The 57671-nt window shown below is 53.8% G+C and carries 54 protein-coding genes and 1 rRNA gene (1 of these 55 running past the window's edge); 16 read left to right on the top strand and 39 right to left on the bottom strand.

The features are described 5' to 3' along the window. The 7 genes from ACW17M_RS19205 to ACW17M_RS19175 form a co-directional block, all read left to right on the top strand. Positions 1 to 225: the final stretch of a 3-hydroxyacyl-CoA dehydrogenase gene (locus tag ACW17M_RS19205; protein WP_009287811.1), read on the top strand. The gene continues 1299 nt to the left of window position 1, outside the view; the window shows 225 of its 1524 coding nt (coding positions 1300-1524); its start codon lies off the left edge, out of view; its stop codon occupies positions 223 to 225. A 26-nt stretch (positions 226 to 251) separates the two neighbouring features. Further along, entirely contained in the window at positions 252 to 1460 is a 1209-nt protein-coding gene (locus ACW17M_RS19200; RefSeq protein WP_009287810.1) for a 3-oxoadipyl-CoA thiolase, read from the top strand. A gap of 102 nt (positions 1461 to 1562) precedes the next feature. Then, a complete protein-coding gene (locus tag ACW17M_RS19195; RefSeq protein ID WP_027959572.1) occupies positions 1563 to 2384 on the top strand; it encodes an IclR family transcriptional regulator in 822 nt (273 codons plus the stop codon). A gap of 93 nt (positions 2385 to 2477) precedes the next feature. Then, complete coding sequence (locus ACW17M_RS19190) at positions 2478 to 3608, top strand: MlaE family ABC transporter permease (protein ID WP_022523323.1); 1131 nt, start codon at positions 2478 to 2480, stop codon at positions 3606 to 3608. After that, a complete protein-coding gene (locus tag ACW17M_RS19185; RefSeq protein ID WP_039859896.1) occupies positions 3608 to 4432 on the top strand; it encodes an ABC transporter ATP-binding protein in 825 nt (274 codons plus the stop codon). The genes ACW17M_RS19190 and ACW17M_RS19185 overlap by 1 nt, the downstream gene beginning before the upstream one ends. A gap of 6 nt (positions 4433 to 4438) precedes the next feature. After that, positions 4439 to 5380, top strand: a complete 942-nt coding sequence (locus tag ACW17M_RS19180; protein WP_039859823.1) for an MlaD family protein — start codon at positions 4439 to 4441, stop codon at positions 5378 to 5380. Beyond that, entirely contained in the window at positions 5377 to 5994 is a 618-nt protein-coding gene (locus ACW17M_RS19175; RefSeq protein WP_009287808.1) for an ABC-type transport auxiliary lipoprotein family protein, read from the top strand. The genes ACW17M_RS19180 and ACW17M_RS19175 overlap by 4 nt, the downstream gene beginning before the upstream one ends. A 10-nt stretch (positions 5995 to 6004) precedes the next feature. Here the strand turns inward: ACW17M_RS19175 and ACW17M_RS19170 are convergent, their stop codons facing one another. From ACW17M_RS19170 to ACW17M_RS19125, 10 genes are all read right to left on the bottom strand, one after another. After that, positions 6005 to 7852, bottom strand: coding sequence for a protein kinase domain-containing protein (locus ACW17M_RS19170; protein ID WP_457547951.1), 1848 nt, complete (start codon positions 7850 to 7852; stop codon positions 6005 to 6007). Positions 7853 to 7867: 15 nt separating this feature from the next. Continuing rightward, positions 7868 to 9121 carry a 2-oxo acid dehydrogenase subunit E2 gene (locus tag ACW17M_RS19165; protein ID WP_039859822.1) on the bottom strand — a complete coding sequence of 418 codons (1254 nt, stop codon included), beginning with the start codon at positions 9119 to 9121 and terminating at the stop codon, positions 7868 to 7870. 38 nt (positions 9122 to 9159) lie between these two features. Then, positions 9160 to 10137 (bottom strand): alpha-ketoacid dehydrogenase subunit beta, encoded by a 978-nt coding sequence (locus tag ACW17M_RS19160; RefSeq protein ID WP_009287805.1) that lies wholly within the window; start codon positions 10135 to 10137, stop codon positions 9160 to 9162. A 1-nt stretch (position 10138) separates the two neighbouring features. Next, positions 10139 to 11341 (bottom strand): thiamine pyrophosphate-dependent dehydrogenase E1 component subunit alpha, encoded by a 1203-nt coding sequence (locus ACW17M_RS19155; RefSeq protein WP_027959577.1) that lies wholly within the window; start codon positions 11339 to 11341, stop codon positions 10139 to 10141. Positions 11342 to 11523: 182 nt separating this feature from the next. Next, the gene (locus tag ACW17M_RS19150; RefSeq protein WP_039859821.1) at positions 11524 to 12309 is read right to left on the bottom strand and encodes an ABC transporter permease; all 786 of its coding nucleotides are present in this window, start codon (positions 12307 to 12309) and stop codon (positions 11524 to 11526) included. Further along, on the bottom strand, positions 12290 to 13252 hold the full coding sequence (locus tag ACW17M_RS19145) for an ABC transporter ATP-binding protein (protein ID WP_022523315.1): 963 nt from the start codon (positions 13250 to 13252) through the stop codon (positions 12290 to 12292). Before ACW17M_RS19145 ends, ACW17M_RS19150 begins: the two co-directional genes overlap by 20 nt. Further along, a complete protein-coding gene (locus ACW17M_RS19140; protein ID WP_039859820.1) occupies positions 13249 to 14448 on the bottom strand; it encodes an ABC transporter permease in 1200 nt (399 codons plus the stop codon). Before ACW17M_RS19140 ends, ACW17M_RS19145 begins: the two co-directional genes overlap by 4 nt. A gap of 48 nt (positions 14449 to 14496) precedes the next feature. Next, positions 14497 to 15423: a glycine betaine ABC transporter substrate-binding protein OsmF gene (osmF, locus tag ACW17M_RS19135; RefSeq protein ID WP_009287804.1), complete on the bottom strand. Its 927-nt coding sequence runs from the start codon at positions 15421 to 15423 to the stop codon at positions 14497 to 14499. Positions 15424 to 15538: 115 nt separating this feature from the next. Further along, complete coding sequence (gene cysS, locus ACW17M_RS19130; protein ID WP_022523312.1) at positions 15539 to 16933, bottom strand: cysteine--tRNA ligase; 1395 nt, start codon at positions 16931 to 16933, stop codon at positions 15539 to 15541. A 19-nt stretch (positions 16934 to 16952) separates the two neighbouring features. After that, positions 16953 to 18632, bottom strand: a complete 1680-nt coding sequence (locus ACW17M_RS19125; RefSeq protein ID WP_138801431.1) for a glutamine--tRNA ligase/YqeY domain fusion protein — start codon at positions 18630 to 18632, stop codon at positions 16953 to 16955. 155 nt (positions 18633 to 18787) lie between these two features. Here ACW17M_RS19125 and ACW17M_RS19120 point away from each other — a divergent pair, with 155 nt between their 5' ends. Next, the gene (locus ACW17M_RS19120) at positions 18788 to 19288 is read left to right on the top strand and encodes a peptidylprolyl isomerase (RefSeq protein WP_022523310.1); all 501 of its coding nucleotides are present in this window, start codon (positions 18788 to 18790) and stop codon (positions 19286 to 19288) included. Positions 19289 to 19301: 13 nt separating this feature from the next. After that, on the top strand, positions 19302 to 20075 hold the full coding sequence (locus ACW17M_RS19115; protein ID WP_022523309.1) for a UDP-2,3-diacylglucosamine diphosphatase: 774 nt from the start codon (positions 19302 to 19304) through the stop codon (positions 20073 to 20075). An 81-nt stretch (positions 20076 to 20156) separates the two neighbouring features. Here the strand turns inward: ACW17M_RS19115 and ACW17M_RS19110 are convergent, their stop codons facing one another. The 8 genes from ACW17M_RS19110 to ACW17M_RS19075 all read right to left on the bottom strand — a co-directional run bounded on the left by ACW17M_RS19110 (position 20157) and on the right by ACW17M_RS19075 (position 29772). Then, positions 20157 to 21977 (bottom strand): SurA N-terminal domain-containing protein, encoded by a 1821-nt coding sequence (locus tag ACW17M_RS19110; RefSeq protein ID WP_457547950.1) that lies wholly within the window; start codon positions 21975 to 21977, stop codon positions 20157 to 20159. 126 nt (positions 21978 to 22103) lie between these two features. Then, the gene (locus ACW17M_RS19105) at positions 22104 to 22376 is read right to left on the bottom strand and encodes an HU family DNA-binding protein (protein ID WP_007114333.1); all 273 of its coding nucleotides are present in this window, start codon (positions 22374 to 22376) and stop codon (positions 22104 to 22106) included. Between the two features lie 194 nt (positions 22377 to 22570). Beyond that, positions 22571 to 24982, bottom strand: a complete 2412-nt coding sequence (gene lon, locus ACW17M_RS19100) for an endopeptidase La (RefSeq protein ID WP_400674758.1) — start codon at positions 24980 to 24982, stop codon at positions 22571 to 22573. 289 nt (positions 24983 to 25271) lie between these two features. Further along, positions 25272 to 26552: an ATP-dependent Clp protease ATP-binding subunit ClpX gene (clpX, locus tag ACW17M_RS19095; RefSeq protein WP_022523306.1), complete on the bottom strand. Its 1281-nt coding sequence runs from the start codon at positions 26550 to 26552 to the stop codon at positions 25272 to 25274. A 74-nt stretch (positions 26553 to 26626) separates the two neighbouring features. Then, positions 26627 to 27244, bottom strand: a complete 618-nt coding sequence (clpP, locus tag ACW17M_RS19090; RefSeq protein ID WP_009287800.1) for an ATP-dependent Clp endopeptidase proteolytic subunit ClpP — start codon at positions 27242 to 27244, stop codon at positions 26627 to 26629. Positions 27245 to 27313: 69 nt separating this feature from the next. After that, on the bottom strand, positions 27314 to 28666 hold the full coding sequence (gene tig, locus ACW17M_RS19085; RefSeq protein ID WP_022523305.1) for a trigger factor: 1353 nt from the start codon (positions 28664 to 28666) through the stop codon (positions 27314 to 27316). Positions 28667 to 28926: 260 nt separating this feature from the next. Then, entirely contained in the window at positions 28927 to 29304 is a 378-nt protein-coding gene (locus tag ACW17M_RS19080; protein WP_022523304.1) for a hypothetical protein, read from the bottom strand. Positions 29305 to 29307: 3 nt separating this feature from the next. After that, positions 29308 to 29772: a flavodoxin gene (locus ACW17M_RS19075; protein ID WP_022523303.1), complete on the bottom strand. Its 465-nt coding sequence runs from the start codon at positions 29770 to 29772 to the stop codon at positions 29308 to 29310. 142 nt (positions 29773 to 29914) lie between these two features. Between ACW17M_RS19075 and ACW17M_RS19070 the strand changes: the two genes are divergently transcribed. After that, positions 29915 to 30127 carry a DUF2788 domain-containing protein gene (locus ACW17M_RS19070; RefSeq protein ID WP_022523302.1) on the top strand — a complete coding sequence of 71 codons (213 nt, stop codon included), beginning with the start codon at positions 29915 to 29917 and terminating at the stop codon, positions 30125 to 30127. Positions 30128 to 30296: 169 nt separating this feature from the next. On the opposite strand, the gene ACW17M_RS19065 is transcribed toward ACW17M_RS19070, so the two are convergent. The 13 genes from ACW17M_RS19065 to ACW17M_RS19005 form a co-directional block, all read right to left on the bottom strand. Beyond that, positions 30297 to 30596, bottom strand: a complete 300-nt coding sequence (locus ACW17M_RS19065) for an integration host factor subunit alpha (RefSeq protein ID WP_022523301.1) — start codon at positions 30594 to 30596, stop codon at positions 30297 to 30299. A gap of 128 nt (positions 30597 to 30724) precedes the next feature. Then, positions 30725 to 33106, bottom strand: a complete 2382-nt coding sequence (gene pheT / locus ACW17M_RS19060; RefSeq protein WP_039859814.1) for a phenylalanine--tRNA ligase subunit beta — start codon at positions 33104 to 33106, stop codon at positions 30725 to 30727. A gap of 26 nt (positions 33107 to 33132) precedes the next feature. Further along, a complete protein-coding gene (gene pheS / locus ACW17M_RS19055; RefSeq protein WP_022523299.1) occupies positions 33133 to 34152 on the bottom strand; it encodes a phenylalanine--tRNA ligase subunit alpha in 1020 nt (339 codons plus the stop codon). 159 nt (positions 34153 to 34311) lie between these two features. Next, positions 34312 to 34665 carry a 50S ribosomal protein L20 gene (gene rplT, locus ACW17M_RS19050; RefSeq protein ID WP_007114344.1) on the bottom strand — a complete coding sequence of 118 codons (354 nt, stop codon included), beginning with the start codon at positions 34663 to 34665 and terminating at the stop codon, positions 34312 to 34314. 64 nt (positions 34666 to 34729) lie between these two features. Beyond that, a complete protein-coding gene (rpmI, locus tag ACW17M_RS19045; protein WP_027959586.1) occupies positions 34730 to 34924 on the bottom strand; it encodes a 50S ribosomal protein L35 in 195 nt (64 codons plus the stop codon). Between the two features lie 82 nt (positions 34925 to 35006). Next, positions 35007 to 35498, bottom strand: a complete 492-nt coding sequence (gene infC / locus ACW17M_RS19040; protein ID WP_009287797.1) for a translation initiation factor IF-3 — start codon at positions 35496 to 35498, stop codon at positions 35007 to 35009. Positions 35499 to 35558: 60 nt separating this feature from the next. Further along, a complete protein-coding gene (thrS, locus tag ACW17M_RS19035) occupies positions 35559 to 37481 on the bottom strand; it encodes a threonine--tRNA ligase (RefSeq protein ID WP_457547949.1) in 1923 nt (640 codons plus the stop codon). 221 nt (positions 37482 to 37702) lie between these two features. Continuing rightward, positions 37703 to 38572: an OmpA family protein gene (locus ACW17M_RS19030; RefSeq protein WP_022523297.1), complete on the bottom strand. Its 870-nt coding sequence runs from the start codon at positions 38570 to 38572 to the stop codon at positions 37703 to 37705. Between the two features lie 334 nt (positions 38573 to 38906). Continuing rightward, complete coding sequence (locus ACW17M_RS19025) at positions 38907 to 39374, bottom strand: DUF2489 domain-containing protein (protein ID WP_457547948.1); 468 nt, start codon at positions 39372 to 39374, stop codon at positions 38907 to 38909. Between the two features lie 123 nt (positions 39375 to 39497). Further along, the gene (gene cyoE / locus ACW17M_RS19020; protein WP_457547947.1) at positions 39498 to 40415 is read right to left on the bottom strand and encodes a heme o synthase; all 918 of its coding nucleotides are present in this window, start codon (positions 40413 to 40415) and stop codon (positions 39498 to 39500) included. Between the two features lie 14 nt (positions 40416 to 40429). Further along, the gene (locus ACW17M_RS19015) at positions 40430 to 41482 is read right to left on the bottom strand and encodes a COX15/CtaA family protein (RefSeq protein WP_009287793.1); all 1053 of its coding nucleotides are present in this window, start codon (positions 41480 to 41482) and stop codon (positions 40430 to 40432) included. A gap of 32 nt (positions 41483 to 41514) precedes the next feature. After that, entirely contained in the window at positions 41515 to 42024 is a 510-nt protein-coding gene (locus ACW17M_RS19010) for a hypothetical protein (RefSeq protein ID WP_027959588.1), read from the bottom strand. Between the two features lie 5 nt (positions 42025 to 42029). Next, positions 42030 to 42749: an SURF1 family protein gene (locus ACW17M_RS19005; RefSeq protein WP_039859812.1), complete on the bottom strand. Its 720-nt coding sequence runs from the start codon at positions 42747 to 42749 to the stop codon at positions 42030 to 42032. Here ACW17M_RS19005 and ACW17M_RS19000 point away from each other — a divergent pair. Continuing rightward, the gene (locus tag ACW17M_RS19000) at positions 42748 to 42939 is read left to right on the top strand and encodes a DUF2909 domain-containing protein (protein WP_039859811.1); all 192 of its coding nucleotides are present in this window, start codon (positions 42748 to 42750) and stop codon (positions 42937 to 42939) included. The genes ACW17M_RS19005 and ACW17M_RS19000 overlap by 2 nt on opposite strands. A 5-nt stretch (positions 42940 to 42944) precedes the next feature. Here the strand turns inward: ACW17M_RS19000 and ACW17M_RS18995 are convergent, their stop codons facing one another. The 5 genes from ACW17M_RS18995 to ACW17M_RS18975 all read right to left on the bottom strand — a co-directional run bounded on the left by ACW17M_RS18995 (position 42945) and on the right by ACW17M_RS18975 (position 47599). Next, positions 42945 to 43805, bottom strand: coding sequence for a cytochrome c oxidase subunit 3 (locus ACW17M_RS18995; RefSeq protein ID WP_009287790.1), 861 nt, complete (start codon positions 43803 to 43805; stop codon positions 42945 to 42947). Further along, positions 43802 to 44461, bottom strand: coding sequence for a cytochrome c oxidase assembly protein (locus ACW17M_RS18990; RefSeq protein ID WP_009287789.1), 660 nt, complete (start codon positions 44459 to 44461; stop codon positions 43802 to 43804). Before ACW17M_RS18990 ends, ACW17M_RS18995 begins: the two co-directional genes overlap by 4 nt. A 41-nt stretch (positions 44462 to 44502) precedes the next feature. Next, positions 44503 to 46137 carry a cytochrome c oxidase subunit I gene (gene ctaD / locus ACW17M_RS18985; protein WP_457547946.1) on the bottom strand — a complete coding sequence of 545 codons (1635 nt, stop codon included), beginning with the start codon at positions 46135 to 46137 and terminating at the stop codon, positions 44503 to 44505. Positions 46138 to 46185: 48 nt separating this feature from the next. After that, on the bottom strand, positions 46186 to 47298 hold the full coding sequence (coxB, locus tag ACW17M_RS18980; protein ID WP_457547945.1) for a cytochrome c oxidase subunit II: 1113 nt from the start codon (positions 47296 to 47298) through the stop codon (positions 46186 to 46188). Between the two features lie 127 nt (positions 47299 to 47425). Continuing rightward, positions 47426 to 47599: a DUF2970 domain-containing protein gene (locus tag ACW17M_RS18975; protein WP_081742603.1), complete on the bottom strand. Its 174-nt coding sequence runs from the start codon at positions 47597 to 47599 to the stop codon at positions 47426 to 47428. A gap of 169 nt (positions 47600 to 47768) precedes the next feature. On the opposite strand from ACW17M_RS18975, the gene ACW17M_RS18970 reads away from it, so the two are divergent. Continuing rightward, on the top strand, positions 47769 to 47981 hold the full coding sequence (locus ACW17M_RS18970) for a hypothetical protein (protein WP_022523287.1): 213 nt from the start codon (positions 47769 to 47771) through the stop codon (positions 47979 to 47981). Positions 47982 to 48008: 27 nt separating this feature from the next. Here the strand turns inward: ACW17M_RS18970 and hrpB are convergent, their stop codons facing one another. Together hrpB and ACW17M_RS18960 are read right to left on the bottom strand one after the other, a co-directional pair. Further along, positions 48009 to 50447 carry an ATP-dependent helicase HrpB gene (gene hrpB / locus ACW17M_RS18965; protein WP_457547944.1) on the bottom strand — a complete coding sequence of 813 codons (2439 nt, stop codon included), beginning with the start codon at positions 50445 to 50447 and terminating at the stop codon, positions 48009 to 48011. Positions 50448 to 50454: 7 nt separating this feature from the next. Beyond that, positions 50455 to 51144: a TetR family transcriptional regulator C-terminal domain-containing protein gene (locus tag ACW17M_RS18960; protein WP_022523285.1), complete on the bottom strand. Its 690-nt coding sequence runs from the start codon at positions 51142 to 51144 to the stop codon at positions 50455 to 50457. A 239-nt stretch (positions 51145 to 51383) separates the two neighbouring features. Here ACW17M_RS18960 and xdhA point away from each other — a divergent pair, with 239 nt between their 5' ends. The 4 genes from xdhA to guaD are packed head-to-tail and all read left to right on the top strand — an operon-like array spanning position 51384 to position 57459. After that, on the top strand, positions 51384 to 52853 hold the full coding sequence (gene xdhA / locus ACW17M_RS18955) for a xanthine dehydrogenase small subunit (RefSeq protein ID WP_022523284.1): 1470 nt from the start codon (positions 51384 to 51386) through the stop codon (positions 52851 to 52853). Further along, a complete protein-coding gene (gene xdhB, locus ACW17M_RS18950) occupies positions 52837 to 55260 on the top strand; it encodes a xanthine dehydrogenase molybdopterin binding subunit (RefSeq protein ID WP_342585066.1) in 2424 nt (807 codons plus the stop codon). Before xdhA ends, xdhB begins: the two co-directional genes overlap by 17 nt. Next, positions 55257 to 56141 carry a xanthine dehydrogenase accessory protein XdhC gene (gene xdhC / locus ACW17M_RS18945; protein ID WP_457547943.1) on the top strand — a complete coding sequence of 295 codons (885 nt, stop codon included), beginning with the start codon at positions 55257 to 55259 and terminating at the stop codon, positions 56139 to 56141. The genes xdhB and xdhC overlap by 4 nt, the downstream gene beginning before the upstream one ends. Before the next feature lies 1 nt (position 56142). Then, the gene (gene guaD, locus ACW17M_RS18940) at positions 56143 to 57459 is read left to right on the top strand and encodes a guanine deaminase (RefSeq protein WP_457547942.1); all 1317 of its coding nucleotides are present in this window, start codon (positions 56143 to 56145) and stop codon (positions 57457 to 57459) included. Positions 57460 to 57594: 135 nt separating this feature from the next. Here the strand turns inward: guaD and rrf are convergent. Continuing rightward, positions 57595 to 57671, bottom strand: a 5S ribosomal RNA gene (gene rrf / locus ACW17M_RS18935); the annotation flags it as partial.

The raw sequence follows: 57671 nt of genomic DNA, 5'->3' as shown, positions 1-57671 counted from the left end.
GACATTGCCCAGCAAGGCGTGGCAGAACCCACGACTATCGACCGAGCGGTTGAGCTGGGTTTGGGCTACCCTTTCGGCCCGCTACGCATGGGCGACCATTACGGAGCCACGCGCATCATGACGATATTGACCAACCTGCTTGAGGCCACCGGCGACCCACGCTATCGGCCTAGCCCCTGGCTGCGCCGCCGCGCCGCGCTGCAAATGTCGTTAACCGCCGCTTAACCCTACCAATAACAAGGAGCATCACCATGCAAGACGCCTATATTTACGACGGTTTACGTACCCCTTTTGGTCGCCACGGTGGCAGCTTAGCGGCTATTCGCCCAGATGAGCTGTTGGGGCTGACGCTTAAAACACTGGTAGCCCGCAACCCATTCGCGCCAGCAAGCTATGAAGAGGTGCTGGCAGGCTGCACCAACCAAGCGGGGGAAGACTCCCGAAACGTAGCCCGTCACGGCGCACTGTTGGCAGGTCTGCCCATCGAAGTGGCAGGGCAAACCGTTAACCGGCTTTGCGGCAGTGGCTTGGCAGCGATGATGGATGCGGCCCGGGCGGCACGGCTAGGTGAAGGCGAGCTGTTTTTAGCAGGCGGCGTTGAGTCCATGTCCCGTGCACCTTATGTGTTGGGTAAAGCGGACTCCCCCTATGCCCGCAACCAGCCGCTGTACGACACGGTGATTGGCTCACGCTTTCCCAACCCCTGGATTGCTAAGGAGTACGGCAGCCACAGCATGCCGGAAACTGCTGATAACATTGCCCACGACCTGAATATTAGCCGCGATGAAAGCGACACCTTTGCCGCCCGCTCTCAGGCCCGCTACGCCCAAGCGCTGGCCTCAGGTTTCTACGACGGCGAGATGTTTGGCGTAGAGGTGCCCCAAGGGCGTAAACAGCCGCCACTGTTGGTGGAAAAAGACGAACACCCCCGCCCACAAAGCAGCGAAGACAAACTGGCCCGACTGGGCTCGCTATTCGAGGGTGGCGTGGTCACCGCCGGAAATGCCTCGGGCCTGAATGACGGCGCCGCTGCCATGATTGTCGGCACCAAGGCCGCCGGTGAACGTGTGGGCCTAGCGCCGCGCGCGCGCATTGTCGCCAGCGCCGTTGCCGGTGTGGCTCCGCGGGTTATGGGGTTAGGGCCAGTACCCGCTTCACAAAAGGCGTTGGCGCGTGCAGGGCTTACCCTTGAGCAGATGGATGTGATTGAAATCAACGAAGCGTTTGCCGTTCAGGTGCTTGGCTGCGTGCAGCAGTTGGGTCTCTCCGTTGATGATCCACGCTTGAACGCCAACGGCGGCGCTATCGCCATTGGTCATCCTCTGGGGGCATCAGGAGCACGCTTGGCGCTTACGGCTCTCCGACAGCTTGAAGCGACCGGTGGGCGCTATGCGTTGGTTACCATGTGCATCGGCGTCGGTCAGGGCATTGCCACGATTATCGAGCGTCTGGACAGCTGATTTAGTGTCAAACAGCCGCTATTTCGTTGAGAGGCATGAACGCTGCGTCTAAGTAGATATGCGATACTGGGCGCCATAAGCCACCTATTGTTGGGATATTGAATGCACCCCACCGACACTGATGCTGACGACCCGCAGTTGCCAGGAAAAGATCGTAACTTTGTGACTGCCCTCGCGCGCGGTTTAGAGTTACTGCGCGCCTTTGGCGCAGGTGAAGAGTATTTAGGCAATGCTGAGCTCTCCAACCGTACGAGTATCCCTCGCCCGACGGTGTCACGTTTAACCTATACCCTGACGCAGTTGGGCTATCTCCAACACAATACCCACCTGGAAAAGTACCGCCTTGGGCCAGGTGTCTTAGCCTTGGGATATCGCTTTCTCGCCAATATGGGCATTCGCGAAATTGCTCGCCCGCATCTGCAGAAATTTGCTGATGCCACCGACTGTAACGTTAGCCTGGGCGGGGCCGACCGCAGTGACATGGTTTATTTGGAAACCTGCCACGGCCATGGCCCGCTAATCATTCGCCTGGACACGGGCTCCCGCCTGCCCATTGCCACTTCCGCCATTGGTCGTGCCTGGCTATGCGGTTTGTCTGACGAACGGCGCCAGCAGGTGCTCCAAGAGTTGGCCAGCGAGTATGGTAGCGACTGGCCGCGTTATGAAGCGGGTATACAACAGAGTTTCAAAGACTATGCACAGTACGGTTTTTGTCTCTCTGAGCAGGATTGGCAGCGCGATATTAGCGCGGTGGCGATGCCGCTAATTTTAGAAGATGGCGCCGAGGTCATGGCGATTAACTGCGGCGGCTCCAGCCTGCGCTTGGATCACGACCGCTTGGTTAATAACTTAGGCCCACGTCTCAAAGAAGTCGCTAATCAGATTAAGCAGGAACTAGCGCCAAGAAACCGCTCGGCAAGGTAAATTCAAGCTAGGGAGACTTTAACTAACGCCCGTTTGAATGCATCATAGACTTCTAAACAAGCGCAGCGATACCAAGAGCGCCGAGGAGTGGGGATGCCAAGCGAGTGGATAGCGCGTCATGATCAAACAGTCACCCTTAAAGGCGAGTGGACACTTGCCAATTACCGCTATATCAAAGCGGCGCTTAATCACAGTGAAACTCGAACCGAACTTGGCAAGCCAACGGGTGCGACGGTTTCGTTAGACGCAATAACTCGCCTTGATACCGCCGGTGCCATACTCATTGTAGAGCTGATTGGCGTTGAGAAAGCACAGGCGGTAGCGGATTGGGCAGCAGAACTGCCGAAAGAACAGCAGGCGCTGCTGGTGCGTATTGCCGAAGCCATGGAAGCGCCGCTTGACGTTGATCCCCCCTCCTATTCGCGTATTAGCCAAGCGCTTGCCAGCGTGGGCCAACACATGGCGGGGCTTTGGTCTCAGCAGCGCCAGCTGCTGGCCTTTATTGGTCTCGTCGTGGCTACCCTATTCCATCTGGCATTGCGGCCACGCCACTGGCGCCTAACGGCCACCGTTGCCCATATTCAGCAGAGCGGTCTTAATGCCGTACCCATCGTCGCGCTACTCACCTTTATGGTGGGTGCCGTTGTGGCTTTCCTTGGCGCTACCGTTTTGCAGGATTTTGGCGCCACGATTTATACCATCGATCTTGTTGCGTTCTCATTCTTACGAGAGTTCGGCGTTCTGCTTGCTGCAATTTTATTAGCGGGACGAACCGCCAGCGCCTTTACTGCCCAGATCGGCGCCATGAAATCCAATGAAGAGATTGATGCCCTGCAGGCCCAAGGGCTAGATCCTATCGAGCTTTTGGTGCTGCCACGGGTAATGGCGATGTTAATTAGCCTGCCCATGCTAGCGTTTGTGGGCATGCTCAGCGGCTTAGCGGGTGGTGCCATGGTCACCTCTTTGTCACTGGATATTTCACTTACCCAGTTCATGGCCACGCTGCAAAAAGACGTATCGGTGACACACTTTTTGGTAGGGCTTAGCAAAGCACCGGTGTTTGCCTTTGTAATCGCCGTTATCGGCTGCCTTGAAGGCTTTAAGGTCAGCGGCAGTGCGCAGTCGGTGGGAGAACACACTACGTCAAGCGTCGTTCAGTCGATTTTTATGGTGATTCTGATTGATGCCGTCGCCGCGCTATTCTTTATGGAGATGGGCTGGTGATCAATTCAGATAAACCGACAGAGCAAAACGACCTCCCGGTCATTAAGGTTCGAGGCTTGGTGAACCACTTTGGCGCTCATGTGGTTCACGAAAATTTAGATCTGACCCTTGAACGCGGGGAAATCCTCGGCGTTGTAGGCGGTTCTGGTACCGGCAAATCAGTGCTGTTACGCAGCATCGTTGGTTTGAAGCGCCCCAATGACGGCACGGTTGAAGTCCTAGGCACAACCCTTAACGAGCTTAACGAGGCACAGCGCAGTCAAATAGAGCGGCGCTTTGGTGTACTGTTTCAACGCGGTGCGCTGTTCAGCTCGTTGAACCTGCAAGAAAATATTGCCCTACCGCTAATTGAACACGCCAGGCTACCCCGTGAAGACGCCGAGCATCTTGCCAGGGTAAAGCTAGCGTTGGTCGGGCTGCCGCCACAGGCCGCGCTGCAGTTTCCTGAGTCGCTGTCTGGCGGCATGGTCAAGCGCGCCGCCCTTGCCCGTGCCTTAGCGCTTGATCCTGACATCCTGTTTCTTGATGAGCCCACGGCGGGGCTTGACCCTATTGGCGCTGCGGCCTTCGATCAGTTGCTGGTCACCCTTCGCGATGCGCTGGGTTTCAGCGTATTCCTGGTCACCCATGACTTGGATACGCTCTACGCCGCCTGCGACCGGGTAGCGGTACTCTCACAAAAACGCGTATTAGTCGTAGATACCATTGATAAAGTGGCGGACACCGACGACGAGTGGATTCAAGACTACTTTCACGGCCCGCGTGGTCGAGCCGCTCAGCGTGCTCATACCGGCTCTTCAAATAATGCAAACGTCCAGGAGTGACTGCACATGGAAACACGGGCGCATCACGTTTTAATCGGTCTCTTCACGCTGGCCACTGCCGCTGGCGCGCTGCTGTTTGCACTTTGGATGAGCTATGCAGCGGGCGAACGTAGCTACCAGCCTTATCGTATTCTATTTGAGCGCAGCGTTAGCGGCTTATCGGTCGGCAGCCGAGTGCAGTATAACGGTATTGAGGTGGGGGACGTCACCGAGCTTAACCTTAATCCTGATGACCCTCGGCAAGTGATTGCCCATATCCGCGTCTACGATGACGCACCGATTAAGACAGACACCCGGGCAAAACTTGCCTTTGCCAGTATCACCGGCAGCATGTCCGTGCAACTTCACGGCGGCACCCCTGAAGCCCCACTGCTAATTGACCAAACCGATATCGAAGCACCGTTTATAAACGCAGACCCTTCGCCCATCGCTACGCTGTTTGATGAGGGCGAAGATATGATCGAAAACATCAATTCAATCCTGCAAAACGTCAACGAACTGTTTGACGATAATAACCGTGACCAGGCAGGCAGTATTTTAACCAACATTGCTCAGATCACCGAAATGATTGCCGCCCAGCAGAACGCCCTAGACCAGAATATGGCGCTTTTCGGCGAAGCCACTCGCCAGGCAACTAACACGCTTAGCAGCATCGACGAACTTAGCCAGGAAGCGACACAGCTACTGCGTCAAGATGGCCGGCTGGTAATGGAGAGCGCTGCCGATGCAAGCCGCGATGTGGCACGTGCGGCACAGCGCATCGAGCAGTTAGTGGAGACTAACGCTGGGGCCATCGAAGGTAGCTTACAGGGTGCGCAAGATATTGCCCCGGCGCTCTCTTCGCTGCGCTCCACGCTCGATACGCTAGATCGTATTACCCGCCAGCTAGAGGAGAGCCCAACGGACTTTTTCCTAGGCCGTGATCAGGTAGAGGAGTTCCGCCCATGACATTACGCTCCACCGCCATCGCTTTAGTTAGCGCTGCGCTGCTACTCAGCAGTGGCTGCTCAATATTGCCCGAAAGTGAGCCAGCGACCCTGTATCGTCTGCCCAGTAGCGATATACAGCCCGTCACATCAGATTCTATGACCACCCGCCAACGCCTGGCGGTGGCGGCCCCACAGGCGGGGCATTTACTGAGTAGCAACCGCATTTTAGTCTACCCGGAGGGCAATATTGTTAATGTCTACGAAGGTGCCCGCTGGCAAGAGAATGCCTCTGCTTTACTCCAATCGCGCTTGATCACTGGGTTACAGCAGAGCCGCCTATTCGCCAGCGTGGGTAGCGATAGCCTGCCTTCCGAGCTATTGCTACTGAGTGAACTACGTCACTTTCAGAGCGACTACGCTACCCGTCCGCCCACGGTGAAGGTTCAGCTCGATGTTCAGCTCGTCAGCACTCAAAACCACGCTTCAATCGCTACTCAGAGCTTTACCACCAGCGCGCAATCTATAAGCACTGATATTCCTGATGTGGTTGATGCATTTGGTGCTGCTAGCGACGAACTTACTGAGCAGTTGGTCAACTGGCTGGCCAATCAACAGGAAGCCACCATTGACTAAGTCAGCATAGTTAAGAAGTGGTTGCCCTGCGGGCATACTCCCGCGGGTCGCGGGGGTAGTAGCGTTCTGGCTGGCTTTCCAGGTGCGCAAAGTAGCGGGTATCCTTGTAGGGCATTTTCATGTAGCCCGAGACGCCTAGGCCCTCGATTTGGTCTACCGAGGCGAGAATGCGCGCCAGCAGCGTGCGGAACTCGTCCTCTCGAGCCGGATCCAGCAGACGATAGTAGCTATGTATTTTGAGGTGTTGTGGCAGCGCTTCAAAAATGATCATGCCGGTATGGTGAATGTCATTGAGCTGCTGCAGCACATGCATAATCGCCTCGGGCAGCACCAATAGCTCTTCTGGGTCGGGGCCATCTTCGAAGTAGCTGTGCTGACGGGTGCGATCTTCAAGCTCCGGTACTGCGCTCAACTCATAGCCTATCGCCATGCTGGGTTCGCTAACGAAGGCTTCATCCACGGAAGTACGTTCTAAGTGCAGTGTTTGGCGGGCATTAAACAAGCAGCTTTTAAACACGCCCTGACGATGAATCGCCCGCGCCAAGTGCACCATATTATTGACCGCTTCAATAAAGGCGGGCTTCAGCGTAGGGTCGTGTAAATTTAACGACGAATCGATATACACACCCTCACGCTCCCAGCGAACCGCCAATCCCCCTACCACCGGATATTTGCCCAGGCGGCTCACCGACGCCAAAAAGGCTTTTTCGGTTTCCCCCATACCCTGCATAAACTGCTTGTAGTAGCGGTCTAACTGCACATCATTGACATCATTCAGGGTTTCCTGTGCATTCGCTTCGCGTAGAAAGGCTTTGCGCGAGCTATATACCACGGTATCGATCTCCTGATGCGCAGGACACGCCCATACCGGTACCAGCGGGACACTGAGCGATGTGGGCAGATCGATCATTACTACCCTGGCCATTCGCGGCATGTTTTTTAAAAAGTAGTCGCCCGCTTTGCGCCGTACCTGAGGGTCGGGGTCGAGCATGCCATCCAGGGTGCGGGCAAACTCCATCGGCAACCCCAGCGAACTGGCGGGAATCGCCCGATGGCCAAATCGACACGACTGCGCCGACGCCAGCGCATACAGGGTACCCGCCGCGCCCTGCTCGTCGAATCGCGGCGATGACAGTGCGCCGTTCAACTGCTCTTCGCCGATAAAGTAAACATCGCCCAGGCGGGCATTGGTTTGCTGCAAATTGTCCGACATCAGCTCCATCACGTTGGCGCCCACAAACTGCAGTTGCGCGTCTAGTTGGGCAAATACCGATGAGCCCCAGTCGATTAACGCAATAGACTCCTGCTCGGCGTCATACACCAAGTTAGAAGGCTTAATATCGCCATGCACCACCGGACGTGCCTGGGACCCTGACTCCCGCCGCAGGGCAAGCAGGATGTCGGCCAACTGCGCCGCAATGCGCACAATCAAGCGTGGAGAGAGGCGCCCCTGCTTAAGCGATACCTGCTCTAAATTCCAGCCGGGGGCACGCTCCATTACCAGAATGGACTGCCCCCGGGAGCGCTGGTAAGCAATAAGACCTGGAATGCGTGGATGGGACACCTGTTCCAGCATAAACGCCTCTTCTTCGAGGCGCTCCTGCAAGTGCACAGGTAGGGTAATGCGGGAGAATTTAAAGACATAATGCGCTTTAGCGCCTTGGTGGACGGTGCTGCCGGCAAATACAAAACCGTAGGCACCCTTGCCAATGAGCTCGATGCCCTGATAGCCCAACTGGGAGAGCTGCGCCTGGCATAGCGCTACCCAGTCTTTAAGCTTACGGGCATCGTGATGGCTCAGCAGATAGACCGACTGCTCTTCAGGTATATAAAACTGCTGAAGCGGTGCCTGGGACATAAGTCACCTTGCTTGCTAGCCTAAGTGAAGCAGCATGGTCTCTGGGGCTTCGAGAAAGCCCTTCCAGGCATTACAGAAACGCGCAATGGTACCGCCGTCGATAAAACGGTGATCGCCCGCCCAGGTGATGGTCATGATCGCCCGGCGCTGTACCGCACCCTGCTCATCAAAGCGTGGTAGCCACTGGGTTTTACCAATCGCCACAATAGCGGCCTCGGGGGCGTTAATGATAGGCGCGGCGTAGGTACCTCCCAACGCCCCAATATTGGAAATACTAATGGTGCCGCCTTTTAGATCCGCCTGATCAACCCGCCCCTCCCGCGCCGAGGTGGTTAGCCGGCCGACTTCCCGGGCAATTTCCAACAGGGTTAAGCGCTCAACGTTTTTGACATTGGGCACCATCAAACCCGCTTTGCTATCCACCGCCATACCGATATTACAATGGGGGTAGTAGTGCAGCTCATCCCCAGCCGCATTTAACTGGGCATTAACGATAGGCTCTTCGGCGACGGCTAGCGCCATGGCTTTCATAAAAAACGGCATTAGCGTCAGCCGTTCGCCCTGAGCCTCGGCTAGCGGCTTTAAGCGCTCCCGCAGCGCCAACAGTGCAGTAACGTCGATCTCTTCACCGTAGTGAAAATGGGGAATGGTGCTGGCTGCCTCGACCATGCGCTTGGCCATGACCGCCCGCACACCGCGGAGGGGCTCCACTCTGGGTGCCTGAGTTTCAGCTTGGTTGTTAACAACGGTTTGGCTAGATGAAGCTGAAGCTTGGAGTGCTTGATCCAGATGCGCCAACACGTCCTCTTTTAGCACCCGACCGTCTTTGCCGCTGCCAGCGATCTCCGCGAGCTGTAGAGAGTGTTCACGCACTAGGCGTCTAACGGCGGGGCTGGCTGGCACCTTGTCATATAAGCGGCCAGCAGCCGGAATACCTGTAGGGTTGGACGATTCTGTCGTCTGTGCCATTGGCTTTTCACTGGCGGCCGATTGCGCACCGTCTGGTTCGGCCTCACTATTATTGTTACTAGCCCCATCCACTTGATAGGCATACAGCGGCGCATGCACTTTGGCAATTTGGCCCTGGGCCACATACAGTTTGGTCACCACACCGGCTTCGGGGGCGGTAATCTCCACCAGCGCCTTGTCGGTCATGACTTCAACGATAGGCTGATCTTCTTCAATTTGATCGCCTTCAGCGACGCGCCATTCGACGACTTCACACTCGACGATGCCTTCGCCAATATCAGGCAATAAAAAATCGCTCATTGTTTTTCTCCCCATGCGTACTTAGGCATTAATAGCCACTAAAAGTTGACGCTTTCGCGAATCGCTTCAAAAATCTTCAGGTGATCAGGCAGATACTCTTTTTCCAGCACCAGTGGAAAAGGCGTATCCAGACCCGTCACCCGGGCAATGGGCGATTCCAGGTAGAGAAAACAACGCTCTTGAATAGTGGCAGCGATTTCACCGGCAAAGCCACCGGTTAACGGGGCTTCATGGCTCACCACCAGTCGGCCGGTTTTTAACACCGATTCAGCCACCGTATCCGCATCCCAGGGCAGCAGTGAGCGCAGGTCGATCACTTCACAGGCGATGCCCTGCTCTTCGGCTAGCTCGACCGCTTTGCCGATCACCTCCATCTGCGCGCCCCAGCCTACCACGGTAATATCCGTGCCCTCCTTGGTGATTTCGGCTTCGCCAATGGGAAGCTGGTAATCCTCTTCGGGCACTTCACCGACTGAAGCACGATAAAGACGCTTAGGCTCCAGAAAAAGCACCGGATCCGGGTCGCGAATAGCGGCAAGCAGTAGCCCTTTAGCCTGGTATGGGTTGCGCGGCACCACCACCTTTAATCCAGGTGTATGGGTGAAATAAGCTTCCGGTGATTGAGAGTGATAAAGGCCACCAGCGATACCGCCACCGTAAGGAGTGCGAATCGTCAAACCACCAACGTTAAACAGATCGCCTGAGCGGTACCGGAACTTGGCGGTTTCGTTAACGATCTGGTCAAACGCCGGAAAGATATAGTCGGCAAACTGTATTTCTGCCACAGGCACCGAGCCCTGGGCCGCCAAGCCATTGGCAAAGCCGATAATGCCCTGTTCGACAAGTGGCGTATTGAAACAGCGCGCTTTGCCGTACTTCTCCTGCAGGTGACTGGTGGCCCGAAATACGCCGCCAAAAATACCCACATCTTCACCAAAGCAGATGACTTTTTCATCCTCTGCCATGGCGATATCCAGTGCATTATTAATTGCCTGGAGCATGTTCATGGTAGCCATGTTACGCCTCTCCCTGAGTATCAGTCTCGGTGCCCACGTCTAAATCCAACGACTGCGCCCCGCGGGGATAAGCCTCTGGGTAGCGACGGATATGGCGTTTTAACTGATCGAATTGGCGCTGCAGCGATGGGGTTATATCGGCATACACATCGCTGATCAGGCTCTCTAGCGGCGGCGATGAGCGCTTCTCAGCCCGCTTCATGGTTTCCAGTACTTCACGGCGCAGGGTTTCCTGCTGGGTAGCCTCCTCCTCTTCGCTCCACCACTGTTTCTTCAAGAGCCATTTTTGCAGCCGCAGCAGTGGGTCTTTGGCGCGCCACACCTCCTCCTCATCTTTCGAGCGATAGCCAGAGGGGTCGTCGGAAGAGGAGTGCGCGGCAAGGCGATAGCTCATGGCCTCGATCAATACCGGCTGATTTTTCTCAACGGCGATCTTGCGTGCCTGCCGCGTCGCTTCGTAGACCGCCAGCACATCGTTACCATCTACCCGGATCACGTGCATGTGGTAGCCAAAGGCTCGGGGGGCGATACCGTCGGCGGCAAACTGCTCGACGGCAGGCGTGGAAATGGCATAGCCATTGTTACGGCAGAAGAATATCACCGGCACCTGATGCACTGAGGCCATATTCAGCGCGGCGTGGAAGTCTCCCTCGGAGGCGGCGCCTTCACCAAAAAACGTTAACGTGCAGTGACCGTTACCAGCCAATTTTTGGCCGTAGGCGTAGCCCGTGGCCTGAGGAATCTGAGTCGCTAAGGGGGACGAGATGGTCATGTAGTGCAGCTTGCGCGACCCATAGTGAATCGGCATTTGGCGGCCTTTGCCGTAGTCCAGCTCGTTGCCGAACAGCTGATTCATGAATTCGTCGATCGAGAAGCCGCGATACATTAAAGCGCCCTGCTCGCGGTACTGGGCCATAATCATATCGGCGTCATTTAGCGCAGCAGTGGCGCCCACTACAGCGGCCTCTTCCCCGGTACACTGCATATAAAAGCTCAACCGCCCCTGGCGCTGAGCAGCCATCATACGTTCATCGAGAATACGCGTGGCCAGCATCGCCTGATAGATACGCCGGGCGTGATCACGCTCAAGCGCGGGCTCATCAGCGTCGCTATGCAGCTCACCTTCTGGGTTAAGCAGGCTGAAAGTAGGAATTGAAAATTCGTCGCCGGTCATGAAGTCCGGCTGGTGTACGTACTGTGTCATCATTATTGTCCTTGTTTTGCCCCTTTTGAGGGCAGTGTTGTTGGTATTGACCGTTTATGCCAGTGGATTTATCTGTCATAGGTCAACGCAACATCTATCTACCACAACATTTAGGACAATAACGCAGCGCAAGGACTTTAGGGATGCTACTTAAGATGCAGAGAGGTTAAAACGCAGAAAAATCAGTCATCAGAGATACGCGCACGTAGTTGACGCTGCAACACTTCGAACAAGCTATCAATCGTCAGGGCCAACAATGCAATGGTCAGCGCCCCTTGAACCACATAGGCCATATTGCCGTTCACGATGCCGGAGATAATCGGGTCACCAAGGTTACTTGCTCCCACGGTAGCCCCTAACGCGGCAGTGGCAATATTGATGGTCACCGAGGTTCGGATGCCCGCCAGAATGACCGGTGCTGCCAGAGGGAGCTCAACTTGACACAGGATTTGCGTTGGCTTCATGCCCATCGCGTGAGCCGCCGTTTTAATTTCGCTTTCGACGCCCTGCAGACCGGCAAGGGTATTGCGCACGATAGGCAGCAAACCATAGAGCATCAAAGCGACAATAATCGGTAGGGTGCCAAAACCCAGAACGGGCACCGCCAGCGCCAGGACGGCCACGGGGGGAAACGTTTGCCCCAGCGATGCCAACTGGGCCACCAGTGGTAGAAAATCACTCCCCCACCTGCGGGTAACGGCGATACCCGCCGCGACTCCCACGATAATGGTCACCACCGCTGCAATGCCGACGACAAAGAGGTGGCGGCCTAGCAAAGTGACAAAACCGGCGCGATCGTAGATGACTTGCCGGGCATCGGGCTCAATCCAGCGAAATAGGGGCTCGGCAGCCGACATGGCAAAGACGCTCATCATTAGCAGCGCCCCCCAAAGCAGTGGCCATAGCCATTGTGGGGCTTTTTTGTGGGGCTGGGCGACGCTTAGCGAGTTACTCACGCGGGTTTCCATTGTCCAGTTGAGCCTCCTTGATAATTCTCCGCAACGATAGCTCACCGACCGGCACATCATGTTGGTCAACAACGGTCAACCGGTCGCTATGATCGCGCAGCATCATGGAAAGCGCCTGACGTAGCGAGAAAGTCCCAGGGATGCGCGACTGCGCGGGCAAGGTAGGCCCCATAGAGGTCATATGATCTTTCACACGGGTTAACGCGGCTTGTTTAAGGCCTCTTTCCAGCCCACCTAAAAGCGACTCGACAAAAGGGTCGGCAGGGCTTTGTAATAGCGCCAGCGGTGAACCTTGTTGCACGATTCGACCTTCGCGCATCACCACTAAGTGATCCGCCAGCTTAAGCGCTTCATCCATATCATGGGTCACAAACACTACGGTTTTATGCAGCCGTGCTTGTAGCTTGGCCAGCTCATCCTGTAGCTTTTCACGGGTAATAGGATCAAGCGCGCCGAAGGGTTCATCCATCAACAAAATATCCGGGTCTGCCGCCAGGGCACGCGCAACACCCACTCGCTGCGCCTGCCCCCCTGAAAGCTGATGCGGGTATTTATGCCCAAACTCATCCACTGGCAAACCGAGCAAATGCATTAGCTCGGCCACCCGTGACTGGACGTCCGTTGCTGACCACTTCAATAACCGTGGCACCAGACCGATGTTGCGCGCAACGTTCCAGTGGGGAAACAGCCCGGTGTGCTGTATCACATAGCCAATCCGGCGACGTAGTTTTACAGGGTCATACGCGTCTATCGCCTGCCCATCGAGGATGATGTCGCCTTCGCTGTGCTCAATTAAGCGATTGATCATGCGCAAGGTGGTCGATTTACCACAGCCCGAGGTACCCACTAACGCACAGAATTTACCCTTCGCCACCCGTAGAGAAATATCGTCCACCGCGGTTTCATCCCCAAACCGCTTGGATACGTGGGATAGTTCGATCATCTTGTTCCTCCGGGGCGCAGCGCTTCTGCCAAGGCACCTAAGCCCGCATCCACCACCAGAGCCAGCATTAAAATAGGCAGTGCGCCAAGCAGCACCATATCCATGGCGGCCTGACCTAAGCCTTGAAAAATAAAAGTACCTAACCCGCCCGCACCAATCAGAGCGGCAACGGCGGTAAGCCCAATGGCCTGAACAGTGGTAATTCTCACCCCTTCCAACAGCACCGGCAGCGCCAGCGGTAACCGCACCTGCCAAAAACGCTGCCCGGCACGCATGCCCATGCCTTTGGCGGCTTCTAATGTATCGGGACTGACTTGTTCAAGCGCGGTATAGGTGTTGCGCACAATGGGCAGCAGGCTGTAGCCAATCAGTGCAATTAAGGCGGGCGTAGTGCCAATACCGCTAACGCCAAGCTGGGCTAAAAAAGGCACGTTGGTGGCAAGCCAGGCTAGCGGCGCCAGCAGTAGACCGAATAGCGCCAAACTGGGAATGGTTTGAAGAAAATTGAGCACAGCAAACGCGCCCTTCTGCAGCCGGGCATAGCGGCGCATCAGCATGGCAAGTGCCAGCCCAAGCACAATGCTGACACTGACGGCGATACTGACCAGCTTAATGTGCTGCGCGACGGCGCTTAGAAACTGTTGATCACGGGCTTTAAATTCTTGAACGAGGGCAAGCGTCTCCAGCCCAAAAGCTGCACAGAGCCACCACATCAGCGCGACACCACATAGCAATAGCGTGGGCCATACCCGCGTGAGGTTTAAGCGCAAGCGTAGTTCTACTAAACACAGCAGCAGTACAAACAGAACAACCCAATACGCCGCTCCCATGCCTAAACGCGCTTGAGGCATCTCAGGGTCAATCAGTAAATAGCTGCTCGCCATCAACCCCACTGGCATTAGCGCCATGATCACTATCACCGCCGCTAACAGCGCTCGGTAGTGACGATGGGTTGGCTGGCACGCGAGAATACCGATAAAGGAGAGCAATAGCGTTGCCAATAGCGCACCTGGCCAGCCAAAAGCCTCCAGTGCGCCATGCCCCGTCCCTAACACAATCCGGTTGGGGGCCATGCTGACCACATCAAGTAACCAGAATGCAGCCAGCATAATAAGGCTCAGGCTAACGAGCACAACGTTAGGGTGCCACCCTTCCCAACGAAGCCGCGGGGTGGGCAGTGCATCCATCAACGACATTAATTAGTTATCCCGAGCGTTAGCATTAAATTATAAGATTACCAGGCATTAATTATTAAGCGAATCGAGGTAGTCGCTGGCCACTTGGGATGGAGACAGCCCGTTAACGGCGACATCGGCATTGAGCGTTTGCAGAGTGACCAGATCAAGGCTAGTGAAAACCTCATTGAGCAGCGCTTCTATTTCTGGATAGGCTTCAAGTACGCTTTCACGCACCACGGGGGCAGGCTGATACACCGGTTGCACGCCCTTGGTATCTTCCAGCACGACCAGCCCCAGCGCACTTAAGCCACCGTCCGTGCCATAGGTCATGGCGCCATTAACGCCGCTGGTCTGTTGGGCGGCAGCACGCATGGTAGCAGCGGTATTACCACCAGAGAGCACCAACAGTTGATCATCACTCAACTCAAAACCGTAGGCTTCCTGAAATGCGGGCAGTGCTTGTGAAGACTCGACAAACTCAGCGCTTGCAGCAAATTTGAACTCGCCGCCGTCAGCCAAATAGGCGGCTAGATCTTCTAGACTCACCAGCTCATTTTCCTCGGCAACATCCTCGCGGACGCTCATTGCCCAAGTGTTATTAGCGCTGGCAGGCTGCAGCCATATCAAGCCTTGCTGCGCATCACGCTCGCGCACTGTTTCATAAGCCTGATCTGCATTATTCCATACTGAACTGTCGGTCATATCGAAAAAGAACGCGCCATTACCCGTGTATTCTGGATAAAGGTCAATCTCGCCCGCTTCAAGCGCAGTGCGGACAACGCTAGTGCCGCCCAGCTGTAAGCGGTTTTCGGTCGCAATGTCATTGCGCTCCAGGGTCTGAATAATCAGCTCGCCCAGAACAGAGCCTTCTGTATCGATTTTGGATGACACCACCACAGGCTCGTTAGCGCTGACTTGGGAGAATGCCGCGAGGGATACGGCACAAGCAGCGATTAAGGGCTTAGCAATGAAAGAATTGGCTGAAAAGCGCATCTTTGAATTCCTTTTGAAGTGGGCTTTAAACGACCGAGGCTCTTATAGTCATTATAAGAGCCATCAGCGTTTAAGTTAGCGCATAAGCCACCAACGAGAGATGAAGGTTTTTGGGTTAAGGTGCTTCTAATACCCAAGACGTGCCTTCTCGGGAGTCCTTGAGAATAATCCCTAAAGCGGCAAGCTCATCGCGGATCGCATCCGCTTGGGCGAAGTCTTTATTCGCCTTAGCCTCAATGCGCTGAGCAATTTTCGCTTCGATCTCGCTCTCGCTGAGCGGCATACCCTGCTGCTGCGTGCCTTTTAAGAACGTTTGTGGCTCTTGCTGAAGAAGCCCCAAAACTGACCCAAGCTGCTTTAACTCGCCCGCCAGCTTGGCAGCTTCATTAGGCTGTTCTTGCTTGGCGCGATTGACCTCGCGAGCCAGCTCAAACATCACCGCCAAAGCTTCGGGGGTATTGAAGTCATCATCCATTACCTGAGTAAAGCGCTCACGGTAAGCCGAAGCGTCATCACTATTTGCCGCGCCTAGCTCAAGACCTTCCAGCGCGGTGTACAAGCGCGTTAGCGATTTACGCGCCTCGGTCAGTGAATCAACCGAGTAGTTGATCGGGCTACGGTAGTGACTCGCCACCAGCAGAAAACGCACCACTTCTGGGTCGTGCTCGGCCAGCACGTCGCGAATGGTGAAAAAGTTGCCCAGGGATTTGGACATCTTTTCCTGATTCACCCGCACAGCGCCTGCGTGCATCCAGGTATTGACGTAGGTTTTGCCAGTGGCCGCCTCGGATTGAGCGATCTCATTTTCATGGTGTGGAAAGGTTAAATCCGGCCCGCCGCCATGAATATCGAAAGTGTCACCCAGGCAGCAGGTCGACATCGCCGAGCACTCGATGTGCCAGCCAGGCCGGCCGTTACCCCAGGGCGACGCCCAATGCGCCTCCCCCGGTTTGGCTGCCTTCCAGAGCACGAAATCGAGCGGGTCTTCTTTATGAACATCCACATCAACCCGGCTGCCTGCACGCATATCGTCTAACTGGCGGTTATTGAGCTTGCCGTAATCAGCGAATTTGCGCACCCGATAGTAGACATCACCGTTATCGGCCGCGTAGGCAAAGCCTTTTTCAATCAGCGTTTCAATCATTGCCACGATATCGTCGATATGGCCGGTGGCGCGGGGCTCATGGCTGGGCGGCAATACAAATAGGCGCGCCTCGTCTTCGTGCATGGCATCAATCATGCGCTCTGTCAGCGCAGTGATACTTTCGCCATTTTCGTCCGCGCGCTTGAGGATCTTATCGTCGATATCGGTAATGTTGCGCACGTAGTTAACGTCATAGCCGCGTTCTCGAAGATAGCGGGTGATGACATCAAAGGCGACCATGACGCGAGCGTGCCCTAGGTGGCAGTAGTCATACACCGTCATGCCGCAGACATACATGCTCACTTTACCCGCTTCCAGTGGGGTGAAAGGTTCTTTGCGGCGCGTCAGCGTATTGTAAATATGCATATGGCTATCCATGTTTGTTTTAGCCCTTCTGCTTGATTTTAGCCCAGCTATCTTTCAACCCCACGGTACGGTTAAACACCAAATGCTCTGGCGTAGAGTCGTGACGGTCAGCGCAGAAGTAGCCGACGCGCTCGAACTGGAAGCGTGACTCGGGCGTTGCGAAGGCTAAGCTTGGCTCTCCGATGGCTTGGCAAACGACCAGCGACTCCGGATTAAGATGCTCTAGAAAATCGACATCTTTATCGCGATCAGGCTGCTCAACGGTGAACAGGTTGTCGTAAAGACGCACTTCCATTGGCACGCCGTGTGCAGCGCTGACCCAGTGAATAACGCCTTTGACCTTACGCCCTTCGGGGTTTTTACCCAGCGTATCGAAATCCACCGAACAGTGCAGTTCGCTGATCTCACCGGCGGCGTCTTTGAACACCTCATCACAACGAATCACGTAGCTATTGCGCAGGCGTACTTCTTTACCGGGTGCCAAGCGGAAGAACTTTTTAGGCGCGTCTTCCATAAAGTCGTCTTGGTCGATATACAGCTCGCGACTAAACGGCACCTGACGCACCGTCATATCTTCACGGGCGGGGTGGCCAGGAACCTCGTACACCTCCTGGTGATCTTCCGGCACGTTGGTGAGCACGACTTTCAGCGGCTTTAACACACACATGGCGCGCGGGGCATTGTCCTCAAGATCCGAGCGAATGGCGTGGGTCAACATGGCGATATCCACCAGGCCACCGTCGGCACGGGTGACGCCAATCATCTCGCAGAATTTACGAATTGACGCGGGCGTATAGCCACGGCGACGCATGCCGGAGATCGTCGGCATCCGCGGATCGTCCCAGCCATCGACGATTTGTTCATCCACCAGCAGCTTCAGCTTACGCTTGGAAGTCAGGGTGTAGTCGAGATTCAGCCGTGCAAATTCGATCTGGCGCGGCTTCGCGGGTACTGGCAGATTATTTAAAAACCACTCGTACAGCGGGCGGTGATCTTCAAATTCCAGGGTGCAGATCGAGTGGGTAATACCTTCAATAGCATCCGACTGACCATGGGTGAAGTCGTAAGAGGGATAGATTTTCCACTTGTCGCCAGTCTGGTGATGGCTGGCATGACGAATACGGTAAATAATCGGGTCGCGTAGATTGATATTGGGTGAGGCCATGTCAATCTTGGCGCGCACGACCTTTTCACTTTCGCCAAACTCACCTTCACGCATACGCGCGAGCAAATCCAGGTTCTCCTCGGCGCTGCGTTCGCGATAAGGGCTGGGTTTACCCGGCGCCGTCAGGGTGCCGCGATACTCGCGGATTTCATCCGGCGACAGGTCGTCAACGTAGGCTTTGCCTTCACGCATTAAGTGCTGCGCCCAGGCATAGAGCTGGTCGAAGTAGTCAGACGCAAAACGCACCGGGCCTGCCCATTCAAAGCCTAGCCAGCTGACGTCCTCTTTGATCGCATCGATGTAAGCCTGCTCTTCTTTGGCAGGGTTGGTGTCGTCAAAACGTAGATGACACTCGCCACCCAGTTGCTCCGCCAACCCGAAATTTAGACAGATCGACTTCGCATGGCCGATATGCAGGAAGCCATTGGGCTCCGGGGGGAAGCGCGTCACGATTTTAGTGACCTGGCCGCCCTCGATTTCGTCGCGTACTTGGTTGCGAATGAAGTTCGGCGCTGGGGTGGTCTCGTTGGTCATGATGGTGTTGATAACCTCGTGGTGGATGGCGTGCTGCGCCGTGAGGACATAGGATACTCCTATGGCCCTTCGCGGTGCAGGGCAAAACCGCTATTATAACGTGACGCCGATGCACAGCGCCAAGGCGAACGCCTTTATTGAACAGGAATTTATCTATGATCGTATTACAAACGAACCACGGTGACATCACCATCGCTCTTAACCACGAAAAAGCGCCAATTAGTGCGGCGAATTTTGAACAGTATGTGCGCGACGGGTTTTATGATGGCACCCTGTTCCATCGCGTCATTGACGGCTTCATGGTGCAAGGGGGTGGTTTCGATAAGGAGTTCAACCAAAAGCCGACCCGCGACCCTATCGACAACGAAGCCGACAACGGCTTGAAAAATACCGTTGGCACCCTGGCCATGGCACGCACCCAGGATCCCCACTCTGCCACTGCGCAGTTTTTTATCAATGTGGGCGATAATAGTTTTCTTGATCACAGCGGTAAAAGCCTTCAAGGCTGGGGCTATGCGGTATTTGGCGAAGTCGTTGACGGGATGGATGTGGTCAATGAGATTAAAAACGTAGCCACGTCTCGCCGCGGCATGCACGCCGACGTCCCCTCCGAAGATGTCATTATCGAGCGCGCGTACGTCAAAGACGCGGAATAACGCCGGGAGCCTTATGCGCACACTGCTTGTTGCCGACCTTCATCTAAGTAGCGATACCCCCGAGATCAATCAGGGGTTTTACCGCTACTTAGAGCACACTGCTCCAGGAGCCGACGCGCTTTATATTCTTGGGGATCTTTTCGATGCCTGGATTGGCGATGATCTACTGGACGCCAATACACATCCGCTTAGCGTTGTTGCACATGAAGTAATTCGCCATTTGCGCAGACTTAGCAGCGACGGTACTGCGGTGTACCTAATGCACGGCAACCGAGACTTTCTGCTGGGCGAACGCTTTATAAATGCGTGCCAGGCATTTCTGCTACCGGATATTGAGGAAGTGGAAATCCAAGGCATTCCCGTTTTACTGCTACATGGCGATAGTTTGTGTACTCAGGATGAAGCGTATATGGCTTTCCGCAAGCAGTCGCGCAATCCAGAGTGGCAGGCGCAGATGCTTGCGCTACCTTTGGAACAACGTGTAGCACTTGCGCAAAGCTTGCGTACTCAATCTGGCGAAGCCAATGCTAATAAAGCTGAAGCGATTATGGATGTGACGCCACAAGAAGTCATTGCGCTGATGGAGCACCATGGCTTGACTACCATGATCCACGGTCACACCCACCGCCCCAGAGTACATGACTTGACGGTTGAAGACGTGCCTGCCAAGCGCTATGTACTAGGCGACTGGGATGCCCAGCACGGCTGGGATATTATCATTGAGCGCGCCGACCATACTGCGCCCCGACTACGTCAGTTCTCTTTAACGGAATTACCTGATTCCTGACCGCAATTTACGAGTATAAAAAAGCCGATCATGTGATCGGCTTTTTTGCTCTTGCTGTTTTTAACTTGGGCTTAAGCGACTCTAGCGCTCTATATCGGTATCGCTGCGCAGGTCATCAATCAATCCCTGCAATACCGATTGGGCACGCAACTGCTCGGCCATTTGCGCAACAAATGTCTCCATCTGCTCATCGACCTCACCTACACTGACGCTATCAAGCGCTACCACAGCCACTCCTTGCGGCAGTTCAACCGTGCGATAGACGCTCTCACCCTCTTCAGGGCGCTCCATGCGGAAGGCTTCCTGAACAATCAGCTGAGGCACAGTGCTATCGGCTTGGCGGCTTACGCTGTTGGCTTCTAGCCAATCAACATCTGCCGACTGACCGTCTCGCAAACTTGCAACCAGTGCCTGTGCCTCTTCACGCAGCGCCTCTTGCTGCTGTTCTGCGGCCACTGACATTTCAACGTCCTCGCGCACTTCATCAAGCGGCAGCAGAGTCGCATCACGCTGCTCAGCAACCCGCAGTACCAGGCGACGATCCTGATCCAGCTCAATCACTTCGCTGTTGTAGCCCTCTTCAAATACGTCGTTGCTAAAGGCCGCCGACATTACCCCAGGCTCAGATAGCACTCCGTCAGCCTCATCATCACGAGCAAGCCAATCGCTCTCCTGCAGCGTTAGACCGAGCTCATCGGCAACGCTCTGCAAGTCGTCGGCAGCGAAGCTCTCGTCGATCAGTTGTTGAACCCGCTGGTTAAACTCATCATCAATGTCACGTAGTGCCACTTCCCGCGCTAGCTCATCGCGCTGCTCTTCAAAAGTAGGGCCCTGAATATCCGTCACCTGGATAATGTGGAAAGCGTTATCCAACTCAACAGGCTGGGATACATCACCCTCTTCGAGACCAAAGGCCGCTTCATCAAAGGCCTCACCAAAGAAGCCACGGCTGATCACACCAAGATCACCGCCCTCTTCTGCGCTGGCCGTGTCGTCAGAATAGCGCAAGGCGGTATCTGTAAACGAATCACCGCTGTCCAGTGCTTCCCGAGCGGTCTCGGCTAATTGCTGCGCTTCATCGCGGGTGCGCTCATTACCAAAGGTGATCATGATATGCGACACACGGCGGTCAGCATTGCGATTTTTCTCGCGCCAGGCGTCACGCAGGGCCTCTTCATCCACGTCACGACCCTCTGCCATGGCCTGACGGTCAATCAGCACATACTCAAGACGCACCTGTTCCGGGCGTTCATAGCGCTCCTGGTGGGCATCGTAATATGCTTGGAGATCGTCATCGCTAACGCTGATATCAGCGTCCACATCGTCGCCATCCAAGACTATATAGCGAAAACTACGCTGCTGGCGCTGTAATTCGGCCAGGCGCTCTTGCTCGTTCGGCAGGCTAAAATCACTGAAGGCTAAGCCTTGCTGTAAATGCTGGCGCTGGATATCGACGCGCAACTCTTCACGAAAGGAGATCGGCGTATAGCCAGCACCGGCGAGACGATTTCGGAATACCTCTGCAGAGAAACGGCCATCCTGATCATGAAATTCCGGCAGGCTGACAATTAACTGATCCAACTGCTGTTCAGAAACGGCAAAACCACCCTCTTCTGCATACTGGGACAGCAGTTGCTGCGTGATAAGCTGGTCAAGTATATCGTTGCGCAAGGCACGCTCTTGCTCAGGCGGCACTTGTCCTGAACGCAGCGCGCGCTGAACCTCTAGCTCAACTTGCTGACGCATAATCGGCTGTCCGTTGACGCTCGCCACTTCGTCCGGATCGCTGCCAAAAAGCCCAAACAGTGACTCAATCCCGAAAAGTGCCATGGCCGCGACCATGACACCGATAATAATTTTGGCACCCCAGCTCCTGGAGCCATCTCGAATACTTTGCAGCATGCTAGCCTCAGATAGTCACAGCCAAACAGATCGGCCCGCTCAACCCAAATAAAAAGTGGGCCAGAAAATAACATGGGCGCATCGCCAATGCGATGCGCCCATTAGGTTACAGCAAACGCGGTCAAATTAGTTGACGGCGTCTTTCAGCGCTTTACCTGCTTTGAAGCTGGGTACTTTGGCGGCACTGATCTGGATTGGCTGACCCGTTTGTGGGTTACGGCCAGTACGAGCAGCACGCTCTTTGATCGCGAAGGTACCAAAACCTACCAGAGATACGCTTTCGCCTTTCTTAAGGCTATCGGTGACAGACTCCACCATGGCATCCAATGCGCGGGTTGCCGCTGCTTTCGGAATATCTGCAGACGCGGCAATGGCTTCAATCAGCTCGGACTTATTCACTCTTCACCCCTTGACTGTTTCAAAAAATGGCTCTGAACGGCATGGTCACCGATGGATACGACGATCAAAGCATAGCTGCGTTTTATAGCAATGCCTTGAAACATCTGTCAAGCAACCATGCCGCGAGATACCCGCTACCCAAAGCAGCGGGCACATATTAAGTAAAATTAAAGACCAGCGAGGACTTTAACAGCTTAATGGGTACTAGCAACAACGGTATTACTAAACGATGCTTCGGTACTTTTCAATGGCGCACCGTCTTCTACCTTATCAGCTAGCGCTACGGCTAAGACATCATCTATCCAACGTACCGGACGAATATCCAATGCACCTTTGATATTGTCAGGTACTTCCTTGAGATCACGGCGGTTTTCCTCAGGAATTAGCACTGTCTTTATACCACCGCGGCGGGCTGCCAGCAATTTCTCCTTCAATCCGCCTATCGGTAATACCTCACCGCGCAGATTGACTTCACCGGTCATTGCCACGTCGCAGCGTACCGCACGCTGGGTGTATGCGGAAACAATCGCCGTCACCATGGCAATACCTGCACTGGGCCCATCTTTAGGTGTTGCCCCTTCAGGAACGTGGATATGCAGGTCCTCTTTTTCGAACCGTTCGGGGTCAATGCCATACGCTTCTGCCCTGGCGCGCACTACCGTATGAGCGGCACTCACCGACTCTTTCATTACATCGCCAAGTGAACCGGTCTTGTTAATTCGCCCTTTACCCGGCGTCACGACAGACTCGATGTTGAGTAACTCGCCGCCCACCGATGTCCAGGCAAGGCCTGTCACTCGGCCGATCTGGTCGTCTTGCTCTGCCAAACCGTAACTATAGCGACGTACGCCCGCGTAGTGCTCAATTTGCTCAGCCGTGAAGCTCTGCCCTGTTTGGGCGGCTTGCGGGTCACGCTCTTTCTCAAGCCGCTCACGCAGTACCTTCCGCGACACTTTGGCAATCTGCCGCTCCAGCTCACGCACACCCGCTTCGCGGGTATAGTAGCGAATAAGCTCTAAAAGCGCGCTGTCTTCGAGCGTTAACTCATCGCCTTTTAAACCGTTCGCGGCTAGTTGCTTAGGCAATAAGTAGCGCTTAGCGATCGCCAGCTTCTCATCCTCGGTGTAACCCGGCAGACGAATAATCTCCATACGGTCAAGCAAGGCGCTAGGGATATTCATCGAGTTAGCGGTACAGATGAACAGCGTCTCGGAGAGATCGTAGTCAAGCTCCAGATAGTGATCGCTAAAGCTGTTGTTCTGCTCAGGATCAAGCACTTCGAGCAGCGCAGAGGCAGGGTCACCGCGATGATCCATGCCCAGTTTGTCGACCTCATCCAAAAGAAATAACGGGTTTTTAACCCCTGCTCTGCTCATCCGCTGCATCAACTTGCCTGGCAATGAACCAATATAGGTGCGCCGATGGCCGCGAATTTCCGACTCATCGCGTACCCCACCCAGGGCCAAACGCACATATTTGCGATTGGTGGCACGGGCAATGGACTGGCCAAGCGAGGTCTTGCCCACCCCGGGCGGCCCAACGAGACATAGCACTGGGCCTTTCATCTTGCGCACGCGCTTCTGTACGGCAAGATATTCCAGGATGCGCGCCTTAACCTCCTCCAGGCCGTAATGATCTTCATCGAGCACCTGCTGCGCTTTGACGAGATCATGCTTTACCCGGGTACGCTTTTTCCATGGAACAGCGACTAACCAATCCAGGTAGGAGCGCACTACGGTCGCTTCAGCGGAGTTTGAGGCCATCATTTTAAGCTTATTGAGCTCTTGAGTCGCTTTCTCGGACGCCTCTTTCGGCATACCGGACTCTTTAATCGCCAGCTCATACTTCTCAGCCTCGTTGGGCACATTATCCAGCTCACCCATCTCTTTCTGGATAGCTTTCATCTGCTCATTGAGGTAGTACTCGCGCTGAGTCTTCTCCATCTGCTCTTTGACCCGCGAGCGGATGCGCTTCTCTACTTGCAGTAGGTCGATTTCAGATTCGATCAGCGCCATCAGGTGCTCAATACGATCGCGCACCCGATCCATCTCAAGCAGCTCTTGCTTGTCGCCAATTTTAAGCGACAGGTGGGCACAAATGGTGTCCACCAAGCGGCTTGGATCTTCAATCCCCGACAGCGAATTAAGCACTTCGTTGGGGACTTTTTTGGAGAGTTTGACGTACTGCTCGAACTGATTGAGCAACACGCGTACCAGTGCTTCCTGCTCACGACTGGTCAGCGGTTCACTCTCTCGGGGCGTTAAATACGCCTGGGTGTAGCCTGCGGCATTCTCTTCGACATTGAGAACATCCGCTCGGAAATTCCCCTCAATGAGTACCTTGACCGTGCCATCAGGCAACTTAAGCAGTTGCATGATATCGGCCACGGTGCCCATAGCGTAAAGATCCGCATTGTCAGGCTCATCTTGAGACGCTTCACGCTGAGCCACCAGTAGCACACGTTTATCAGCCTCCATCGCCGCTTCGAGCGCCTGGATAGACTTTTCACGACCTACAAAAAGGGGGATGACCATTTGCGGATAAACAACCACATCGCGCAATGGCAAAAGGGGTAGACATTGTGTCTGTTCGGCGTTCTGCTGCATCGCAGACGTTCCTCGACAAATCGGATGAGTACTTAAAAGAGTACTTAGAAAAGTACTGCACACTTTTCAAAATGCTGGCGTTTAGACGTTAGCATTGAATAGGCTAGGCAGTAACACTTCACGAATTAGGCTTTATAACTCTCTCGCTAGATAACCAGGCTTCACAACACGCTTTATAAGGGCTCTCTACAGCAGAGTCCTAGAACATCTACAACAACAAGGGGTCGCCTTGGCGACCCCTTGATTTAGCGCAAGCGGTTGAAGCTGGGCCGCGATACTCGACTAGCCACTAACCATCAGTGCCGTCGACACGTGCATCTTCCTGCTGAGAGTAGATCAACAGAGGTTCGCTTTCTCCGGCTATCACAGATCCGTCGATGACGACCTTGCTAACACCTTCAAGCGAAGGAATTTCGTACATGGTATCCAACAGTACCGACTCTAGAATAGAGCGCAGTCCGCGAGCACCTGTCTTACGCTCCATGGCTTTTTCAGCCACTGCACGTAACGCTTCATCTCTGAACTCTAGCGTTACATCTTCCATTTCAAACAGCTTGGCGTACTGCTTAACTAGCGAATTCTTCGGTTCTGTAAGAATCTGCACCAGGGCGTCTTCAGTGAGCTCCATCAGTGTTGCGATGATGGGCAAACGACCCACAAACTCTGGAATCAAGCCAAATTTAACCAGATCATCAGGCTCTACGTCGGCCAGCAGTTCACCCACCCCACGGGAAGACTCTTTGCTTTTCACCGCCGCATTGAAGCCGATGCCGCCTTTCTCAGCACGGTCACGGATAACTTTATCCAGCCCTGCAAAAGCACCGCCTACGATAAACAGAATGTTGCCCGTATTGACTTGGACAAACTCCTGCTGGGGGTGTTTGCGTCCGCCTTGAGGCGGCACGGAAGCCGTCGTACCTTCAATAAGCTTCAGCAGTGCTTGCTGAACGCCTTCACCCGAGACATCACGGGTAATAGAAGGGTTATCCGACTTGCGTGAAATCTTGTCGATTTCATCGATGTAAACAATGCCACGCTCGGCTTTCTCGACGTCGTAGTCGCACTTCTGCAACAGCTTCTGGATGATGTTTTCGACATCTTCACCGACATAGCCGGCTTCCGTCAGCGTGGTTGCATCCGCAATGGTAAAAGGTACATTCAGTAACCGTGCCATGGTTTCCGCAAGCAGCGTTTTACCGCTACCGGTGGGGCCAATCAGCAGAATGTTTGATTTACCTAGCTCTACATCGCCGTCGCGTACATCTGTTTTCAAACGCTTGTAGTGGTTATATACCGCTACGGAAAGCACCATCTTGGCGCGATCCTGTCCGATAACGTAGTCATCAAGCGTATGACGTATTTCGCGTGGCGTAGGTAAACGCTCCTCATCGCTCTCGGCATCGGCTTCGAGAACTTCCTCGCGAATGATGTCATTACACAAGTCGACACACTCATCGCAGATATAGACGGATGGGCCCGCAATCAGCTTACGTACTTCGTTTTGGTTTTTGCCGCAAAACGAGCAGTAGAGCAGTTTGCCACCTTCGTCTTTGCCTTTGCCGTCGGCCATTCGCATACCTCTATCACTGCGGCGGCTTTCGCCGCCGGAAAAGCTCGTTAGAAAAGCAGAATCCTATCACGCTATCAGGATGTAGGCCGCTTATCCAGCACTGCATCAATCAGGCCATACTCTTTGGCTTGATTGGCGCTCATGAAATTATCCCGATCAGTATCACGTGAGACAGCTTCAATTTCCTGACCCGTGTGGTGGGCAAGAATTTGGTTCAGTTTCTCGCGAATACCCAGAATCTCACGGGTATGAATTTCAATGTCAGACGCTTGGCCTTGGTAACCACCCAGCGGCTGGTGAATCATGACGCGTGAGTTGGGAAGGCAATAACGCTTGCCAGCAGCACCCGCTGTCAATAACAGCGCACCCATGCTGGCCGCCTGACCAATACACACCGTAGAGACATCTGGTTTCACAAACTGCATAGTGTCATAAATCGACATACCCGCAGTGACCGATCCACCTGGCGAGTTAATATACAGGTGAATATCTTTATCGGGGTTTTCCGATTCCAGGAACAGCAGTTGGGCAACAACCAAATTAGCCATGTAGTCTTCTACAGGGCCTACCAAAAAGATCACACGCTCTTTTAACAGGCGTGAGTAAATGTCGTAGGCTCTTTCCCCTTTGGCGCTCTGCTCAACCACCATGGGCACTAAACCGCCGGCGTTTTGAATATCAAACTCACTCATTCAGGTGATTCCTTGCGTCCGGGAAGGGAAAGGCGCACCGACATATTAGGTGCGCCGCGTTCCAGGGTGTTAGGCGCTCGCTTGCTCGCCCTCTTCAGCACCCTCATCTTGCTCTGCCTGCTGTTGCGCAGCGGCAAGGGCTTGCTGATAAGACATTTCAACGTCTTTAATGTTCGTTTGTTCGAGCAGCTTAGCTACCGCTTTCTCTTCGAGAATGGCAGATTTTACTTGGGTTTTCATCTGCTCGTTACCCATGTAGTAGCTAACCACCTCATCAGGATCTTGGTACTGCTCAGCAAGCTCGGTCACTTTTGCTTTGATAGCATCATCGTCAGCATCGAGTTCGTTAGCTTTGATTACTTCAGCCAGCAACAAGCCGACCTGAACGCGGCCTTTGGCCTGCTCTTCAAAGAGTTCGTTGGGCAACTGGCTGACATCAAAATCTTCGCCTAGACCAAACTGCTGCGCCGCTTGGCGCTTCATGCCGTCAGTCTCTTGCTGAACGAGCGCGCTAGGCACAGGAATTTCGTTAACCTTTTTCAGCGCATCGAGCACTTGCTGCTTAACCCGGTTATCAACGGCTTGCGACGCTTCACGGGTCATGTTCTTCTTGATTTCAGCGCGGAATTTTTCCTGATCGCCGCCTTCAACGCCAAAACGCTCGATAAACTCAGCGTCTACTTCGGGCAACTTCTGGCTGCTGACCTTATGTACGGTTACCTTGAAGGTGGCTTCTTTACCGGCTAAATGCTCGGCCTGGTAATCCTCAGGGAAGGTGACGTTAAGGGTCTTCTCTTCGCCCGCTTTGGCGCCAATTAACTGCTCTTCAAAACCAGGAATAAAGCTATTGGAACCAATGACCAGCGTGTGGCCTTCGGCGCTACCGCCTTCAAACGGCTCATCACCAATATAACCCTGGAAGTCAATAGTGACCTGATCGCCGTCAGCTGCAGCAGCGTCCACTTCTTCCCAGGCTGCATTTTGCTTACGCAGCGTATCGATCATCTCATCGACATCCGCATCACTCACCGAAACCACCGGGCGCTCAATCTCTGTACCTTCGATAGAGTTAAGCTCAACCTGCGGGTAGATCTCCATAACCGCAACGAACTCTAGGTCTTTACCAGACTCATTGACCGATGGCTCAATTTGCGGGAAGCCAGCAGGGTTCAACCCTTCTTCGGTAATAGCGCGCACATAACGCTCACGCATTACTTCGCTGACAACCTCGTTACGTACGTCTTGGCCGTAGCGCTGCTGGACTACTGCCATTGGCACCCGGCCCTGGCGAAAACCATTCAAGCGAACGTTCTTCGCAGTGTCTTTCAAGCGAGCGCTAACGGCCCCGTCAATTTCGGCCGCCGGCACTTGAATGGTAATGCGGCGTTCGATCTGGGAGGTCGTCTCGACAGAAACTTGCATGAATTGTCCTCTAACGGCTGGGCGTTGTGTTGATTGCATATAATAAGTTCAAGGGGGCAATTTTAAGAACCCCAACGCATAGTGGCAAGCGCCATGCTCGCAACATGGGGGCAGTGATTTTAAAAACAAGGCAATAAGCGAGCAATTAACCACTTTAAGGCGTGTTTAGCTTCATTATTCGCCCCACGTTGCGTAATTTTTACCATTCTACTGCTTTGTGCGTCTTGCAGCGACTTTTTCAATCACTACCGCAAAAAAAGCTAACCTGCATGACGCTCACCCGACCACCATAAGCTCAGCGCATGAAGAAGCACCCCAAGCGTAGCACCATGAGAAATGAATACCTGCCAACTGATCCAGTCCGTAAACAGCGCATGCCAGCCACCCATCACCACCATTCCCAGCAGCAGCATAACGACTAACCGTTTACATAGTTGTGGCAGACGACGACGCGCCTCCACGGCCAGTAAGCGCCACTGAACAATAGCCGCAAAAGCCACCAGCGCTAAGGCGAAGATAATCAGCGTCTGGCGGGTTTCATGCCCTCCCGCCATGTAGCGCGGCAAAGTTGCCAGCATAACGACACATAAGCCCAGCGCAACGCTGATGCGCTCAGGCGAGGTGGGGGCTCGCTGCATCGCTCAAGCCACCTCTAATTGCTGGGCAACGATCCACTCTTCCACCCAGGGCACAGCAGCATCGTCGGCCATAAAGGTCTCCATGGCATCGATCTCTAGGCGCTCCCCTAAACGCGTCGCGCCATGATCCGCCAGCAGCTCATCAAGCGCGCGGCCAGCGCCACAAAATGTATCACCATACGAGCTATCACCGAGTGCAATGAGTCCGTAGCGAAGTGTGGTAAGCGCAGGACTTTGGTCACGCAACTGCCGGACAAAGGGCACAAAGCTGCCGGGAAAATCACCACTACCAGTGGTCGATACACAAAAAAGCGCCAAATCGGCGTCACCGCTGACAATATCATCAACAGATGGCTGTTCAATAATCTCCACAGCGTAACCGGCCTGTTCAAATAGGGGTTTCACCTGCTCTGCCACATCAAGGGCACCGCCATACATGGTACCCACCAAAATATTTAGCTTCGGCATCGTCACTCCCCTGTCAAAGTGTCACAGTGCCAACCGTCAAGTCGACAAATACCTGATGAATTTGCTCAAATATTAACATGGCTGGTTAGAATGAGACACATCGCCCAAACGGGTGACCCACACGCAGCGCACAGGAGTGGCTATGCAGCAAACCTTCGAGGCTTGGATCACCCCGCTAATGATTAGCGGCCTGATCATATTTATGTGTTTTATTATCTGGGATTTGGCCAAAAAATCGAACGCAGGCAAATTTGGTACCATCATGCTGTTTGTGGTGCTCGGCGCAGGCATGCTTGGTTACGTCATTAAGGTGGTGATTACCTGGCTAATCGAAGGTGGCGGCATGCAGGGGTAGCAAAAGCCATCACTCCACAGGCGCGCTTATCACTATACTCATCACAACAACGCCCATCATAAAAGAGAAAAGGAGCGCCCGAAGGCACTCCTTTTTTATGAAGGGGAGTCTTGCATGACACGAGAGCAGCTACTGAACTGAGAGTACCAGCATTTCTCAAACCAAAAGACTATTCACCGCCTTCATAGTGTTCAACCTGCTGCTTAAGCTTTTGCCCTGGGCGAAACGTCACGACTCTTCGAGCAGAAATGGGAATTTCTTCACCGGTTTTGGGGTTACGCCCTGGTCGCTCGCGCTTATCTCGCAGATCAAAGTTACCAAAACCCGATAGTTTTACCTGTTCGTTCTCACGAAGGCAGGCTCTAATCTCTTCAAAAAAAGCTTCGACCATAGCCTTCGCTTCTCGTTTGGACAGGGCTAGCTCTGCATGCAAATGTTCGGCTAGCTCTGCTTTGGTCAACGCACCCATAAGGCTTCTCCTTATCCTTGAAGCAAACACAGCAACAAACGCTCTGTACCAAACGTACAGTAGCAAACGCATTGCCAAGAACGTGATAAGCATCGTGGCGTAGCCCAGGCACTCACATAGCTACTTAATTAGCCGCGCAGCTCAGCATCTAACTTGACACGCACTTGTGTCACAATTGAATCAACCAACTGATTGATTTCCTCGTCGTTTAGCGTGCGCGATGGATGCTGCCAGGTCAAGCCCAAAGCAATACTCTTGTGCTCTTCGGCCACACCTTTACCTGAATAGACGTCAAATAGCTTGATATCTTGCAGATACTCACCTGCTTGCTGCTTGGCGCAATCCAACAGCGCCTGCACAGGAGTCGCCTCTTTGAGTATAAACGCCAAATCACGGCGCACCTCAGGAAAGCGTGATAACGGTTCAAAGGCAGGAATACGGCCTTGGCTAAGCGCATCCAGACGCACTTCGAAGAGCACCGCATCCATCTTCAAGCCAAGCGTTGCGCGCACCTGAGGGTGCAGGGTACCGATCCAACCCGCTGGCTCTCCACGATGCAGCAGCTGCGCACACTGCCCCGGATGAAGGGCCGGGTGCTCTGCAGGCTCAAAGCGCCATGCGTCAGCGTCACCGCCCAAGGCCAGGACACTCTCCAAATCGCCCTTTAGATCGTAGAAATCCACCCGCCCTTTCGCATCACTCCAGCCCTCTGCTTCCCGCGCACCACAGACCAGAGCACCAAGCATCGGGACTTGTGACAACTCATCCAGTTCGCCGTTGAAAACCAGCCCGGTTTCAAACAGCCGCACGCGGGTTTGCTGACGGTTAAGATTATACTCCATGGCGCGCACCAAGCCGGGAAACAAACTAGCACGCATCACCGACAAATCAGCCGAGATAGGGTTAGCTAGCGCGGGGCTTACAGCATCGGGCAGCATGGTCGCTTGCAGCTCAGGAGCCACAAAGCTGTAGGTAATCGCCTCTTGGAAGCCGCGGGCAACCATCTGGCGGCGCAGCCGTGCCTGGGTAAGCGTTGCCTCGTCTGCTGAACGGAGCGCCAAGCGTGCCGCCGGCCGGCGCACCGGCAAATTATTGTAGCCATGGATACGCGCTACTTCTTCGATGAGATCCTCTTCGATGGCCAGATCAAAACGCCAACTCGGCGCAGTGACTGCCCAGCCGGCATCCTGCACGCTGACTTCAAGCCCTAGGCGTTGCAAGATATCAGTTACATCATCACTATCGAGAGCCTTGGAAAGCGCTTTTTCTAACCGTTCACTGCGCAAGAAAATAGCGCGCTCAGCAGGCATACGCTCAGCACTTTGCGCTTCAACAAGAGGCCCTGCTTGGCCGCCGCAGATATCAATCAAAAGCTGTGTGGCGCGCTCAACGGCAACTGGTGTCAATTGCGGATCGACGCCGCGCTCAAAACGGTGCGATGCATCTGTGTGTAGCCCGTAGGAGCGCGCCTGCCCCGCAATGGCAAGCGGAGTGAAGAACGCTGATTCAAGGAAAATAGTCTGGGTATTTTCATTAACGCCGGAGTTTTCCCCACCCATCACACCTGCCATGGCTAGCGGGCCTGAGCTGTCGGCAATGATCAACGTTTCGGGGCGCAGCGCCATATCACTACCATCAAGCAGTGTTAGCCGTTCGCCCGGCTTGGCCATGCGAACCACTATGCCCTCTTGCAGGTTGTGGCGGTCAAAGGCGTGCATCGGCTGGCCCAATTCCAGCATGACGTAGTTGGTAATATCCACCACTGGGTCAATCGAGCGCACGCCACTGCGACGAAGACGTTCTACCATCCACAGCGGTGTTTCAGCCTTAACATTAACGCCCTTGATTACGCGACCAATATAGCGCGGGCACTGCTCTGGTGCCTCTACGCTCACCGCGAAGCTATCCTCAACCTCCGCGGCCACCGGTGCGATTACGGGCCCGTTAACCGGCAAACGGTTAAGCACGCCGACCTCTCGCGCCATCCCCTTAATACTCAGGCAGTCTCCCCGGTTGGGCGTCAGATCGACCTCAATCGTCATGTCATTAAGATGCATGAACTCTCTGAAATCGCCCCCCACCGGCGCAGATGACGACAGCACCAGGATGCCGGGCGAGGTCTCTTCTTCAAGCCCCAGCTCCGATGCAGAACAAATCATCCCGCGCGATTCAACGCCGCGTAGCTTGGCTTTTTTGATTTTAAAATCACCTGGCAGCACGCCACCCACCTGGGCAAAGGGGATTTTCTGACCAACATCAACATTGGGTGCACCGCAGACAACCTGCACAGGCTCGCCACTACCGTCATCAACGGTGCACACATTGAGCTTATCCGCGTCAGGGTGCTTCTCTTTACTCAGCACCTCAGCCACCACTACACCGCTGAATGCGGCGGCTACCGGCTCAATAGCGTCGACTTCCAAGCCCGCCATGGTGATTTGGTCGGCCATTGCCTGCGTTTCAAGCTGCGGCGAAACCCACTCACGCAGCCACTGTTCTGAAAATTTCATCGTTGATCCTGTATTCGGCGGCGGTCTTAAGCGAATTGACGTAAAAAACGCAGATCGTTTTCAAAGAACAGGCGTAAATCATTCACGCCGTAGCGCAGCATTGCCAAACGCTCGGCTCCCATCCCGAAGGCAAAACCGGTATAGCGCTCGGTATCAATACCCGAGTGACGAAAGACTTCAGGATGCACCATGCCGCATCCCATCACTTCCAGCCAGCCGCTGTGGGAACAGACACGACAACCTGATCCACTACACATCACACACTGAATATCCACTTCGGCGGAAGGCTCAGTGAATGGGAAGTAGGAGGGTCGGAAACGCACCGAAAGATCGTCGCGCTCGAAGAATGCCTGCAGAAAGTCTTCGATGGTACCTTTAAGGTCAGCAAAGCTAACCCCCTCATCGACCAACAGCCCTTCAACCTGATGAAACATCGGCGTGTGGGTCAAATCAGAGTCACTGCGATAGACACGCCCTGGGCAGACGATACGGATGGGCGGCTCGCTACTCTTCATGGTGCGCACTTGCACCGGCGAAGTGTGAGTACGCAGCAAGCGCGTGGCATCAAAATAGAAGGTATCAGCCATACCGCGAGCGGGATGGTGCGCGGGAATGTTGAGGGCTTCGAAGTTGTGATAATCGTCTTCAATTTCAGGCCCTACCGCCACGTCATAACCAATACGTGTGAACAGCCCCTCTATGCGCTCAAGCGTACGCGTGACGGGATGCAACCCACCGCTGGCCTGACCACGCCCTGGCAATGTGACATCGATACTTTCAGCGGCCAAACGGGCATTCAGCGCCTCACTTTCAAGCTGTTCGCGCTTAGCATCAATTTCGTCGGCCAGCGTTTGCTTGGCTTGATTAATACGCTCGCCTGCTGCCGGGCGTTCTTCGGCTGACAGCTTCCCCAGGCCCTTCAGCAAGGCAGTTACCTCACCTTTTTTACCTAAGTAGCGTACTCGTAACTCGTCTAGTGCGGCGACACTCTGCGCAGCCTGAATGGCGTCGCGAGCCTCAGATACCAGAGTAGGAAGGTGATCCATCCGTTTCACTCCGAATTAAGCGGTGTCCATCCGTGAAGATGGCGTGGCACGTTGAAGGTGACAAAAAAACAGGGGAAGAGCGGCTGCTCTTCCCCTGGATGGGTCACTCTGAAATGACCTCAGGCACGTAACACGGGCACAAGCCCTGTGCATATTACCTTATTGGGCAGCCTTGGCTTTTTCCACGATGGCAGCAAATGCAGCCTTCTCGTGTACTGCCAAATCGGCCAATACTTTACGGTCGATTTCGATACCGGCTTTCTTAAGACCGCCAACAAAGCGGCTGTAAGACATACCGTTAACACGCGCACCAGCGTTAATACGCTGGATCCATAGCGCGCGGAACTGGCGCTTACGATTGCGACGGTCACGGTAAGCGTACTGACCTGCTTTGATAACAGCTTGCTTGGCAACACGGAAAACGCGTGAACGGGCACCGTAGTAACCTTTGGCAAGCTTCAATACTTTTTTATGGCGACGACGCGCTACTACGCCACGTTTAACTCGAGTCATAACACACTCCTGACTTTAAGGCTGAGGCAAAAAAATTGTGCACTCAGAAAAACGAAAACCCGACTTATAGATTCGGCAGCATACGCTGGATGAGCGCTTTATCAGACGCGTGGATCTGCTTCATTCCACGCAATTGACGCTTACGCTTGGTCGATTTCTTGGTCAAGATGTGGCTACGGTGAGACTGCTTGTGCTTAAAGCCATTAGCAGTCTTCTTGAAGCGCTTGGCAGCGCCGCTGTTGCTTTTGATTTTCGGCATGAGGAAAACTCCGCTCGATATTTTTTAGAAAACCCAGGGCCGACCACCGGTTTAACGGTGGCCCGTTGACATCGCCGTTGGATCACTTCTTTTTCGGGGCAATAATCATGATCATCTGGCGGCCTTCCATTTTAGGAAAGGCCTCTACCACTCCGATCTCTTCCAGGTCTGCCGCGATCCTTTCCATCAGCTTACGGCCGATATCCTGGTGCGCCATTTCACGACCACGGAAGCGCAGTGTGACTTTGCCCTTGTCACCACCTTCCAAAAAGCGCGTCAGGTTTTTAAGCTTGACCTGATAATCGCCTTCATCGGTGCCAGGACGGAATTTGACTTCCTTAACCTGGATTTGCTTCTGCTTCTTCTTTTGAGCCGCTTTCTGCTTCTTGGTCTCAAAAACGAATTTGCCGTAATCCATAATCTTACAGACGATGGGATCGGCATTCGAAATTTGCACGAGATCTAAGCTTTCAGATTCAGCACGCTCTAGCGCTTCGGTGGTGGGCACAACGCCCAACTGCTCACCGTCGCTACCAATAAGGCGTACTTCTTCTTCGACAATTCGCTCGTTCATTGGTGGGCGTTTGTCTGCTGGACGCCCGCGCTGGTTGCTTCTCTTGATCGTTCCGTCTCCTTAGGCCATTGACGATGTCGCCAGGGCTGCTCTCTCGGCAGTATGGCGTTCAATAAATTCATCGACCGTCATTGTACCGAGGTTTTCGCCGCTGCGTGTTCGCACGGCCACTGAGTCAGCTTCGACTTCCTTATCTCCCACCACAAGGAGATAGGGAACTTTCTGTAATGTATGCTCACGGATTTTAAAGCCGATCTTCTCGTTCCTCAAGTCCGCTTTAACACGCAAGCCACTTTTTTGCAGACGTTTCTCCAATTCGAGCGCATATTCACGCTGCGAATCGGTGATAGTCATGACAACCGCCTGCTGAGGCGCAAGCCATAATGGCATAGCGCCCGCATAATGTTCAATCAAGATGCCAATGAAGCGCTCCATGGAGCCTACAATAGCACGATGCAGCATTACCGGCGACTTACGCTGACCTTCTTCAGTCACATACTGAGCCCCAAGCCGCTCTGGCATCATAAAATCGACCTGCATAGTGCCGACCTGCCATTCACGCCCCAGACAGTCTTTCATATGATATTCAATCTTGGGGCCGTAGAACGCGCCTTCGCCAGGAAGTTCCTGCCACTCGACGCCACAAGTTTTCAATGCGCTACGCAGCGCATCTTCTGCCCGATCCCAAACCTCATCACTTCCAATGCGCTTTTCCGGGCGAAGAGCAATTTTAATAGCTATATCTTCAAAGCCGAAATCACTATACACCTTTAGCGCTTGGCGATGGAAATCAGTCACTTCAGGCTCAACTTGAGCTTCAGTACAGAAAACATGGCCATCATCTTGCGTAAATGCCCGCACACGCATAATGCCGTGTAAAGCACCTGAAGGCTCGTTACGGTGGCATCCACCAAACTCACCAAAACGAACGGGCAATTCGCGATAGCTACGCAAACCAGAATTAAACACCTGAACATGTCCAGGGCAGTTCATCGGCTTAAGAGCATACTCACGCTTTTCGGATTCAGTAAAGAACATGCCGTCCGCGTAGTTATCCCAGTGCCCTGATTTTTTCCAAAGCGATACGTCCATAATCTGAGGACAGCGTATTTCTTGATAACCACCCTCTTTATAGACGCCCCGCATATATTGTTCGATCTGCTGCCATAGCGCCCAGCCGTTTGGATGCCAGAATATCATCCCCGGCGCCTCTTCCTGCATGTGGAAGAGATCCAACCGACGCGCCAACTTACGGTGATCGCGTTTCTCCGCCTCTTCGAGACGTTTGACGTAAGCCTTCAGCTGTTTTTTATCACCCCACGCGGTGCCGTAGATACGCGTCAACATAGTATTTGCAGAGTCACCGCGCCAATAAGCACCGGCCAACTTGGTCAACTTAAAGGCTTTTAAGTGGCGGGTATTTGGCACATGAGGCCCGCGGCACATATCGGTGTATTCTTCGTGATGATAAAGCCGGATGGTCGCGTCATCGGGAATATCGCGAACAATTTCCTGCTTATAAGGTTCATCGCGGTGTAAAAAAGTCAGCATTGCCTGGTCACGATCAACATACTCGCGTACCACATCGTACTCACGCTCTATCAGTGACTGCATACGCGCTTCGATGGCTTCCAGGTCTTCCGGTGTGACAGATTGACCAAACTCAATATCGTAGTAGAAACCATCTTCAATAACTGGCCCGATGGCCATTTTGGCCTCGGGGTACATCTGCTTAACCGCATGACCAATGAGGTGAGCGCAGGAGTGGCGAATAATTTCCAGCCCTTCAGCGTCACGGGCAGTAATTATCGCCACCGTTGCGTCTTGCTCGATCAGGTCAGCGGCATCTACCAGCACACCATCGATCTTTCCAGCGATACAGGCCTTAGCCAAACCAGGGCCAATGGATTCTGCGAGCTGCATAATGGTTAGCGGTGCTTCAAACGTCTTTTGACTGCCGTCAGGCAGAGTAACAATAGGCATTCAGATTCCTTGAGCGCAGTGGTGATCCATACCAAGGATCACATATCGCTATCAATGGTCTTGGGAGAGGTGTAAATGTACCAACATAAAACAGCAGCAAGACTAGCAGACTTGCCGACCGCTTAAAATAAAAACGGGAGGCATAAGCCTCCCGTTTCTTTACCTGTGGATTGCCGCTAGCACTTTATAACCAAACCGCAAACCTCAGATGATAAGTGAACTTAGTTCCACTCATCCAGTTCAACGCGACGGTTCTGGAAGCGACCTTCTTCAGTCTCGTTAGAGGCGACCGGACGCTCTTCACCGTAACCTACCGCACGCATGCGGTTAGCTTCTACGCCACGGCTCGCCAAGTAGTTAGCAACAGATTGAGCACGCTCTTGTGACAAGTTTTTGTTGTACTCGTCAGAACCGCGTGAATCAGTGTGGCCTTCGATGCTTACGCGAACATCAGGGTTGCTGACCAAGCGCTCTGCAACACCGTTAAGCACGCTCTGAGCGTTAGAGGTTAACTGAGCAGAATCAAACTCGAAGTTAACATCTTCCAGAACTACGCTATCCGGGCAACCCAGGGCGTTCACTTCTACACCAGCAGGAGTGTTCGGGCACTGATCACGGTAATCGGGCACACCGTCGTTATCGGAGTCAAGCGGGCAACCGTTGGCATTAACTTCAACGCCAGCGGGAGTGCCTGGGCACTGATCGCGGTAGTCCGGCACGCCATCACCGTCAGAATCTAACGGGCATCCCTCGGCGTCAACTGCGACACCAGCAGGCACTTCGCCATAGCTCGGGCACTGAGGTGCAACCGGCTCAGGCGTACGATCAGCACATAGCAGACCGCCGATAGCAGCACCAGCTGCGGCACCAGTAGCAGCACCGCTCTCTTCATCAGAACTACTGCTGGTGGCGTAGCCAATGCTGCCACCGATAACGCCGCCTGCCAGACCACATACCGCAGGGTGCTGGTACCAGCTGCGGTCGCTGCTAGCGCTTGCTTGGCCGGAAGACTGTGAGGCCGAGCTGGCACAGCCAGATAGACCTACTACCAGTGCGGAACCGATGAGCAAGCCAGTCGTTGATTTTTTCATGCAAGACTCCTTCTTGATCCAATGCTGAAATGGCCATAAGTAACCAAATCTATCCAATGCTTCTTATTGCGAGAGCATCCATTTTTCGCCTGCTCCATATCGCTGTTGATAGTATCAAGCTCCCAGTACCAATAATCACGTACTAATTACTCAACACCCAGTCGATATAGAGCGATGTGCCTATCATTCACGCTTAAGCGCAGGAAGGCAACAATGCCAAGATATCAACTTCTTGCCAATACCGACATCCTTCAGCATAGCAAAATTGCCGCAATGGGCACTAAAAATTAGCTTGCTATGCTTTTGGGCGGTTTAAACCGCTCAAAACCTGTCATTAATGCAGCGCTTTTCTGCCTTGGGCACGCCATTTCAGCACTGCCCGAGCTGCCTCCAATACGGCATCGCGCATATCATTTTCTACCATCAGCCGCTCTTTGTCTTCCTGCATACGCTCTCGGGGGGACAACTGTTGACGAGCGGTATGGGTATTCAGGTGTTGAGTGCGGCTGTAGTGCTCGGCAAATGCCTTAAATTCAGTTCGTTCCGTTAAACTAGGATCAATGATTTCCAGTAACACCTTGCACCGCCAGGCGCCTTCGGTAATATCGACCTGCTCCTGAACCAGTGCGCTTGCTACATAATCGAGGTTTTCTAAGCTATTTTGTTGGGCGCGAGCGTCTTCATCGCGACGATAAGCTTCTCGACGACTCACCTCTTTGCGTAACAACCATGCGTAGAAACACAACCCTACAATGACTGCAATCGCCACGGCGAGTAATACCAGCGCTACCGTTGAGCTCATGAAACTCCTCATTCAGCGGATAAATTGCTTGACGAAAATTGTACACCCTTATACCACTATTCTGCCAATAGCATCTAGGCTTGCTTCTCTTCTGACTGCATAGCTGTCCAACTCTTGTTTGGATCACCAAGCAAGCGCCGCAGCGTAGTGATCAAGTAATAGCGCCCCAAAAACACCTAATAAATAGCGAATTGAGAACCAGAATGCGCCGATAGGAGCAGCAGTATCCTGACCACGCCACACTCGCCAATTCCACACCATGAAGCGCGCATTCAGGCACAGCACGACCACTAGGTAGAGCGCGCCGCTCATGCCTATCATCACCGGCAGTAAGGTGGCTAACACCGTTAACCACCCATACAGCCAAATTTGCAGCCGCGTAAAAGGAATGCCGTGGGTAACGGGCAGCATGGGGATACCAGCCCGGGCATAATCATCGCGCTTGTGAATGGCCAACGCCCAAAAATGGGGCGGCGTCCAGGCAAAAATAATCAGCATTAAAAGCAAAGGCTCGGGGGTAATTTGCCCAGTAATAGCGACCCACCCCAGCAGTGGCGGCGCAGCGCCAGCAACGCCTCCAATGACGATATTTTGTGGTGTCGCCCGCTTTAAAAAAGCGGTATAAATCAGCGCATAACCAATTAGGGAGGCAAAGGTTAGCGCAGCCGTTAAATGGTTAACCTGCCACACCAATAGCGCAACACCTGCGACTGAAAGCAAGCACGCCCAACCTAGAGCGATTGCCACGGGTAGACGTTTACTTGCCAAAGGACGACGAGACGTTCGTGTCATTACCGCGTCCAAGTGGCGGTCGATGACATGGTTAAAAGCCGCCGCACCGCAAGAGGCCAAGCCGATACCGGCTAGCCCAAGGACTACGTTCGTCAATGGTGGTAGGCCCGGGGTTGCTAACGCCATTCCTACGGCAGCACACACCAACATAACGGCAACAACTTTCATCTTGCACAGACCAAGGAGCTCTTTCCAGCCCCACACCATAGAAGGCACTGCCGTGGGTAGCGTCATTGTTATATTTCGCATGGCATGCTTCCCTTTTATTGAACGATAACGTTGTTATAAGGTGAATGAGTCGTCGTTGAGTAAACGCCAGCCTCATGATAGCGCCAACGCCACCAGGCCCAAACGAGCCCAACGGCCAACGCAATGGCGCCCGCTGTGTGCAGTAGCGCCAGCCAAAGCGGCAACCAAAGCACCACATTGGCCACCCCCAATGCAGCCTGCAGCACATACAAACCGACGACAATCGCTAGCGGCCTTACCACATTCTGCCACTGTCGATAACGCCACCAGAGCACTATTAGCCCGACACCAAGCAACAATGCCCCCAGGCGATGTACCACTTGAATCGCGGTACGTGCATCGGCATGTAAATGCCCATGTAGGTAATTGGGCCCCACGGTCTGGGTAAGATGGAAGCCCTCGCTGATATCCATCGCGGGCATCCACTGGCCATTACAAGTAGGAAAACCTTGGCAGGCAATACCGGCATAATTGCTGGACACCCACCCACCTAGAGCCAATTGCACTACCAGCAAACATGCCGCAATACCCCACCACGCATTCACTCGCCGAGGCTCACTTGTTGGCTTTGGCGCCACAGCGAGGCGTAAGCGAAGATGCAGCCAAAAGAGCAGCAGCAGCACACTCAACCCGCCCAGGAGGTGAAGGGTAACGACTTGAGGCCATAACTTGAGCGTAACGGTGAAGGCACCAAAGGCGCCCTGGAGCAAAATAACCACCAGCAGCATCAAGCTTAGGTGCCATGGGTAATCGCGACGATGACGCAACGGCCAGCCCAAGGCTACAACGCTAACGATCACCAATCCCAGCAGCGTCGCGATATAGCGATGTACCATTTCTACCCACGCTTTAAAGGGCTCCAACGGGACATCGGGATGATGAAGCGTGGCAAGATCATTATCAGGAACTAATAGCTTGCCGTAGCAACCCGGCCAGTCAGGGCAGCCTAAACCAGCATCGACTAAACGCGTCCAGGCGCCTACCAGCATCACTACGGCAGTAAATAGAGTACCTACCAGCGTTAATCGCACTAACCAGCGCAAGCGGCGCTCAAATGAATCGTGCATGGCGTTTCCTTAACAGCAGAGGCTAGCGCGCTTTATTGAGGATTCACTTTAAGTAGATGCTGGATATCCTCGAGCACATCCTCAGTGGCTACGTTGGCCTCAAAGGCCAGTGCTGGTCGCCCCATTGGATCAAGCAGCCAAGCCGAGTTGGCTTGACGCCACGGAGGTAAGTGCTGCCATTCGCTGGTCATTTCTCCTGGCAGCGATTCGGGATCCCCACCAATCCGTAAGCGAGTTAACCTCGGCGCTTCGCGCCCTAAAGCACGGTGTAAACGCCAAAACTCATCCTTACGCTGCTCACACTGCTGAGAGCAGTCAAAGGCCAAGACCCACTCCTCTTGGCTATTGACCGCAGCTATTGTTAAAGGCCACTCGTCAAGCATGGGCAATTCCAGCTCCACATTTCCGTGAGCAGTATGGCGATCGGGAATACCGATGCGTAACTCGACCATTCCCCAAGCAGCGACCATGGGCGCCGCAAAAACGACAAAAATAAGGATTAACTTGAGCCGCTGACGGCGAATATGTCTGGCGTCCTGCATACTTTTCACCTCTGTTTATTTTTATTAACTAAAGCTTTTTTATCAGCGCCATCGCGACGCAGTTTATATCCGCCAATAAACATCACCATCAAGGCCGCCAGTGCCAGCCCCCACCATTGAAAGGCATAGCCCATATGCCGACTGGGCGGCATCACATTGGCTTCCCACCATGGGATTAAGACCCCATCGCCTTCGCTGGCGTGCAACCAGCCTGGGTAACTAAACGCGCCTAGCGAAGCGTGCCAGGGTTCAAGGCTAAGCTGCTGCAGCCTTGCCCCTTCTCTATTTTCCCCATATAGCGGCCCGCCAGACTGTACCTCCTGCCACTCGCCAATCACTTCGACCGTACCGCTGGGTGTGGTTGTCTGCGGCGTTTCGCGACGCGGCCCGGTGGCTAAAAAGCCACGCTGTACCAGCCAAAGCTGCCCGAAACTATCACGCAGCGGGGTTAGTACGGCCACCCCCACTCTTCCGTCTACAACGCGATTATCCAAATAGAGCGTTTGCTCCGCCAAATACTGCCCACGCAACGTTACCTGGGCGCCTTGCGCTGGCTGCTCGGTAGGCTGCACTAAGGTAGGGGCTGCATCGCGAACGGCGATGGCCAACCGCTTGTCATCTGCCCGTTCCCACTGCCATAGTCCTAAACTAATACCTAACGCCACCAGCAAACTCCAAAACAGACACCAACTATAAAAACGCCATTGCCGAGAGGGATTCATCATGTGGTTACAACTACTCATTGCCGCCGTGTTTATTGCGATGGTTATCAGCTTGGCCATGGGCGCCGTTTTCCTGATTCGAGATAACGCCTCTTCCCGCCGCCTACTACTCTCTCTCAAATGGAGAATTGGATTAGCCTGTCTGCTCATGGCCCTTATTATTTTCGGTTATTGGTCGGGCCAGTTAGGCTAATGTGGCTATAAGACGTAGACAAAAATAAACAGCCCAACCCACACCACATCAACAAAGTGCCAATACCAGCAAGAGGCTTCAAAACCAAAATGGTTTTCGCCGCCAAAGTGGCCCTTGATAATGCGTACCAGCATGGCGGCTAAAATCAGCGTGCCAATAATCACGTGCACACCATGAAAGCCGGTCAAAATAAAGAATGTTGCCCCGAAAATTCCGGCTTCCAAGGTAATGCCATAATGGGCGTAGGCCTCGTAGTATTCGACACCCTGGATCATGATAAAGCAGCAACCCAATAGCACCGTTCCCGTTAGCCAGTTGCGGCAAGTCTTCCGGTCACCCACTTTTAAAGCTTCGTGAGCAACGGTGAGCGTGATGCTGGAAGTTATCAAAATCAGCGTGTTGACGAGAGGCAGTTGCCACGGGCTAAAGACTTGTTCAGGGCCGGCAATGGATGAGTCCGGTGGATTCAACAACGGCCAAGTGGCGACAAAGTCAGGCCATAGTAATGCGGAAACACCTTTTGCCCCCTCTCCCCCTAACCATGGAATAGCAAACATGCGTACGTAAAACAGCGCGCCAAAAAAGGCGGCAAAAAACATTACTTCCGAAAAAATGAACCAGCCCATCCCCCAACGAAATGAGCGATCCATCTGCTCATCATAAAGCCCTCCCCGAGACTCACTAATGACGTCACGGAACCAGAGCCCCATCACCGCAAGAATGCCTACCACACCGATTAACACCAGCGGTAACCCGGTGTCATAAACGAGTTTAATGCCCGTGCCGACCATCATGGCGCCTAGGGCAACCGAGCCGAGAACAGGCCATCGGCTACTCGCCGGAACATAATAGCTACCACTGCTCATATCGCTTCTCCCGCCGCTTTATTGTTTTTAGGCGTGTTACTGAGATTGTTTATAGGGTCGTTTATAAGCTCGTTGTTAGCGCTGCTCTTAAGCGTATTATCCAATGCAGCATTTTGAATCACATGCTCTATCGGGTAGAGGGTATACACCAGCGTAATAGTATTAATATCGTCGGGCAGATCACGCGCTAGCTGGAATACCAACGGTATGGTTAACCGCTCATTACCCTGCAACTGCTGCTCCTGAAAGCAGAAACAGCTGATTTTACGTAGATGCGTCGTGGCAGTAGAGGGAGACACACTGGGCACTGCTCTCCCCCAGCTTTCGCTACTGCTATTATTGGTGAAGGTAAAATCGACTTCCGCCATTTGCCCGGGGTGCACACTCATCTGGCGCATTTCAACGCTCATTTGCCACGGCAGGCCGGGGCTGCCGCGGGTGATAAATTGCACATTTATATAGCGCGACTCATCGACTTCTTCGTGCACGACGCTCTTCGCAGTGGCGTCCACCTTGCCGTTAATACCAGTAATGCTACAAAAAACGTCATAAAGCGGCACTAGTGCAAAGGCAAAGCCAAACATGCCTATCAATACGGCGATTGTTCTAATAACCGTGCGGCGCACACCTACCCTTGCCTGCTCTTGGCTATCCATAACACCTCTTAGGCCAGTGACCCATGTGCTTTATGTCATTGCTAGTGGGACGTACGATGAAACACTGGCGGCGTTTCAAACGTATGCAGTGGTGCTGGACTAGGCACCGTCCATTCTAAATCCTCGGCCCCCTCCCAGGCTTTTGCTGGCGCTTTTTTGCCACCGCGCACGCACAGTATGACGCCCAATACAAAGAGCAGTTGAGATGCGCCAAAGAAGAAGGCACCGATGCTTGAGAGTAAATTAAAGTCCGCAAACTGAAGGGCGTAGTCAGGGATCCGCCGCGGCATTCCCGCCAAGCCTGCGAAGTGCATGGGGAAGAAGGTTAGATTGACACCAATAATCGAGAACCAGAAGTGCCACTGGGCCAGCTTCTCATTAGGGTAATGCCCGGTCCATTTAGGCAGCCAGTAATAGACCCCCGCCATAATCGCAAAGATCGCCCCCGGGACTAACACATAGTGGAAGTGGGCAACGACAAAGTAGGTATCGTGATACTGAAAATCTGCCGGTGCGATTGCCAGCATAAGTCCTGAAAAACCACCAATGGTAAACAGCACCACGAAGGCCAGAGCAAATAGCATCGGCGATTCAAAACTAATCGAGCCACGAAACAGTGTGGTTACCCAGTTAAATACCTTCACGCCGGTTGGCACAGCGATCAGCATGGTGGAGTACATAAAGAACAGCTCTGCCACCAAAGGCAGGCCCACTATAAACATATGGTGAGCCCAGACTAAAAATGACAGCAGCGCAATGGCCGCCGTGGCGTACACCATGGAGGCGTAACCAAACAGAGGCTTACGCGCGAAGGTGGGGATGATCGCTGAGACAATCCCAAAGGCGGGCAGTATCATGATGTATACTTCGGGATGCCCAAAGAACCAGAATAGATGCTGGAACAACACTGGATCCCCACCGCCTGCTGCGTCAAAGAAGCTGGTGCCAAAGTTGATATCCATCAACATCATCGTGATAACACCCGCTAGCACCGGCATTACCGCAATTAATAGGAAAGCGGTAATTAGCCATGTCCATACGAATAGCGGCATATCCATTAAACGCATACCAGGCGCACGCATATTTAAAATGGTCGCGATGATGTTGATGGCACCGAGAATGGAACTAATACCGGCAATATGTAGCGCAAGAATAAAGAAGGTTGTCGAAGGTGGAGCAAAATTCGTTGACAGCGGTGCATAAAACGTCCAACCAAAATTAGGGCCGCCGCCGGGCATGAATAGCGTTGAAAGTAGCAGTGTGAATGAAACAGGAAGAAGCCAAAAACTGAAGTTATTCAACCGAGGTAACGCCATATCTGGCGCGCCAATCTGTAGCGGTATCATCCAGTTGGCTAAGCCGGTAAAAGCAGGCATTACCGCACCAAACACCATGATCAAGCCATGCATGGTGGTCATCTGGTTGAAAAATTCAGGTTCAACCAGTTGCAGCCCGGGCTGGAAAAGTTCCGCCCTAACCACGAGGGCGAATATCCCCCCGATGAAAAACATCGTCAGCGAAAAAATCAAATAAAGGGAGCCAATCTCTTTATGATTAGTGGTCAGTAGCCAGCGAAAAATGCCTTTCGGCGGTGCAGCATGACCATGAGACTGCCCATCGGCGACGGCCGTGGTGCTATGTTGCAGCGGTGGCTGAGGAGGTAGTTTGGGCGCCATGTGTCTCTCCTAAATATTGTTGTTGTCTGATTGAGTGGCAAACCAACATCACTGGGCAATTAACTCAGCTACTGCTGAGGGCTGCACGACATCACCCGTATCATTACCCCAAGCGTTACGCGTATAGGTGACCACAGCCGCTATCTCAACAGGGTTTAAGGTGCTGCGGAAAGCAGGCATAGCGGCACCCGATACACCGTTGACCACCTTATTTAGATGCCAATCCACATCATTGATGAGCTGTTCGTTATTTGCCAAGGCGGGAAAGGCGGGTGGAGAACCTTGGCCTTCGGCCTGGTGACAAGAGGAGCAGATCGATTGATACACCGATTCGCCGCGCTCCACTAGTTCATCCATTGCCCATTCACGGTCAACCCCCATGGCTTCCTGCTCAGCAGCCTCTTTACGCTCAGCCAGCCAGCCATCAAACTCTTCTTCCTCCACAGCATGCACCACCACAGGCATAAAGCCGTGGTTGATACCACACAGTTCAGCGCACTGCCCGCGGTAAATACCCGGCTCATTGATCTTCACCCAGTTCTCATTAATAAAGCCGGGAATCGTATCTTGCTTAACCGCTAAATCCGGCACCCACCAAGAGTGAATAACGTCATCAGAGGTCATAAGAAAGCGTACTTTACGGTTTATCGGCAGCACCAGCGGCTCATCAACCTCTAATAGGTAGTGCTCTCCGCGAGTTTCTTCTCCGCTGATTTGCGTTCTCGGCGTACTCATATTGGAGGTGAATGCCACATCTTCCCCCAGGTATTCATAGCGCCAACGCCACTGCTGGCCGGTAATCATTACATCCAGCTCTGCGTCTGATGAGTCATACATGTTTTTTAAAGTTGCGGTGGCGGGCACCGCCATACCTACCAGGATCAAGATAGGGATAGCTGTCCATAACACTTCCACACTAGTGTGCTCATGAAAGTGGGCGGCCTTTGCACCTTTGGAATGGCGATAGCGAAACAGGGAGTAGAACATTGCCCCAAATACCACCAATCCAATCACGACACATATCCAGAATATGGTCATGTGCAGGCCGTAAATATCGCTACTCACATCGGTAACGCCGACAGGCATGTTCCAACCGTTCGTTTGAGCCTGCGATCCACTTGCAGCAAGGGATACGGCCATTAGCCACCACCGTGAACGCATAGAGACCTCCAGTTTTATTGTTGTTATTTCTTATCGTTAGATTAGGGTAGGATGAAATTAGATATTAGCAGTATAGAAAATATGTGCGATTCGTCACGCTTTGCTTATTTAACGCTATCAACGCTTTTCAGCGGGCCGCAAACATGGCCAAAAAAACAAGCATCAAAACGAACAGTAGCGTGATCACCACCCCCGTAACGAGGTAGGCTGCGGGCCTGCCACTGCTAAAGTCCTCTTCCCGCTTTTGATTACTTTGAACGCCTAGTAGGGCTGCTAACACTGACTTGACTACAGACCACATACCACCTCCGGTTTTCTTTGGCTCTCGTATCAGTCTAAGGCTGAAGGGTTAGCCACTATTATCATAGACCTACATAAGCATTTACAGCCACGTAAATGACCACTTATAGTTTCTCAATGTGAGATACTCAGCCAATTCTCAGGATCAGCGCCACCCAATGGAGTGCCTTATGCTCAAGCGCCACCTCGCCTTACCCATCACACTGTTTTTGATCATTCCACTGCTGCTGGCAGGCTGCACGACTTACACTTGGCCGGATGGGTCTAAGGAAACCGTCATCGGCGTAGTGCCTGAAGAAGAGAATCAACGCTATGAGGAAGAACGCGTAGATGGCGTGCGCTATCGCATTCCCGATGAAATCCCGGAAAAGCGCAGCGAGTAATTATCGGAGTCGAAGCAGCGAAACCGGTCACGCCTTTCGCTTGGTATGCGCAGTGGCGGGTGCTGTCAGTGGGTCTTCAGGCCAGGGATGCTTTGGATAGCGACCGCGCATCTCTTTGCGTACTTCAGGATAACCCTTCTGCCAAAAGCTAACCAAGTCCTGGGTGACTTGCAACGGCCGACGCGCGGGAGAAAGCAGGTGAATCATTACGGCAACGGCACCATCGACAACGGTGGGCGTTACCCGCCAGCCAAAGGCCTCTTGCAGTTTCAACGCTAACACAGGCGGCCGCTGGGAGAGACACGGCAGGTAGTCTAAGCCAACCTGCTTGCCGCTAGGAACCTCAAGCGCTAATGGGACTAACTGCGCAAATTCACGTTGTGCTTCCCAGTTCAGTGAATTGAGCAAATAGCGCTCTAGCGGCAATTTCTCAATTTGGCTCAACCGTTTAATACCGATTAGGTAAGGGGCTAGCCAGCTCTCTAATGAGGCTAATAGCGTTGGCTCGGACCAGTCGGGCCACTCGTCCCCCTGGTACTTGCGAAGTAGCGCCATTCGCCCGCGCAACTGCTGTAAATTATCGCCAAATAACTGCTCGGGCCGCTGGCGTAGTGCATTCAATAGCGCCCCTTTCACCGCCTCCTCGGGTAAGTGTGCTAAAGGTCGTTTGGCAATGACGAGGCTGCCGTGTGCTTGTACCTCTTCACCGATTAAACGGCCCTGTTCTTGCGACCACGCCACTCGTGGCTGCCATTGGCGAATATCAGGATATAGCGAAAGCAGCGACTCAAGTGATAGCGGTTCGCCTGAGATGATCCGCGCCTGATCACCAGCCGCACTATTTAATGCGACAGCAACAACGTAGGCTTGATGCGCCAACGTATCGTTTAACGGCAGCGTAGCGGTTTTGCCATTGGCAAGCCGAAACTTACCCGGCTCAATTGACTGGCCAAGGCGCTCAGGGTACGCCAGCGCTAAGAGTGGCCCAAGCGGCACTAGCACGGCGTCATTAAGCGCCACTCCTGCTCGTTTAGCCAGCCTAAGTGCTTCACGCTGCCAACTGGGGAAGCGTTTAGGCTGACGCAGACGCAGTGCTAACGCATCGTGCAGGGATCGCTCGTTGCTGTCGCGCTCTTCAAGGAGCGCCGCTACCCCACAGGCTAGAGACATAGCATTGAAGTCTGAAGCCCGCTCTAGCATCACGGCAATTCTCGGTTCAACTGGCCACTTGGCACAGCGGCTACCTAGAGGGGTAAGCCTGTGCTCGTGATCTAACACGCCTAATTGCTCGAGCAGCGATTGGCCACTGCGCCAGGCACCCTCCGGCGGCGATGTTACCCAGCTTAGCGCTTGGGGTGATGCGACGCCCCAGCACGCCAGTTCGAGCACTAGTGATGAGAGATCCGCTTGCTGAATTTCAGGCTCACCATAAGGCGCCAACGGCTGCTCCTGGGCCCAGAGCCGAAAACAACGGCCTTCCCGCTGACGCCCTGCACGCCCCCGACGCTGATCGGCACTGGCGCGATTGATCCGCCGGGTCGTTAAACGGGTTAGCCCGGTACGCGGCTGAAAAAGTGGCACCCGCTCCAGGCCACCGTCAATCACCACATTCACACCATCCACGGTAATGCTCGATTCGGTGATGGCGGTGGAGACGATAATGCGCTGTTTCGATGTATTCGCCGCCAAGGCTGCCTGCTGTTCAGCAATACTCATTCTGCCGTGCAGCGGCCGAATCGCCAGATGGGGCAGCGTTTTTTCCAGCGCCTGAACCAAGCGATTAATTTCGGCGACACCGGGCAAGATTACCAGTATGCCTTGCGTACCAGGCAGTGAGAGCGCTTCCTCGACCACCCGAATTGCGTGGCTAATGCTCTCCTCACCACTCAGGGAAGGACGATAAGCCGTCGCCACAGGATACTGACGCCCATGGCACTCAATAACAGGTACTTGCTCGCCCAACACCCGCTTGAGCGCTTCGACATCCAAGGTTGCCGACATCACCAGTAGGCGCAAATCATCGCGAATACTGGTCTGCACATCCAGCGTTAGCGCCAATCCCACATCAGATTCTAAACTGCGTTCATGGAACTCATCAAAAATGATCCCGGCAACGCCTTCTAACAGCGGGTCATCTTGCAGCATGCGAGTGAGTACGCCCTGGGTGACTACTTCCAAGCGGGTTTGCGCGCTCACACAGCTATCACCGCGCATGCGATACCCCACCGTTTGGCCAACGTCTTCACCCAATTGCCGGGCCATAAAGCTGGCTGCCAAACGCGCAGCTACACGACGAGGCTCAAGTAACAGTAGTTTTTGCCCTTTGACCCACTCTTCTTCAAGTAAACAGAGCGGCACACGGGTGGTTTTACCCGCCCCCGGCTGGGCAATCAGCATCAGCCGATTATGGGTAGTCAAGATAGTTTTAAGCGGATCAAGATACTGATCAATAGGTAAAGCGCTCATGTGAAGATCACTTTTCCACACTGTGAGCGTCTGCACTGCTTTTAGGTGCAGAATTATTGGGCGCGGGTGAAGTAACGCCGCAGCCTTTTAGAATAACGTGCTCAAGAAAGCTGGAGATGGATTCAAGGTCATCCTCGGTTAACGCATCGCGGCCTAGAATACCGCTGACCTGGGCACTATATTCAGTGTAGTGCTGGGTGGCAGACCAAATCAGGAAAATAAGCCAGCGCGGATCGACAGCATCCATTTTTCCCTGGGCTGACCACTGGCGAATGATCGCGGCACGAGAGGAGACCCAATCGCGTAACTCGCCGCCCAGATAATCACTTAAGAAGGGAGCACCGGCTAAAATTTCCGCCGCAAAAAGTTTTGAGCCTTCGGGATAGCGCTGCCCCAGCACCATTTTAGTGCGAATAAAGTCACTGAGTACCGTCGCGGGATCACTATCAGGAGTAATGTCTTCAAGCACTTCGTTCCAGCGGCGCATCATGCGGTTAAGCAGTCGCACATAAAGCGCTTGCTTACTGCCCATGTAGTACAAAATATTGGCTTTGGGGAGACCGACTCGATCAGCGATCATTTGCAAGCTCGCCCCGCGGTAGCCGTGCTGAGAGAACACCTCCTCAGCGGCCACCAGAATACTTGTTTCTATTCTTTCCCGGCTAGGGCTTTCATGAGTGGCAGAGACGGCGGTCATTAACAGTATTCCCCAATAGCGTGAGTGATTGTTAGCTTGAATGTTTAATTACACATGAATGCTTAGCTGGGTGAGAAGATAGACTGGACTGCCCCAAAAGTTAGCATTTCACACCAGCTTGCCCCACTCCTGTGCAGTGAGCAAATACTTGCAAGGTAGGGCGTTTTGTCCCAAGCTCAACCTATATTGACCGATCGGTCAAAAAAATTCCGGTCTATACAATAACAGTGGAGTTCGGCATGGCAACGATGACGTTCCTGCTCAATGGTACCCCTCAGCGGTGTAACGTTTCACCCGACGCCAGTATTTTAACGCTACTGCGCGAGCATTTGGCCCTAACGGGCACCAAAGAGGGCTGCGCTTCCGGTGACTGTGGCGCCTGCACCGTGGCGATTGGCGAGTCAACGGCTGGTAGCCAAAAGTTTACCAGCGCTAACGCCTGTATTACGCCCGCTCACCAGCTACAGGGCAGGCACTTGGTCACCGTTGAAGGGTTATCGGAAAAAGGTCGCCTACACCCAGCCCAGGAAGCGATGATCGAATGCCATGGCAGTCAGTGTGGTTTTTGTACGCCAGGTATAGTTATGTCACTTTTCACCTTGCATAGCGATCTTACTCAACGCCCTACTCCCCTTTTACAAGAACTATCACCTGAACGCCTAGAAGCCGCTCTGGGCGGTAATTTGTGCCGCTGCACCGGCTATCGTCCTATCCGCGATGCGGCGCTGCGTATGAATGATACGCCCTATGAGCGCCCTCAGTGGTTCGACGCGACGTTGCCAGCGTCAGAAAGCGACACTCAGACCGCCGATTCGGCAGGAACTGCGCCATTTTTTGCTCAGCCAGCGTCTTTGGAAGAGCTAACGCAATTGCGTCGCGCAACTCCCCAGGCGCGCTTGGTGGCAGGCGGTACTGATCTTTGGTTGGAGATCACTCAGCGCTTGGCGCCGCTTGATCAGTTGATTGACGTTTCCCGGGTTGCCGAGCTATTGACGGTTGAAGAGGCTACCCATGGACATCAAACCGGCTGGTGGATAGGCGCCGGGGTTACCTATACCCAGCTCGAACCGCTATTTGAAAAGCACTTTCCTGCGTTTGCTCACCTGCTGCACCGGCTTGGCTCCCAGCAAATTCGTAATCGGGGAACGCTGGGTGGCAATATCGCCAATGCCTCACCTATTGGTGATACGCCACCCGTGCTACTTGCCTTGGGAGCTCAGGTGGAACTTGCCAGCACAAACGGCAAGCGTTGCTTAGCGCTGGAGGATTTCTTCCTCGATTACAAAAAGACCGCTTTAGCGGCTGATGAAGTCGTTTCGCGGATTTTCATTCCGCAGCCGGTTGAGGACAGTCAATTACGCGTTTGGAAGTTATCCAAGCGTCGCGAAGATGATATCTCTGCGCTACTCGGTGCCTTTAGCTACCGCATTGAACAAGGCACCTTGCACGATGTACGCATCGCTTTTGGGGGAATGGCCGCTATTCCCAAGCGCGCACAAGCTGCCGAAGCTGCGCTGGAAGGGTGCACCATCAGCGTGGAAGCTTTTCGCGCCGCTCAGCAGGCACTTGATGACGACTTCCAGCCCATGAGTGATGTGCGGGGCAGTCAGCATTATCGCCGGCAAGCTGCCAAGAACCTGCTTGAACGTCTCTATCTTTCTCTCTTAGCGCCCGACCACGAGGTGATGCTCCATGCGTACGCTCACTAAACTGGACGGCGATAGCAGCCGTGCTCGCCGTGAACTACACGACCACATCCAAGGCTCAGGGCCCTTGGCACGTCATACGGTGGACAGTAATGACCAGCGACAGGCGGGAAGCGCAAGTTTTCACGAAAGTGCTGAAAAGCACGTCACCGGCAAGGCCGCTTATATTGACGACTTGGTACTCCCCGCAGATGCCCTGCATGTGGCGCTTGGCCTATCGCCCGTCGCCCACGGCACCTTAACGCAGCTTGATCTCAGCAAGGTGAAAGAGGCACCAGGGGTAGTCGATGTGATTACCTTTCATGAAGTTCCAGGGCATACCGATATCGGGCCGGTCTTTCCGGGCGATCCCATTTTTGTCGATCAAGCGATCAGCTACGCAGGCCAATGCCTCTTCGCCGTTGCCGCAACGTCGCTGCAGGCCGCACGTCGTGCCGTCAAGCTAGCCGCCATTAGCATAGACGAGCAACCTGCCAGTTTAGATCCGGTGGCCGCAACGGAGCGTGAGGAGTTTGTGCGCCCGACTCATGTGCAGACCCGTGGTGATTGGCAGCAGGCGCTTGATCAAGCGGAACAACTGATTGAGGGTGAGCTATTCGTCGGTGGCCAAGAGCACTTCTATCTGGAAGGCCAGGCCTGCGTGGTTCACCCCACCGAGGATGAGGGCGTTGTCGTCCATACCTCCAACCAGCACCCCAGCGAAACCCAGAAGCTGGTGGCGGAGGTGCTCGATATTCCTTTTCATGCCGTGACCGTAGAAGTGCGCCGTATGGGTGGTGGCTTTGGTGGCAAAGAGACTCAGGCCTCCCCCTGGGCGTGTATAGCCGCGATTATTGCCCACCGCACAGGCAAGACGGTGCGACTCCGCTTACCGCGCAGTGAAGATATGCGCGCCACGGGTAAACGCCACCCTTTCCATAACCGCTATCGACTCGCCATTGATGCTGAGGGCGTTATTCAGGGTGGTGAGATTACGGTGATCGGTGACTGCGGCTACTCGCCGGATCTTTCCGACGCTATCGTTGATCGCGCTATGTTCCACGCCGACAACGCCTACTCGCTGGGGGACGCTCAGGTAGTCGGTCATCGAGCAAAAACCCATACCGCCTCTAATACCGCATTCCGGGGCTTCGGTGGCCCCCAAGGGATGATGATTATCGAAGCGGCCATGGATGATATTGCCCGCCAGATTGGCGAAGATCCACTGACCGTACGTAAGCGCAACTTCTACCGCGATGGCCGCGAGGTGACCCATTACGGCCAGCAGGTCGACCAGCGACAACTCCTACATACGCTCGTTGAAACCCTCGAAAGCGACAGCGATTACTGGACACGGCGCAAAGCGGTCAGTGACTTCAACGCCACCAGCCCTATCATTAAAAAAGGACTGGCACTTACCCCGGTTAAATTTGGCATTTCGTTTACCGCCCAGCACCTTAATCAGGCGGGTGCTCTTCTGCATGTTTACACTGACGGCAGCGTGATGATCAATCACGGCGGTACCGAGATGGGCCAAGGGCTACATACTAAAATTTGTCAGGTAGTGGCTCGGGAGCTGGGCCTGGATCTGGAGAAGGTACGCATTACCGCTACGCGAACCGATAAAGTCCCCAATACCTCCCCTACCGCTGCCTCTAGCGGTGCTGACTTAAACGGTATGGCCGCGCGGGATGCCGCCAGTAAACTGCGAGAACGCCTGTTTGATTTTGCCGCCGAGCACTATTCAGAGGGCTTGGATCGCGAAGGGATGCGCCTGGAAGATGGCATGCTAGTGGCCGGGTTCAGCGAAAGCGAGCGCCGCATACCTTGGGGTGAGTTGGTGCAAACAGCCTACCTCAATCGCATATCGCTATCTGAAAAAGGCTTCTACGCCACACCGCTTATTCACTATGATCGTTCAGTTGGTCAAGGTCGGCCCTTCTACTACTACGCATTTGGCGCGGCAGTGGCAGAAGTAAGCGTGGATACCTTGAGTGGGGAGTATCAGGTCGATCGTGTCGATATCTTGCACGACGTGGGAGACTCACTAAACCCAGCCATTGATATTGGTCAGGTGGAGGGCGGTTTTATTCAAGGAATGGGCTGGTTGACCAGTGAAGAGCTTAAGTGGAACGACAAAGGCGTGCTTGTCAGCGATGGCCCGGCGACCTATAAAATCCCTACCTTTGGCGACCTACCGCCCGTCTTCAATGTCGCGCTAATGGAAGGCCATCCCAACTCCATGGCCAGTCTCTACCGTTCAAAAGCAGTCGGTGAGCCCCCTTTAATGCTCGGTATCAGTGTGTGGTCAGCGCTACGCGATGCGCTATCGAGCCTTACTGGTTACGCCATCTCTCCTCACTTAGATACACCGGCCACACCAGAGCGGGTCGTGCTGGCAGCCAACGCTATCAGGAAGAAAGTGCTGTGAGTTCTAGTCAAAACCCAGAAAGCTGGCATGCGGCGCTACACCGCTTACAGCGCGACGGCATACCGCATGTATTAGCCACTCAGGTAACCAGCGCAGGCTCCACTCCCCGGGAGCCTGGCGCACGCATGGTGATCACCGACGATGCGATCTTCGATACGCTAGGCGGGGGTACCTTTGAGTGGCAAACCATTACCGCTGCACGTGCCTGTTTGACAGAAAAACGCTATGGCCTCAGTTTGGAAGCCTTCTCTTTGGGCGGACGAAGCGGCCAGTGCTGTGGTGGGTTCGTTAATATCCTATTGGAAGCCTTTCCAGGCACTACAACGCACATAGCGATCTTTGGTGCAGGGCACGTAGGGCAGCAACTGGTAAAGCTAAGTGCGCCGCTTCCCTGGCAATTACACTGGTACGATAGCCGAAGCGATGCGTTTGCCGAGCAGTACCACCAGCATCAGCAGCAGCCGCGACTTAGCTGTTATTCACTCCAAGATGCACAGCAAAGTGTTGCCGCCTTACCTGCTGATAGCCACGCACTGGTATTGACGCACAACCATGACGAAGACTATGCGCTGATCAAAGCGCTGATCGCGCGCGATGACATCGCGTCGATTGGGCTAATTGGTTCTGACAGCAAATGGGCAAGCTTTGAAGGACGCCTTAAGCGCGATGGTTACTCCGCCGATCAAATTGCGCAGGTGCGATGCCCCATCGGCCACATCCACGCCACTAAGCTGAGTAATAAAACGCCCTATGCGATTGCTTTAACGGTGGTGGCTGAACTGCTTTGGCTAACGGACACGCCCTCTTTGCAAGAAAACCGTGGCCTTGCCCCCCAGGCAGTGCGAACGCTAATGACCGATTCTCCGACGACCCCGAGTTGACATGACTTCTTCTACCGATACGTTCATTCGTGCTGAATTGATTAGTTTTGCCCGTGACCCTGGCGATGGCAATACACCTGAACCGGGCAGCTTAGAGCATTACGGCGACGGACTGCTCTGGTTGAAAGGCCAGCATATTCATGCCATCGGCCATTTCACCGAACTCTCACCTTTGCTACCCAAAGGGGCTGACGTTCTTGATTATCGTGACAAGCTGATTATGCCGGGGTTTATCGATACCCATGTGCACTATGTGCAGCTGGATATCATGGCTTCTTATGGCCGCCAACTGCTTGACTGGCTAAACGACTACACCTTTCCTGAAGAGTGTCGCTTTGCTAATCATGTCCATGCTGAAGCGCTGTCTAATGCTTTTTTGGATGAAATGCTACGTGCGGGCACTACCACTGCCCAGGTATTCGGCTCTAGCCACCCCGGCTCCGTAGATGCATTTTTCACCGCCTGCCAAAAACGCCAGCTGCGCATGCTGGTGGGTAAGGTATTGATGGATCGTAAAGCGCCAGAGGCGCTGATGGACGGTGCATCTGGCATTGCTGACAGCGAGCGACTGATTGAAGACTGGCACGGCAATGACCGCCTGGGCTATAGCGTCACACCGCGTTTTGCGCCGACTTCAACTAAGACGCAAATGGACGCTGCCGGCGCTCTCTTACGTAATGATCCTAGCCTTTGGTTACAGACCCACTTGGCTGAAAACAGTGGCGAGTTAGACTGGGTAGCCGAACTTTTCCCTGGTAGCCGCGACTACTTGGCTGTGTATGAGGAGGCAGGCTTAGTCGGGCCCCGCAGCACCTTCGCTCATGGTATTCACCTCGATAACGGCATGCGCAAACGCTTGGCGGATCGAGGAGCCAATATTGCCTTTTGCCCCAGCTCCAATCTTTTTCTGGGTAGCGGGTTATTCGACCGCGAAGCAGCCAAACAGACGGGCATGGCATATACGTTTGCCAGCGATATCGGCGCAGGCACTGATTTATCAGGATTTGGAACGCTTAAAGCGGCCTATCAAGTGGGTCAACTAGGCGGACAGCCCCTTACCGCATGGCAGGGCTTTTATGGCTTAACCATGGGTAATGCAAAAGCTCTCTCGTTGGATAGCCACATCGGTCAGTTGGCGCCTACCCTTGAGGCTGACTTTGTGGTGATTGACACCCAGGCAACATCGCTACTCTCTCGACGAATCAATCACTGCACCACGCTTGGTGAGCGGCTGTTTGCACTCATGATGCTGGCGGACGACCGCGCTATTTATGAAACCTGGGCAGGCGGGCAGTGCCAGCATCGAAGGGATGTATAAAAGTGAGGTGTGAGGTGTGAGGTGTGAGGTGTGAGGTGTATCATTTTCTACTCACGATTTACGCCTCACGCTTCACCTCTCACGCAAAAAAAAATCCCCCAAGGCATCAGCCCTGGGGGATTTTTCATAATAAGTGCCTGACGATGACCTACTCTCGCATGGGGAGACCCCACACTACCATCGGCGCTAAGCGGTTTCACTTCTGAGTTCGG

It is taken from the genome of Vreelandella sp. 2A-K22 (genome assembly GCF_054065485.1).
This window is presented reverse-complemented; position numbering and strand designations above follow the sequence as displayed.

What these genes read in the sequence shown, in the direction of transcription:
- ACW17M_RS19200 (WP_009287810.1), top strand. Translation starts at nt 252, where the DNA reads ATGCAAGACGCCTATATTTACGACGGTTTACGTACCCCTTTTGGTCGC.
- ACW17M_RS19195 (WP_027959572.1), top strand. Translation starts at nt 1,563, where the DNA reads ATGCACCCCACCGACACTGATGCTGACGACCCGCAGTTGCCAGGAAAA.
- ACW17M_RS19190 (WP_022523323.1), top strand. Translation starts at nt 2,478, where the DNA reads ATGCCAAGCGAGTGGATAGCGCGTCATGATCAAACAGTCACCCTTAAA.
- ACW17M_RS19180 (WP_039859823.1), top strand. Translation starts at nt 4,439, where the DNA reads ATGGAAACACGGGCGCATCACGTTTTAATCGGTCTCTTCACGCTGGCC.
- ACW17M_RS19175 (WP_009287808.1), top strand. Translation starts at nt 5,377, where the DNA reads ATGACATTACGCTCCACCGCCATCGCTTTAGTTAGCGCTGCGCTGCTA.
- ACW17M_RS19170 (WP_457547951.1), bottom strand. Translation starts at nt 7,852, where the DNA reads ATGTCCCAGGCACCGCTTCAGCAGTTTTATATACCTGAAGAGCAGTCG.
- ACW17M_RS19165 (WP_039859822.1), bottom strand. Translation starts at nt 9,121, where the DNA reads ATGAGCGATTTTTTATTGCCTGATATTGGCGAAGGCATCGTCGAGTGT.
- ACW17M_RS19160 (WP_009287805.1), bottom strand. Translation starts at nt 10,137, where the DNA reads ATGGCTACCATGAACATGCTCCAGGCAATTAATAATGCACTGGATATC.
- ACW17M_RS19155 (WP_027959577.1), bottom strand. Translation starts at nt 11,341, where the DNA reads ATGACACAGTACGTACACCAGCCGGACTTCATGACCGGCGACGAATTT.
- ACW17M_RS19150 (WP_039859821.1), bottom strand. Translation starts at nt 12,309, where the DNA reads ATGGAAACCCGCGTGAGTAACTCGCTAAGCGTCGCCCAGCCCCACAAA.
- ACW17M_RS19145 (WP_022523315.1), bottom strand. Translation starts at nt 13,252, where the DNA reads ATGATCGAACTATCCCACGTATCCAAGCGGTTTGGGGATGAAACCGCG.
- ACW17M_RS19140 (WP_039859820.1), bottom strand. Translation starts at nt 14,448, where the DNA reads ATGTCGTTGATGGATGCACTGCCCACCCCGCGGCTTCGTTGGGAAGGG.
- osmF (WP_009287804.1), bottom strand. Translation starts at nt 15,423, where the DNA reads ATGCGCTTTTCAGCCAATTCTTTCATTGCTAAGCCCTTAATCGCTGCT.
- cysS (WP_022523312.1), bottom strand. Translation starts at nt 16,933, where the DNA reads ATGCATATTTACAATACGCTGACGCGCCGCAAAGAACCTTTCACCCCA.
- ACW17M_RS19125 (WP_138801431.1), bottom strand. Translation starts at nt 18,632, where the DNA reads ATGACCAACGAGACCACCCCAGCGCCGAACTTCATTCGCAACCAAGTA.
- ACW17M_RS19120 (WP_022523310.1), top strand. Translation starts at nt 18,788, where the DNA reads ATGATCGTATTACAAACGAACCACGGTGACATCACCATCGCTCTTAAC.
- ACW17M_RS19115 (WP_022523309.1), top strand. Translation starts at nt 19,302, where the DNA reads ATGCGCACACTGCTTGTTGCCGACCTTCATCTAAGTAGCGATACCCCC.
- ACW17M_RS19110 (WP_457547950.1), bottom strand. Translation starts at nt 21,977, where the DNA reads ATGCTGCAAAGTATTCGAGATGGCTCCAGGAGCTGGGGTGCCAAAATT.
- lon (WP_400674758.1), bottom strand. Translation starts at nt 24,982, where the DNA reads ATGCAGCAGAACGCCGAACAGACACAATGTCTACCCCTTTTGCCATTG.
- clpX (WP_022523306.1), bottom strand. Translation starts at nt 26,552, where the DNA reads ATGGCCGACGGCAAAGGCAAAGACGAAGGTGGCAAACTGCTCTACTGC.
- clpP (WP_009287800.1), bottom strand. Translation starts at nt 27,244, where the DNA reads ATGAGTGAGTTTGATATTCAAAACGCCGGCGGTTTAGTGCCCATGGTG.
- tig (WP_022523305.1), bottom strand. Translation starts at nt 28,666, where the DNA reads ATGCAAGTTTCTGTCGAGACGACCTCCCAGATCGAACGCCGCATTACC.
- ACW17M_RS19080 (WP_022523304.1), bottom strand. Translation starts at nt 29,304, where the DNA reads ATGCAGCGAGCCCCCACCTCGCCTGAGCGCATCAGCGTTGCGCTGGGC.
- ACW17M_RS19075 (WP_022523303.1), bottom strand. Translation starts at nt 29,772, where the DNA reads ATGCCGAAGCTAAATATTTTGGTGGGTACCATGTATGGCGGTGCCCTT.
- ACW17M_RS19070 (WP_022523302.1), top strand. Translation starts at nt 29,915, where the DNA reads ATGCAGCAAACCTTCGAGGCTTGGATCACCCCGCTAATGATTAGCGGC.
- ACW17M_RS19065 (WP_022523301.1), bottom strand. Translation starts at nt 30,596, where the DNA reads ATGGGTGCGTTGACCAAAGCAGAGCTAGCCGAACATTTGCATGCAGAG.
- pheT (WP_039859814.1), bottom strand. Translation starts at nt 33,106, where the DNA reads ATGAAATTTTCAGAACAGTGGCTGCGTGAGTGGGTTTCGCCGCAGCTT.
- pheS (WP_022523299.1), bottom strand. Translation starts at nt 34,152, where the DNA reads ATGGATCACCTTCCTACTCTGGTATCTGAGGCTCGCGACGCCATTCAG.
- rplT (WP_007114344.1), bottom strand. Translation starts at nt 34,665, where the DNA reads ATGACTCGAGTTAAACGTGGCGTAGTAGCGCGTCGTCGCCATAAAAAA.
- rpmI (WP_027959586.1), bottom strand. Translation starts at nt 34,924, where the DNA reads ATGCCGAAAATCAAAAGCAACAGCGGCGCTGCCAAGCGCTTCAAGAAG.
- infC (WP_009287797.1), bottom strand. Translation starts at nt 35,498, where the DNA reads ATGAACGAGCGAATTGTCGAAGAAGAAGTACGCCTTATTGGTAGCGAC.
- thrS (WP_457547949.1), bottom strand. Translation starts at nt 37,481, where the DNA reads ATGCCTATTGTTACTCTGCCTGACGGCAGTCAAAAGACGTTTGAAGCA.
- ACW17M_RS19030 (WP_022523297.1), bottom strand. Translation starts at nt 38,572, where the DNA reads ATGAAAAAATCAACGACTGGCTTGCTCATCGGTTCCGCACTGGTAGTA.
- ACW17M_RS19025 (WP_457547948.1), bottom strand. Translation starts at nt 39,374, where the DNA reads ATGAGCTCAACGGTAGCGCTGGTATTACTCGCCGTGGCGATTGCAGTC.
- cyoE (WP_457547947.1), bottom strand. Translation starts at nt 40,415, where the DNA reads ATGCGAAATATAACAATGACGCTACCCACGGCAGTGCCTTCTATGGTG.
- ACW17M_RS19015 (WP_009287793.1), bottom strand. Translation starts at nt 41,482, where the DNA reads ATGCACGATTCATTTGAGCGCCGCTTGCGCTGGTTAGTGCGATTAACG.
- ACW17M_RS19010 (WP_027959588.1), bottom strand. Translation starts at nt 42,024, where the DNA reads ATGCAGGACGCCAGACATATTCGCCGTCAGCGGCTCAAGTTAATCCTT.
- ACW17M_RS19000 (WP_039859811.1), top strand. Translation starts at nt 42,748, where the DNA reads ATGTGGTTACAACTACTCATTGCCGCCGTGTTTATTGCGATGGTTATC.
- ACW17M_RS19005 (WP_039859812.1), bottom strand. Translation starts at nt 42,749, where the DNA reads ATGATGAATCCCTCTCGGCAATGGCGTTTTTATAGTTGGTGTCTGTTT.
- ACW17M_RS18995 (WP_009287790.1), bottom strand. Translation starts at nt 43,805, where the DNA reads ATGAGCAGTGGTAGCTATTATGTTCCGGCGAGTAGCCGATGGCCTGTT.
- ACW17M_RS18990 (WP_009287789.1), bottom strand. Translation starts at nt 44,461, where the DNA reads ATGGATAGCCAAGAGCAGGCAAGGGTAGGTGTGCGCCGCACGGTTATT.
- ctaD (WP_457547946.1), bottom strand. Translation starts at nt 46,137, where the DNA reads ATGGCGCCCAAACTACCTCCTCAGCCACCGCTGCAACATAGCACCACG.
- coxB (WP_457547945.1), bottom strand. Translation starts at nt 47,298, where the DNA reads ATGCGTTCACGGTGGTGGCTAATGGCCGTATCCCTTGCTGCAAGTGGA.
- ACW17M_RS18975 (WP_081742603.1), bottom strand. Translation starts at nt 47,599, where the DNA reads ATGTGGTCTGTAGTCAAGTCAGTGTTAGCAGCCCTACTAGGCGTTCAA.
- ACW17M_RS18970 (WP_022523287.1), top strand. Translation starts at nt 47,769, where the DNA reads ATGCTCAAGCGCCACCTCGCCTTACCCATCACACTGTTTTTGATCATT.
- hrpB (WP_457547944.1), bottom strand. Translation starts at nt 50,447, where the DNA reads ATGAGCGCTTTACCTATTGATCAGTATCTTGATCCGCTTAAAACTATC.
- ACW17M_RS18960 (WP_022523285.1), bottom strand. Translation starts at nt 51,144, where the DNA reads ATGACCGCCGTCTCTGCCACTCATGAAAGCCCTAGCCGGGAAAGAATA.
- xdhA (WP_022523284.1), top strand. Translation starts at nt 51,384, where the DNA reads ATGGCAACGATGACGTTCCTGCTCAATGGTACCCCTCAGCGGTGTAAC.
- xdhB (WP_342585066.1), top strand. Translation starts at nt 52,837, where the DNA reads ATGCGTACGCTCACTAAACTGGACGGCGATAGCAGCCGTGCTCGCCGT.
- guaD (WP_457547942.1), top strand. Translation starts at nt 56,143, where the DNA reads ATGACTTCTTCTACCGATACGTTCATTCGTGCTGAATTGATTAGTTTT.